Source organism: Curtobacterium sp. 9128, assembly GCF_007673775.1.
GTDB lineage: Bacteria > Actinomycetota > Actinomycetes > Actinomycetales > Microbacteriaceae > Curtobacterium.
Genome location: NZ_VEAF01000005.1, coordinates 250,157 through 307,827, shown reverse-complemented (window position 1 = coordinate 307,827; position 57,671 = coordinate 250,157). Strand labels below are relative to the sequence as shown.

At 71.5% G+C, this 57,671-nt stretch carries 48 protein-coding genes and 1 riboswitch (1 of these 49 cut by a window edge); of the genes, 30 read left to right on the top strand and 18 right to left on the bottom strand.

Annotation, left to right across the window (positions count from 1 at the left end; all coding sequences use genetic code 11):
• The 6 genes from FS641_RS12890 to FS641_RS12865 form a co-directional block, all read left to right on the top strand.
• Nucleotides 1–2,180, top strand: the 3' portion of a protein-coding gene (locus FS641_RS12890) for a transglycosylase domain-containing protein (protein WP_260855815.1). Its footprint begins 103 nt before the window's first position; the window shows 2,180 of its 2,283 coding nt (coding positions 104–2,283); its start codon lies off the left edge, out of view; it ends in the stop codon at nucleotides 2,178–2,180.
• Between the two features lie 174 nt (nucleotides 2,181–2,354).
• On the top strand, nucleotides 2,355–2,654 hold the full coding sequence (gene gatC / locus FS641_RS12885) for an Asp-tRNA(Asn)/Glu-tRNA(Gln) amidotransferase subunit GatC (RefSeq protein WP_144764396.1): 300 nt from the start codon (nucleotides 2,355–2,357) through the stop codon (nucleotides 2,652–2,654).
• Complete coding sequence (gatA, locus tag FS641_RS12880) at nucleotides 2,651–4,198, top strand: Asp-tRNA(Asn)/Glu-tRNA(Gln) amidotransferase subunit GatA (protein ID WP_144764394.1); 1,548 nt, start codon at nucleotides 2,651–2,653, stop codon at nucleotides 4,196–4,198. Before gatC ends, gatA begins: the two co-directional genes overlap by 4 nt.
• Entirely contained in the window at nucleotides 4,198–5,700 is a 1,503-nt protein-coding gene (gene gatB, locus FS641_RS12875) for an Asp-tRNA(Asn)/Glu-tRNA(Gln) amidotransferase subunit GatB (protein ID WP_144764392.1), read from the top strand. The genes gatA and gatB overlap by 1 nt, the downstream gene beginning before the upstream one ends.
• A gap of 203 nt (nucleotides 5,701–5,903) precedes the next feature.
• On the top strand, nucleotides 5,904–7,043 hold the full coding sequence (locus FS641_RS12870) for a type III polyketide synthase (RefSeq protein ID WP_144764390.1): 1,140 nt from the start codon (nucleotides 5,904–5,906) through the stop codon (nucleotides 7,041–7,043).
• Entirely contained in the window at nucleotides 7,040–7,759 is a 720-nt protein-coding gene (locus tag FS641_RS12865; protein WP_144764388.1) for a methyltransferase domain-containing protein, read from the top strand. Before FS641_RS12870 ends, FS641_RS12865 begins: the two co-directional genes overlap by 4 nt.
• A gap of 171 nt (nucleotides 7,760–7,930) precedes the next feature.
• Here FS641_RS12865 and FS641_RS12860 read toward each other — a convergent pair whose 3' ends face one another.
• The 8 genes from FS641_RS12860 to FS641_RS12825 all read right to left on the bottom strand — a co-directional run bounded on the left by FS641_RS12860 (nucleotide 7,931) and on the right by FS641_RS12825 (nucleotide 16,870).
• Complete coding sequence (locus FS641_RS12860; protein WP_144764386.1) at nucleotides 7,931–9,025, bottom strand: N-acetylglucosamine kinase; 1,095 nt, start codon at nucleotides 9,023–9,025, stop codon at nucleotides 7,931–7,933.
• Nucleotides 9,022–10,326, bottom strand: a complete 1,305-nt coding sequence (locus FS641_RS12855; RefSeq protein WP_144764384.1) for a 6-phospho-beta-glucosidase — start codon at nucleotides 10,324–10,326, stop codon at nucleotides 9,022–9,024. Before FS641_RS12855 ends, FS641_RS12860 begins: the two co-directional genes overlap by 4 nt.
• 7 nt (nucleotides 10,327–10,333) lie before the next feature.
• A complete protein-coding gene (locus FS641_RS12850; protein WP_144764382.1) occupies nucleotides 10,334–11,224 on the bottom strand; it encodes a carbohydrate ABC transporter permease in 891 nt (296 codons plus the stop codon).
• A complete protein-coding gene (locus FS641_RS12845; RefSeq protein ID WP_222122092.1) occupies nucleotides 11,224–12,264 on the bottom strand; it encodes a carbohydrate ABC transporter permease in 1,041 nt (346 codons plus the stop codon). The genes FS641_RS12850 and FS641_RS12845 overlap by 1 nt, the downstream gene beginning before the upstream one ends.
• Complete coding sequence (locus FS641_RS12840) at nucleotides 12,264–13,631, bottom strand: extracellular solute-binding protein (RefSeq protein ID WP_144764380.1); 1,368 nt, start codon at nucleotides 13,629–13,631, stop codon at nucleotides 12,264–12,266. The genes FS641_RS12845 and FS641_RS12840 overlap by 1 nt, the downstream gene beginning before the upstream one ends.
• A gap of 132 nt (nucleotides 13,632–13,763) precedes the next feature.
• Entirely contained in the window at nucleotides 13,764–15,005 is a 1,242-nt protein-coding gene (locus FS641_RS12835) for an ROK family transcriptional regulator (protein ID WP_144764378.1), read from the bottom strand.
• A 161-nt stretch (nucleotides 15,006–15,166) separates the two neighbouring features.
• Complete coding sequence (locus FS641_RS12830) at nucleotides 15,167–16,219, bottom strand: zinc-binding dehydrogenase (protein WP_144764376.1); 1,053 nt, start codon at nucleotides 16,217–16,219, stop codon at nucleotides 15,167–15,169.
• An 84-nt stretch (nucleotides 16,220–16,303) separates the two neighbouring features.
• On the bottom strand, nucleotides 16,304–16,870 hold the full coding sequence (locus FS641_RS12825) for a GNAT family N-acetyltransferase (protein WP_144764374.1): 567 nt from the start codon (nucleotides 16,868–16,870) through the stop codon (nucleotides 16,304–16,306).
• 54 nt (nucleotides 16,871–16,924) lie between these two features.
• On the opposite strand from FS641_RS12825, the gene FS641_RS12820 reads away from it, so the two are divergent.
• Both FS641_RS12820 and FS641_RS12815 read left to right on the top strand, forming a co-directional pair.
• The gene (locus tag FS641_RS12820) at nucleotides 16,925–17,836 is read left to right on the top strand and encodes a DUF3097 domain-containing protein (RefSeq protein ID WP_144764372.1); all 912 of its coding nucleotides are present in this window, start codon (nucleotides 16,925–16,927) and stop codon (nucleotides 17,834–17,836) included.
• 73 nt (nucleotides 17,837–17,909) lie between these two features.
• Entirely contained in the window at nucleotides 17,910–18,560 is a 651-nt protein-coding gene (locus FS641_RS12815; protein WP_144764370.1) for a spermidine/putrescine ABC transporter substrate-binding protein, read from the top strand.
• A 353-nt stretch (nucleotides 18,561–18,913) separates the two neighbouring features.
• On the opposite strand, the gene FS641_RS12810 is transcribed toward FS641_RS12815, so the two are convergent.
• Entirely contained in the window at nucleotides 18,914–19,918 is a 1,005-nt protein-coding gene (locus tag FS641_RS12810) for a LacI family DNA-binding transcriptional regulator (RefSeq protein WP_260855814.1), read from the bottom strand.
• A 5-nt stretch (nucleotides 19,919–19,923) separates the two neighbouring features.
• Nucleotides 19,924–20,406, bottom strand: coding sequence for a DUF3054 domain-containing protein (locus FS641_RS12805; RefSeq protein ID WP_144764366.1), 483 nt, complete (start codon nucleotides 20,404–20,406; stop codon nucleotides 19,924–19,926).
• Nucleotides 20,407–20,900: 494 nt separating this feature from the next.
• Between FS641_RS12805 and FS641_RS12800 the strand changes: the two genes are divergently transcribed.
• The 10 genes from FS641_RS12800 to FS641_RS12755 all read left to right on the top strand — a co-directional run bounded on the left by FS641_RS12800 (nucleotide 20,901) and on the right by FS641_RS12755 (nucleotide 32,513).
• Nucleotides 20,901–21,464: a hypothetical protein gene (locus tag FS641_RS12800; protein ID WP_144764364.1), complete on the top strand. Its 564-nt coding sequence runs from the start codon at nucleotides 20,901–20,903 to the stop codon at nucleotides 21,462–21,464.
• Between the two features lie 376 nt (nucleotides 21,465–21,840).
• Nucleotides 21,841–23,013: an extracellular solute-binding protein gene (locus FS641_RS12795; protein ID WP_144764362.1), complete on the top strand. Its 1,173-nt coding sequence runs from the start codon at nucleotides 21,841–21,843 to the stop codon at nucleotides 23,011–23,013.
• Nucleotides 23,010–24,083, top strand: a complete 1,074-nt coding sequence (locus FS641_RS12790) for an ABC transporter permease (RefSeq protein ID WP_144764360.1) — start codon at nucleotides 23,010–23,012, stop codon at nucleotides 24,081–24,083. Before FS641_RS12795 ends, FS641_RS12790 begins: the two co-directional genes overlap by 4 nt.
• Nucleotides 24,080–24,892, top strand: coding sequence for an ABC transporter permease (locus FS641_RS12785; RefSeq protein WP_144764358.1), 813 nt, complete (start codon nucleotides 24,080–24,082; stop codon nucleotides 24,890–24,892). The genes FS641_RS12790 and FS641_RS12785 overlap by 4 nt, the downstream gene beginning before the upstream one ends.
• A gap of 20 nt (nucleotides 24,893–24,912) precedes the next feature.
• Nucleotides 24,913–26,007 (top strand): ABC transporter ATP-binding protein, encoded by a 1,095-nt coding sequence (locus FS641_RS12780; protein ID WP_260855813.1) that lies wholly within the window; start codon nucleotides 24,913–24,915, stop codon nucleotides 26,005–26,007.
• A complete protein-coding gene (locus FS641_RS12775) occupies nucleotides 26,004–27,581 on the top strand; it encodes an inositol monophosphatase family protein (protein ID WP_144764353.1) in 1,578 nt (525 codons plus the stop codon). Before FS641_RS12780 ends, FS641_RS12775 begins: the two co-directional genes overlap by 4 nt.
• Nucleotides 27,582–27,741: 160 nt before the next feature.
• A complete protein-coding gene (locus tag FS641_RS12770) occupies nucleotides 27,742–28,524 on the top strand; it encodes a hypothetical protein (protein WP_144764351.1) in 783 nt (260 codons plus the stop codon).
• 54 nt (nucleotides 28,525–28,578) lie between these two features.
• Nucleotides 28,579–29,580: an ATP-binding cassette domain-containing protein gene (locus tag FS641_RS12765; protein WP_144764349.1), complete on the top strand. Its 1,002-nt coding sequence runs from the start codon at nucleotides 28,579–28,581 to the stop codon at nucleotides 29,578–29,580.
• A complete protein-coding gene (locus tag FS641_RS12760) occupies nucleotides 29,577–30,425 on the top strand; it encodes an ABC transporter permease (RefSeq protein WP_144764347.1) in 849 nt (282 codons plus the stop codon). The genes FS641_RS12765 and FS641_RS12760 overlap by 4 nt, the downstream gene beginning before the upstream one ends.
• A gap of 105 nt (nucleotides 30,426–30,530) precedes the next feature.
• Nucleotides 30,531–32,513: an amino acid transporter gene (locus FS641_RS12755; RefSeq protein ID WP_144764345.1), complete on the top strand. Its 1,983-nt coding sequence runs from the start codon at nucleotides 30,531–30,533 to the stop codon at nucleotides 32,511–32,513.
• A gap of 124 nt (nucleotides 32,514–32,637) precedes the next feature.
• On the opposite strand, the gene FS641_RS12750 is transcribed toward FS641_RS12755, so the two are convergent.
• Nucleotides 32,638–34,323, bottom strand: a complete 1,686-nt coding sequence (locus tag FS641_RS12750) for a long-chain-fatty-acid--CoA ligase (protein WP_144764343.1) — start codon at nucleotides 34,321–34,323, stop codon at nucleotides 32,638–32,640.
• A 70-nt stretch (nucleotides 34,324–34,393) separates the two neighbouring features.
• Here FS641_RS12750 and FS641_RS12745 point away from each other — a divergent pair, with 70 nt between their 5' ends.
• Entirely contained in the window at nucleotides 34,394–35,320 is a 927-nt protein-coding gene (locus FS641_RS12745) for an oxygenase MpaB family protein (RefSeq protein WP_144764341.1), read from the top strand.
• Nucleotides 35,321–35,441: 121 nt separating this feature from the next.
• Here FS641_RS12745 and FS641_RS12740 read toward each other — a convergent pair whose 3' ends face one another.
• The 4 genes from FS641_RS12740 to FS641_RS12725 all read right to left on the bottom strand — a co-directional run bounded on the left by FS641_RS12740 (nucleotide 35,442) and on the right by FS641_RS12725 (nucleotide 39,519).
• Complete coding sequence (locus FS641_RS12740) at nucleotides 35,442–36,425, bottom strand: aldo/keto reductase (RefSeq protein ID WP_144764621.1); 984 nt, start codon at nucleotides 36,423–36,425, stop codon at nucleotides 35,442–35,444.
• Between the two features lie 11 nt (nucleotides 36,426–36,436).
• Complete coding sequence (locus tag FS641_RS12735) at nucleotides 36,437–37,003, bottom strand: TIGR03086 family metal-binding protein (RefSeq protein WP_144764339.1); 567 nt, start codon at nucleotides 37,001–37,003, stop codon at nucleotides 36,437–36,439.
• Nucleotides 37,004–37,896: 893 nt separating this feature from the next.
• Complete coding sequence (locus tag FS641_RS12730) at nucleotides 37,897–38,457, bottom strand: YceI family protein (RefSeq protein ID WP_144764337.1); 561 nt, start codon at nucleotides 38,455–38,457, stop codon at nucleotides 37,897–37,899.
• A 141-nt stretch (nucleotides 38,458–38,598) separates the two neighbouring features.
• Complete coding sequence (locus FS641_RS12725) at nucleotides 38,599–39,519, bottom strand: hypothetical protein (protein WP_144764335.1); 921 nt, start codon at nucleotides 39,517–39,519, stop codon at nucleotides 38,599–38,601.
• Nucleotides 39,520–39,840: 321 nt separating this feature from the next.
• Here FS641_RS12725 and FS641_RS12720 point away from each other — a divergent pair, with 321 nt between their 5' ends.
• The 8 genes from FS641_RS12720 (at nucleotide 39,841) to FS641_RS12685 (ending at nucleotide 48,769) form a co-directional block, all read left to right on the top strand.
• Nucleotides 39,841–40,845 carry an aldo/keto reductase family protein gene (locus FS641_RS12720; protein WP_144764333.1) on the top strand — a complete coding sequence of 335 codons (1,005 nt, stop codon included), beginning with the start codon at nucleotides 39,841–39,843 and terminating at the stop codon, nucleotides 40,843–40,845.
• Nucleotides 40,846–41,046: 201 nt separating this feature from the next.
• Complete coding sequence (locus FS641_RS12715) at nucleotides 41,047–41,523, top strand: GtrA family protein (protein WP_260855812.1); 477 nt, start codon at nucleotides 41,047–41,049, stop codon at nucleotides 41,521–41,523.
• Complete coding sequence (locus FS641_RS12710) at nucleotides 41,520–42,992, top strand: glycosyltransferase family 2 protein (protein ID WP_144764329.1); 1,473 nt, start codon at nucleotides 41,520–41,522, stop codon at nucleotides 42,990–42,992. The genes FS641_RS12715 and FS641_RS12710 overlap by 4 nt, the downstream gene beginning before the upstream one ends.
• An 8-nt stretch (nucleotides 42,993–43,000) precedes the next feature.
• Complete coding sequence (locus FS641_RS18145) at nucleotides 43,001–44,974, top strand: glycosyltransferase family 39 protein (protein WP_186317744.1); 1,974 nt, start codon at nucleotides 43,001–43,003, stop codon at nucleotides 44,972–44,974.
• Between the two features lie 211 nt (nucleotides 44,975–45,185).
• Nucleotides 45,186–46,010, top strand: coding sequence for a DUF4397 domain-containing protein (locus FS641_RS12700; RefSeq protein ID WP_186317743.1), 825 nt, complete (start codon nucleotides 45,186–45,188; stop codon nucleotides 46,008–46,010).
• An 89-nt stretch (nucleotides 46,011–46,099) separates the two neighbouring features.
• Nucleotides 46,100–47,257 carry a glycosyl hydrolase family 8 gene (locus tag FS641_RS12695; RefSeq protein WP_144764325.1) on the top strand — a complete coding sequence of 386 codons (1,158 nt, stop codon included), beginning with the start codon at nucleotides 46,100–46,102 and terminating at the stop codon, nucleotides 47,255–47,257.
• Nucleotides 47,254–47,928 carry a class F sortase gene (locus FS641_RS12690; RefSeq protein WP_186317742.1) on the top strand — a complete coding sequence of 225 codons (675 nt, stop codon included), beginning with the start codon at nucleotides 47,254–47,256 and terminating at the stop codon, nucleotides 47,926–47,928. Before FS641_RS12695 ends, FS641_RS12690 begins: the two co-directional genes overlap by 4 nt.
• A gap of 46 nt (nucleotides 47,929–47,974) precedes the next feature.
• Entirely contained in the window at nucleotides 47,975–48,769 is a 795-nt protein-coding gene (locus FS641_RS12685) for a polyprenol monophosphomannose synthase (protein ID WP_144764321.1), read from the top strand.
• 152 nt (nucleotides 48,770–48,921) lie between these two features.
• Here FS641_RS12685 and treZ read toward each other — a convergent pair whose 3' ends face one another.
• The 3 genes from treZ to glgX are packed head-to-tail and all read right to left on the bottom strand — an operon-like array spanning nucleotide 48,922 to nucleotide 55,525.
• The gene (treZ, locus tag FS641_RS12680; RefSeq protein ID WP_144764319.1) at nucleotides 48,922–50,676 is read right to left on the bottom strand and encodes a malto-oligosyltrehalose trehalohydrolase; all 1,755 of its coding nucleotides are present in this window, start codon (nucleotides 50,674–50,676) and stop codon (nucleotides 48,922–48,924) included.
• Nucleotides 50,673–53,246, bottom strand: coding sequence for a malto-oligosyltrehalose synthase (gene treY, locus FS641_RS12675; RefSeq protein WP_144764317.1), 2,574 nt, complete (start codon nucleotides 53,244–53,246; stop codon nucleotides 50,673–50,675). The genes treZ and treY overlap by 4 nt, the downstream gene beginning before the upstream one ends.
• Complete coding sequence (gene glgX / locus FS641_RS12670) at nucleotides 53,243–55,525, bottom strand: glycogen debranching protein GlgX (protein WP_144764315.1); 2,283 nt, start codon at nucleotides 55,523–55,525, stop codon at nucleotides 53,243–53,245. Before glgX ends, treY begins: the two co-directional genes overlap by 4 nt.
• A 73-nt stretch (nucleotides 55,526–55,598) precedes the next feature.
• Between glgX and FS641_RS12665 the strand changes: the two genes are divergently transcribed.
• From FS641_RS12665 to FS641_RS12655, 3 genes are all read left to right on the top strand, one after another.
• Nucleotides 55,599–55,919: a hypothetical protein gene (locus FS641_RS12665; protein WP_144764313.1), complete on the top strand. Its 321-nt coding sequence runs from the start codon at nucleotides 55,599–55,601 to the stop codon at nucleotides 55,917–55,919.
• A gap of 97 nt (nucleotides 55,920–56,016) precedes the next feature.
• Nucleotides 56,017–56,128: riboswitch (TPP riboswitch) on the top strand.
• Entirely contained in the window at nucleotides 56,125–56,763 is a 639-nt protein-coding gene (locus FS641_RS12660) for an ECF transporter S component (protein ID WP_144764311.1), read from the top strand. Its footprint overlaps the riboswitch before it by 4 nt.
• A 2-nt stretch (nucleotides 56,764–56,765) precedes the next feature.
• The coding region (locus FS641_RS12655) for an ABC transporter ATP-binding protein (protein WP_144764619.1) at nucleotides 56,766–57,671 on the top strand (906 nt) is incomplete at its 3' end.

Below are 57,671 nucleotides of genomic sequence, written 5' to 3'. Positions count from 1 at the left end.
CCGGCGAGGGCGCGTCCGGTGCGGCGGCGTTCTTCGAGGACCTGCCGAGCTACCTCGACGTCCAGACCCCGCAGCAGGTGTCGACCGTCTACGCGAAGCAGGGCGGCCAGGACGTCAAGATCGCCTCGTTCTACGCCGAGAACCGCACGATCGTGAAGTCCGACGCCATCGCGACGACGCTCAAGCAGGCCGCGATCGACACCGAGGACCCCCGGTACTACGACGAGGGCGGCATCGACGTCATCGGCACGCTCCGCGGCGCTGCCGCCACCGCGGTCGGCGGGGACGTGCAGGGCGGCTCGAGCATCACGCAGCAGTACGTGAAGAACGTCCTCGTGCAGCAGTGCGAGCAGCTCACCGGCAAGGACGCGGCGGCGACGAAGGCGAAGATCGACGCCTGCTACCAGGACGCCGCCGGTGTCACCCCGGAGCGGAAGCTGCAGGAGATGCGCTACGCGATCGCGGTGAACAAGAAGTACTCGAAGCAGGACATCCTGACGGGGTACCTCAACATCGTCGGGCTCGGCGGTCGTGTGTACGGCGCCGAGGCCGGTGCGCAGTACTACTTCGGTGTCTCGGCGAAGGACCTGTCCCTCGTGCAGTCGGCCACGCTCGTCGCGATCCTGAACAACCCCTCGAACCTGCGCATCGACCAGCCGGACTCGACCGCCAACGGAGCGGCGAACGGCTACAAGGCGACGAAGGACCGCCGCGACTACGTGCTCCGCCGGATGCTCGCGCACCACTCGATCACCAAGGCCGAGGAGCAGCAGGCGATCGCGACGCCGGTGCAGCCGAAGATCACCCCGACGGCGAACGGGTGCTCCGCCGCGGCGACCGACCACGACGCCGGGTACTTCTGCGACTACGTCCGCGACCAGGTGCTGCAGGACCCCGCGTTCGGCAAGACCACCGCCGACCGCATCGGCGCACTCGACACCGAGGGGCTGCAGATCCACACGTCCCTCGACCTCGACCTCCAGGCCCAGGCGCAGAACGCCCTGTCGACGTACGTCCCCACCACGATGGCTGGCGTCAACGCCGGCGGGTCGAACGTCACCGTCGAACCGGGGACCGGCCGCATCCTGTCCATGGTCCAGAACACGACGTACACGCAGTCCGACTCCGCTGGCCCCGGCGAGACCGCGGTGAACTACAGCGCGGACATCGACTACGGCAACTCCGGGGGCTTCCAGACCGGTTCGACGTACAAGGTGTTCACCCTGGCGGAGTGGCTCGCGACCGGACACACCCTGTCGGAGTCGGTCCCCACGACGGAGCACACCTTCCCGCAGAGTGAGTTCACCAACTCGTGCCAAGGGGTCGGGGGCTCGCCCTGGCAGGTCGCGAACGCCGAGAACGTCCCGCCGTCCATGACCGTCCAGGACGCCACCACCGAGTCGATCAACACGGCCTTCGCCGCGATGGGCAAGCAGCTCGACCTGTGCAAGATCACGCAGCTCGCGCAGTCGATGGGCATCCACCGCGCCGACGGCACGCCACTGAAGGAATACCCGGCCTCGATCCTCGGCATCAACGAGCTCTCGCCCATCGACCTCGCCGAGGCCTACGCCGGGTTCGCCAACGACGGCATCGTCTGCACGCCGACCGCGATCGACTCGGTCACCACCGCGGACGGCGCGAAGATCACACCGACGCCGACGAGCTGCACCCAGGGCGTCTCGAAGGAGGTCGCGGGCACCGTCGACTACGCGTTGCAGGGCGTCCTGCACGGCAACGGCACCGCGGAGAGCGCGAACCCGGGAGACAGCACGCCGAAGTTCGCCAAGACCGGCACCACGGACGGCGACGTCCAGAACTGGCTGGTGGCGTCGACCACCAAGTACACGAACGCCACCTGGGTGGGCAACGTCTCGGGCAACGTGCCGCTGGCGAACTGGCCGTTCCTGCAGCACACGACCGGGTACAGCGCGAAGTTCGGCATCGGGAAGTCGATGATGCAGTACCTCGACGCCCACGTCGGCGGGGGAGCGCTCCCGGCGCCCGACCCGGCGATGATCGGGCAGGTGCAGGCTCCGCCGTCGTCCTCGTCGACGTCCGGTGCCACGGGATCGTCGGGATCGTCCGGCTCGTCCGGTGGCTCGACGACCCCCGGGAACACCCAGCCCTCGACCCCGGCGGCTCCGGCTGCTCCCGCGGCTCCCGCAGCAGGGCAGTAGCGGCGACGGCCTGGAGGCCCGGTGGCGGTCCGACGGACCGGCACCGGGCCTCCAGGCGGTTCCTCCACACCCTCGTCGCCGAGGGCGACCCGTCCACAGCGGCGGGGTCGCAACCGACCCCGGTCGAAGCGGCCAATAGACTGGGTGCTTCCACGAACCGATCGACGGAGCACCATGCCTGACATCACGAGCGAGCAGGTCGCCCACCTGGCGAACCTCGCGCGCATCGCCCTCACGCCGGACGAGATCGCCAAGCTGACCGGGGAGCTGTCGCAGATCGTCGACAGCGTCGCGAAGGTGACCGAGGTCGCCACGCCGGACGTCCCCGCGACGAGCCACCCGGTCGCGTTGCCGAACGTCCTCCGACCCGACGTGGTCGGCGAGACGCTCACGCAGCAGCAGGCGCTCTCCGGGGCGCCCGACTCCGACGGCGAGCGGTTCCGTGTGACGGCCATCCTGGGAGAAGAACAGTGACCGACGACATCACCCGCCTCAGCGCCGCGGCGCTCGCGGACGCCCTCGTGGCGCGCGACGTCTCCAGCGTCGAGGCGACGCAGGCCCACCTCGACCGCATCGCGGCCGTCGACCCGGACGTGCACGCGTTCCTGCACGTGAACGAGAACGCCCTCGCCGTCGCGAAGTCGATCGACTCGCGCCGTGCCGCCGGTGACGACCTCGGCGCCCTCGCCGGCGTGCCCGTCGCCATCAAGGACGTGCTCTGCACGATCGACATGCCCTCCACCTCGGGGTCGAAGATCCTCGAAGGATGGGTGCCGCCGTACGACGCCACGACGGTCGCCAAGCTCCGGCGCGCCGGCATGGTCCCGCTCGGCAAGACGAACATGGACGAGTTCGCCATGGGGTCGACGACCGAGTTCTCGGCGTTCGGCCCGACGCGCAACCCGTGGGACCTCGACCGCATCCCCGGCGGTTCCGGCGGCGGTTCCGCCGCCGCGGTCGCCGCGCACGAGGCACCGCTGGCGCTCGGGTCCGACACCGGCGGGTCGATCCGTCAGCCCGGTGCCGTGACCGGGACCGTCGGCGTGAAGCCCACGTACGGCGGTGTGAGCCGCTACGGCTCGATCGCCCTCGCGTCGAGCCTCGACCAGGTCGGCCCGGTCGCCCGGACCGTCCTCGACGCAGCACTGCTGCACGACGTCATCGGCGGGCACGACCCGAAGGACTCCACGTCGATCCCGCAGGAGTGGCCGTCGTTCGCCGCCGCCGCCCGTGACGGGCTGCAGGCCGACACGCTCGCCGGCCTGCGCGTCGGCGTCGTCAAGGAACTCGCCGGCGGCGAGGGCTTCCAGGCTGGCGTCACCCAGCGCTTCCAGGAGACCGTCGCGATCCTCGAGGCCGCCGGGGCGGTCGTCGTCGAGATCGACGCGCCGAGCTTCGCGTACGCCATCAGCGCGTACTACCTGATCCTCCCGGCCGAGGCGTCGTCGAACCTGGCGAAGTTCGACTCGGTCCGCTTCGGGCTCCGGGTCACGCCGGAGGGTGGCGCGACGGTCGAGGACGTCATGGCTGCCACGCGTGAAGCCGGCTTCGGACCGGAGGTCAAGCGCCGCATCATCCTCGGCACCTACGCGCTGAGCGCCGGGTACTACGACGCCTACTACGGCAGCGCGCAGAAGGTCAGGACGCTGGTGCAGCGCGACTTCGACAAGGCGTTCGCCGAGGTCGACCTGCTCATCAGCCCCTCCGCGCCGACGACCGCGTTCCCGCTCGGGGAACGGCTCGACGACCCGCTCTCGATGTACCTCAACGACCTCACGACGATCCCGGCGAACCTCGCCGGTGTCCCCGGCATGAGCATCCCGAACGGTCTCGCGCCGGAGGACTCGCTGCCCACCGGCGTGCAGCTGATGGCCCCCCAGCGTGAGGACGCCCGGCTGTACCGCTACGGCGCCGCCCTGGAGCGTCTGCTCGAGCAGCAGTGGGGTGCTCCGCTCATCGACCGGATCCCCGACCTCGACCTCGGTCAGCAGTCGGCAGCAGAGGAAGGCGTGGTCTGATGGCCGCCAAGGACGCACTCATGGACTTCGACGAGGCGATCGAGCGCTTCGAGCCGGTCCTCGGCTTCGAGGTGCACGTCGAGCTCGCGACGAAGACGAAGATGTTCTCGGACGCGCCGAACTTCTTCGGCGGCGAACCGAACACCAACGTCACGCCGGTCGACCTCGGCCTGCCGGGCTCGCTGCCGGTCGTGAACGAGCAGGCCGTGCGCTTCTCGATCAACCTCGGGCTCGCGCTCGGGTGCTCGATCGCCGAGTCCTCCCGGTTCGCGCGGAAGAACTACTTCTACCCGGACAACCCGAAGAACTACCAGATCTCGCAGTACGACGAGCCCATCGCCTTCGAGGGGGAGGTCGAGGTCGAACTCGCCGACGGCACGCTCTTCCAGGTGCCGATCGAACGCGCCCACATGGAAGAGGACGCCGGCAAGCTCACGCACGTCGGTGGCGCGACCGGGCGCATCCAGGGCGCCGAGTACTCCCTCGTCGACTACAACCGGGCGGGTGTGCCGCTCGTCGAGATCGTCACGAAGCCGATCTTCGGCGCCGCGCACCGCGCACCCGAGCTCGGTGCCGCCTACGTGCAGGTCATCCGTGACCTCGTGCGTGCGCTCGGCGTCTCCGAGGCCCGCATGGAGCGCGGGAACCTGCGCTGTGACGCGAACATCTCGCTGCGCCCCTGGGGTCAGGAGAAGCTCGGTACCCGTACCGAGACGAAGAACGTCAACTCGTTCCGGGCCGTCGAGCGCGCCATCCGCTACGAGATCCAGCGGCAGGCGGCGATCCTCGCGGACGGTGGGACGATCACCCAGGAGACCCGGCACTGGCACGAGGACACCGGTCGGACGTCCGCAGGTCGCCCGAAGTCCGACGCCGACGACTACCGCTACTTCCCGGAGCCCGACCTGCTCCCGGTCGTCCCCGACCCGGCGATGATCGAGGAGCTGCGGGCCTCCCTGCCCGAGGCGCCCGTCGCCCGTCGTCGTCGGCTCAAGGGCGAGTGGGGCTTCGCCGACCTCGAGTTCCAGGACGTCGTGAACGGCGGGCTGCTCGACGAGGTCGAGGCGACGGTCGCTGCCGGCGCCCCGGCCCAGGCGGCACGCAAGTGGTGGACCGGCGAGATCAGCCGTGTCGCCAACACGCGGGACGCCGCTGCAGGCGACCTCGTCAGCCCCGCGCACGTCGCCGAGCTGATCGGACTCGTCGAGGCGGGTGACCTCACGGACCGCCTGGCTCGCCAGGTGCTCGACGGCGTCATCGCCGGCGAGGGCTCGCCGGCACAGGTCGTGGAGTCCCGCGGGCTCAAGGTGGTCTCCGACGACTCCGCTCTCACCGCAGCCGTCGACGAGGCACTCGCCGCGCAGCCGGACGTCCTCGCGAAGATCAAGGACGGCAAGGTCCAGGCCGCCGGCGCGATCATCGGCGCCGTGATGAAGGCGATGCAGGGCCAGGCGGACGCCGCGCGCGTCCGCGAGCTCGTCCTGGAGCGCGCGCAGGCCTAGCAGCACTGCACCGAACCGCGGGACGGACACCGCACCACGCACTGACGTGGTGTCGTGTCCGTCCCACGGTTCGCTGGGCTCCGGCCCGTTCCGGCCGCCTCGCTGCGCTCCGGTCCGCTCCGGCCGCCCCCGGAGCGCTCGGTGATCCTGCGTCTCTGCCGTGATCCTGGGGACGCATCACCGACCCGGTGACAGGATGAGGAGTGTCCGCAACGATCCGCGCCATCGGTACCGCCGTCCCTCCGACGACGTTGGAACAGTCCGCCGTCCGAGACCTCTTCGCCCGGCAACCCGGGCTCGGACGACTCGGGAGCCGGATCCTCCCGGCGGCGTTCGACGCCTCCGCGGTCGAGCACCGGCACACGGTCCTCCCCGAGCTCGACGTCGACCGGACGCCCGGCGCGTTCCGGGACGACACCGGCACGCTGCACTCGCCCTCGACCGGCATGCGCAACGACCGGTACCGCGAACTGGCCCCGCCACTGTTCGTCGCCGCCGCCCGCGACGCCCTCGAGCGATCGGGCACCGACCCGGCGGCGGTGACGCACCTCATCACCGTGTCGTGCACCGGGTTCACGCAGCCGGGGCCCGACCTGGCGATCGTGCAGGAACTCGGTCTGCCCCGCGGCGTCTTCCGGCACCACATCGGCTTCATGGGGTGCTGTGCGGCGTTCCCTGCAATCCGGAGCGCAGCGGCCTTCGCCGAGGCGGACCCCACCGCCGTCGTGCTCGTGGTCTGCGCCGAGCTCTGCACGCTGCATGTGCGCGCCTCGGACGACCCCGACCAGATCGTCGCGAACAGCGTGTTCGGGGACGGTGCCGCCGGTGTGGTCGTCACCGCCGACGGCCCCGGCCTCCGGCTCGATGCGTTCGCGACGACGGTCGTGCCGGAGGGTGCGTCCGAGATGGCCTGGAACATCGGCGACGAGGGCTTCGAGATGGTCCTGAGCACGGCGGTGCCGAAGCTCGTCGGCGCCACGGTCGTCGAAGCGGTCTCGTCCCTGCTCGACGGGCCGGCGGCGGCGGTGCCGATCTGGGCGGTGCACCCCGGCGGTCGGGCGATCCTCGACCGGACGCAGGACGCGCTGGACCTCCCGGACTCGGCGATGGCGAGCAGCCGGGCGGTGCTCCGCGACCACGGCAACATGTCGAGCGCGACGGTGCTGTTCGTCCTGCGCGACGCACTCGACGCCGGCGTCGAGGACGGGACGCCGGTCGTCGCGCTGGCGTTCGGTCCGGGACTGACCGTCGAGAGCGCACACCTGACCGCGGTCGGGCAGCCGGACGGGGCCGTTGCGGCAGCCGTCAGCGCCGTTCCGGAGCGTGTGGGGAGCAGCCGGTGAGTCGAGCCGACGGAGGCGAGCCGAGCCTCCCGGTCGACCTGCGGACGCGCGACCTGACCCTCCGGGAGCTCATGGACGACCCGGACTGCGACCCGCGCGCCCTGGAACGCACCTTCCGGCGGTTCGCCGTGGTCAACGCCCTCGTCAGCGGATGGCGCTCCGTCTGGCGGACCCACGTCGTGCCGGCGCTGCCGGCGCAGGGACGAGGACGCATCCTCGACCTGGGCTGTGGCGGGGGCGACCTCGCACGGGCGCTCGTCCGGTGGGCGGCCAGCGACGGGTTCGACCTCGAGGTCGTCGGCGTCGATCCCGACCACCGGGCGATCGAGGCGGCCGCGCGCTCGACGCCGCGCGGGGTCTCGTTCCGGCAGCAGTCGAGCGGTGACCTCGTGGCGGCCGGGGAGCGGTTCGACGTGGTGGTGTCGAACCACGTGCTGCACCACCTCGACGACGCGGCACGGACGGCGTTCCTCGGCGACTCCGAGCAGCTCGCGTCCGGGCGGAGCCTGCACTCGGACATCCGGCGGTCGGTGTCGGCGTACCGGGCCTACGCGCTGGCGTCGCCGCTCGTCGCCGCGGGGACCTTCGTGCGTGTGGACGGGCTGCGCTCGATCCGTCGGAGCTTCACGCTGCCGGAACTGCACGCCACGCTGCCCGGAGGCTGGCGGGCCGAGGCGGTGGCCCCGCACCGGGTGCTCGCGATCCGCGACGCCTGAGCCGGGCGCTCCGCCGTTTCGCACTGAGCGACACCGCAGCGCCGTCGAGCCCGTGCAGTGTCGCTCAGCGCGGGACGGGCGAAGCCGCGGGACGTGCGGAGCCGCGAGCGACGTGGCGAAGCCGAGCGCGGGCCGTGGCGCAGACGAGTGCCGGACCGCACCCGGCACGCCCTAGGCGAGCGGGAGCGCCGCCGTGCTCGCGAAGGAGCGGGACAGCACGGCTGCGCGGTACTCCTCGAGCGCCTCCGGACCGGCGCCGACCGCCTCGAGCGCCGCGAACCCCGCACCCAGGACCGGGGGAGCGGTGACCCACGTCGGTACGGCTCCCGGGACACGCGCGGCAAGCCCGGCGACGACCGCGTCGACGAGCAGCGGATGCCGTGCCGCGAGCACGCCGCCGCCGAGCACGACGGGCACCGGCGACGTCGCCGACCCGCCGAGGCCCAGGCGCCCGAGTGCGACCGACGCCAGGAGCACGATCTCCTCCGCCTGCCGCGCCACGACCCCGAGGGCGACCTCGTCACCGGTCGCCGCGACGTCGAACAGCACGGGGCAGAGCCGGTTGAACACGCGCTCGTCGAGCCGTCCGAAGTGGATCGCCTCGATGACCTCGCGCACGGAGTCCAGCCCGAGCGCCGCCGGCACAGCCCGGACGAGGCCCGTCGACGGACCGCGGCCGTCGTCCGCCCGAGCCGCGTGCCAGAGTGCCCGGTTGCCGAGGTACGCACCGCCGCCCCAGTCCCCGGAGACGTCGCCGATCGCCGGGAACCGGGACGTCTCCCCGTCGGCGCGCACCGCGAGGGCGTTGATGCCGGTCCCGCACACCACGGCCGCGGCGTCCGGCGACAGCGTCCCGGCGCGCAGCAGGGCGAACAGGTCGTTGTCGAGGACGTCCGGCGCGCCGCCGTCCTCGTCCCAGTGGGCGAGTGCGGCCCCGGCCGCGACGAGTTCGTCCGGCAGGTCGAGCCCCGCGAGGTACACGTGCGTGGTCAGGATCCGCCGGTCGCCGAGCTCCCGCAGGACCCGGGCTCGGACGTCGTCGAGGATCGGGCCGGCGAGTGCCCATCCGCGCACCTGCGGGTTCGAGCCCGGACCGCGGGCGTGGGCGACGAGGGTGCCGTCCAGGCCGATCGCCACCACGTCGGTCTTGCTGCCGCCGCCGTCCACCGCGAGCACGACGTCGCCGGTGGCTCCGGTCGGCAGCGTCGTCGACGGGGCTGCCGGACGGGAGGCCCGGGCCGTCCCCGCCCCGCCGGCTCGGCTCATCCCGCCCACGACACCTGCTCCGATCGTGTCCACGGGATCAGGTCGGCGTTCGCGGCGAGCAGCAGGTCCGTGAGCCGCTCCGCCCGGTCGAGCTGCCCGACGAGGGGGTGCGCCCACATCGCGCGGAGCACCCGGTCGCGGCCGCCGCGCACGGCGGCGTCGAGCGCGAGCCGCTCGTAGCCGGCGACGTGCGCCACCAGGCCGGCCATGTCGGGGTCGAGCGGCGCGACCGGCAGCGGGGTGATCGCCTGCCGGGTCACGCGCGCCGGGACCTCGATCACGTGGTCGTCGGGCAGGAACGGGAAGGTGCCGTCGTTGCGGACGTTGAGCACCTGCACGTCGCCGCGGTCGCCGAGGATCGAGGACAGCACGTCGATCGCCGCCTCGGAGTAGTACGCGCCGCCGCGCTGCTCGAGCTCGACCGGCTTCGTGACGACGGACGGGTCCGCGTACTTCGCCAGCAGTGCCCGTTCGGTCGCCATGACGGCCTCCGCGCGCGTCGGTTCGTGGAGCTGTTCCTCGAGGACGACGTCGTGCGCGTAGAAGTACCGCAGGTAGTAGGACGGGACGGCGTGCTGCAGGCGGATGAGGTCCGGCGCCATGTGCACGCTCTCGGCCATCCGGTCGAGGGCTCCGGTCTCGGGGGTGAGGAGCTCGTCGAGCACGTCCCGCTCGCCGGATGCGTCGGTGACGTGCACCCCCCGCTCCCACGTCAGGTGGTTGAGGCCGACGTGGTCCAGGCGGACGGCCGACGGGTCGACGCCGTACTCCTTCGCGAAGCGCCGCTGGAAGCCGATCGCCACGTTGCACAGGCCGACGGCGCGGTGGCCGGCCTCGAGCAGTGCCCGGGTGACGATTCCGACCGGGTTCGTGAAGTCGACGATCCAGGCGTCCGGCTTGGCGTGCTTCCGGACGAGTTCGGCGTACTCGAGGACGACGGGCACGGTGCGGAGCGCCTTGGCGAACCCGCCGGGTCCGGTGGTCTCCTGACCGATGCAGCAGGCCTCGTGCGGCCAGGTCTCGTCCTGCTGCCGTGCGGCCTGACCGCCGATGCGGAGCTGGAGCATGACCGCGTCGGCGTCGGTGACCCCGGCGACGACGTCGTCGGTCACGTGCACGGTGCCGGGGTGGCCGGCGTGGGCGAACATCCGCGTCGCGACACCGCCGACGAGTTCCCGGCGGACCGGGTCGGGGTCGACGAGCCAGAGCTCGTCGATGGGGAGCTGATCGCGGAGGCGGGCGAACCCGTCCACGAGTTCGGGGGTGTAGGTGGAACCGCCGCCGATGACTGTGAGTTTCACTGTGGTGCTATCCCTTCACGCCGGTGAGCGCGATGCCCTCGACGAATGCCTTCTGTGCGAAGAAGAAGATGACGACGACCGGGACCATGACGACGACGGTCATCGCCATCGTCATCGACCAGTCGGTGCCGTGTTGGCCGCGGAACGTCGCGAGGCCGTACGCGACCGGCCAGGCGGCCTGGTTCTCGGACGCGTAGAGGAGCGGGCCGTAGTAGTCGTTCCACGAGTGGAAGAACATGAAGATCGCCGCGGAGGCGATGCCCGGGCGGGCCATCGGCACGACGACCCGCATCAGGACGCCCCACTCGCTGCAGCCGTCCATCCGGGCGGCGTCGCCGTACTCCTTCGGGATCGTCATGAAGAACTGCCGGAGCAGGAAGATGCTGAACGCGTCCCCGAGCAGGTTCGGCAGGATCAGCGGCCACAGCGTGCCGGTCAGGTGCAGGTGCGACCACATCACGTAGACCGGCACCGCGGTGACCTGCGGGGGCAGGAGCATCGCGACGATGATCACCGTGAAGACGAGGTTCGCGCCCTTGAACCGGATCTGCGCCAGGGCGTAGGCGGCCGGCACCGAGCTGACGAGCATGAACGCGGTCGCCAGCACGGCGTACATCGCCGAGTTGCCGAACCACTGCGCCAGCGGCAGCTCGTCGAACACCCGGGCGTAGTTCGAGAAGTCGAACGGCGCCGGGATGATCGACGCCGTCAGCGCCTGGTTGCTCGACATGAGCGAGGTCAGGACGACGAACACGATCGGTGCGATGGTCAGGACCCCGAGCGCCACGAGTGCGGCGTGCTCGGCGATCCAGAGCAGCAGGCCCCTGCGGGGCTCGCCCGTCCTGGGTGCCGCGCCGCGGGGAGCACGGGCGAGGGGCGACTGGGAGACGGCGGTCATCAGGACTCCTCCGGCCGGAACACGCTGATCCGGCGCATGGTGAACACGAGCACGATCGCGGTGACGACGAACAGCACCACGGCCATCGCGGACGCGTACCCGAACTGGAAGTTGGCGAATCCGTGCTGGTAGAGCAGCTCGGTGTAGGTCAGCAGCGAGGTGCCCGGGTACCCGAGCTGTGCTGCCGTCCCACCGCCGATCGTCGCCTTGCCGGACGCGACCCCCGAGGCGACGGCCGCCTCGGTGAAGTACTGCAGGGCCGCGATCACCCCCGTGACGGCCGCGAACCCGATGACGGGGGCGATCGTCGGCAGGGTGATGTGCCGCACCTGCTGGACGCCGTTCGCCCCGTCGAGCGACGCCGCCTCGTAGAGGTCACGCGGCACGTCGAGCAGCGACGCCAGGAAGATGATCATGATGTCGCCCATCACCCAGACGCCCATGATCACGAGCGACGGCTTCGACCACGCGGGGTCGTTGAACCACAGCGGTCCGTCGATCCCGAACACCCTGAGGATCTGGTTGACGGGACCGGTCCCCGGATTGAACAGGAACACGAAGGCCACGACGCTCGCGACCGGCGGGACCAGGGCGGGCAGGTAGAACAGCGTCCGCCAGAACCCGGTCGCGGTGCGGGCCCGCGACAGCAGCCCTGCGACGAGCAGCCCGCAGACGATCCGGACCGGCACGAGGATGACGACGAACCACGCGGTGTTGACGACGGCCGGCCAGATCTGCGGGTCCTGCGTGAACAGGAACCGGTAGTTCAGCAGGCCGACGAACTGCGGTTCCTGCAGCTGGTTGTAGCGCGTGAACGAGTAGAAGATGCTCGCGACGAGCGGGTAGGCGAAGAAGACCACCAGGCCCACCAGTGCCGGTGCGAGCATCGTCAGGGCGACCAGGCGCCGCCGGGACTCGGCGGAGCGGCGTCGGCGGCGCCGAGCGGCGGGGGGCAGTGGACCCGACCCCGTCGGGCCCGTGGGCCTGGAGGCGCGGCCGGGCCGAGCCTCCCGTCCGGCGGTCTTGGTCGTGACGCTCATCACGGACCTGCCAGCTGGTTGGCGTTGTCGATGTCGGAGTCGAGCTTCTTGAGCTTGGCGTCGAGGTCGCCGCCGTTCTCCTGGTACGCCTGCCAGAACTTCGTGAAGGTGCCGATGTACGCGGCGCCGTCAGCGGTCCCGGGGGACGTCATCGTGTCCGCGTTGCCGGCCACGTCGACGAAGGTCTTGTAGTTCGCGTCGACCTCGAGGTCGGGGGACTGCAGCGCCGAGGTGAGCGTCGGGATGTTCTTCAGGCCGTTGCCCATCGTGACCTGCGCGTCGGTGTTCGTCGACAGGTACTTCAGCAGTGCCCATGCCAGCTCGGGGTTCTTCGACCCCTTCGCGATCCCGGCGACGTTGCCCGCGATGTAGGTCGAGCCGTAGTGGCCGACCCCGGCCATGACCGGCGTGGGCGCGGTGCCGTAGTCCAGGTCCGGCTTCTGGTCCTTGATGAACGCGGTGCGGTACTCACCGTCGATCTGCATCGCGACCTGCCCGGTCTGGAACGCGTTGTCCGCGGCGAACTCCTGGCCGAGCCCGGACGTGAACGCCTTGAGCTTGTCGTAACCGATCGCGTCGACGAAGTCCTTCTGCCACTGGATGAGCTTCTTCCAGTTCGCCGACGTGCCGATCTCGCTGTTGCCCTTGCTGTCCAGCCACGAGCCGTCGATCATCGGCGCCCAGTGCTCGGGGGAGTTCTCGTAGAAGTCGATGAGCGGGTTGAAGCCGAGCTGCTTGATGGAGCCGTCCGCGTTGTAGGTCGTCATCTTCAGCGCGTCGGACTTGAGCTCGTCGAGCGTCTTCGGCGGCTCGGTGATCCCCGCCGCGGCCATCGCCGGCTTGCTGTACATCAAGGCGCTGACGTCGGCGAGCGCCGGGAGCGTGCACCGGGTGCCCTTGTACTCGGTGTACGACCGCACGGCCTTCGGGATGTCGGACAGGTCGACCTTGTCCCGCTTGATGTACGGCGACAGGTCGCGGAAGGCGCCGGAGGAACAGAAGCTCCCGACGATGGCGGTCGAGTAGGACAGTCCGACGTCGATGCTCTGGCCCGACGAGATCGCCTTCTGCAGCTTCTCGTCGTCCTGCCCGGCGTGGATGTCGACCGTGACGCCGGGGTTGGCCTTCTCGAAGCCGGCCACCGCGCTCTTGACGACACCGGCCTCGCGTCCGGTGAAGAAGTGCCACAGGGAGACGGTGCCCTTGAGCTCCTTCGGGGCGGTCTTGTCGACCGAGGCCGCGCTGCTGCCGGAGCTGCAGCCGGCGATGACGACGGCGCCGGTGACGGCGATCGCCGTCGCGGTGATGATGCGCCGGACGTGGTGCCGGCGGTGCGGGGTCATGCGGTGCTCGGGGTGCGGGGTCATGCGGTGCTCGCTTCCTGGTCTCGCCTCGACGGCGCCGGTTCCGGTTCCGGGCGCGCCGAGGAGCCCTCGGACAGGGCTGGGGTGGAGGTGCCTCGAGTGGTGCGGGTGGGTGGAGCTGGCGGTGGTGCTGGCTCAGGCGCGCTGCGCGGGATCGGGCTCGGTCGCGTCGTCGCTGATGCGGTCGAGTCGTCCCGCGAGCGCGGTGCGCACGACGTCGATGAGGACGTGTCGTGCGCCGTGCAGGACGGGGGTGTCGGGGACACCGGGGGCCACCACGGCGGTGGACCAGCGCGAGCGGGTCCGGAGCCAGGCGGTCACGGCGGCGGCCAGGGCGGGACCGCCCGCGATGCCGGTCGGGCCGTGCAGCACGACCGTCTCGGGATCGGCGACGGCGAGGACGGGCAGCACGTTGTGCCCGACGCGCTCGCCGAGGGCGGTCGTGAAGGGGTGCTGCGCCGGGAGGCCGGGCAGCTGCGGGAGCACCTGGCGCCAGTCGGCAGCGCTGCCGTCCGATGCCGTGATCCCGTGTTCGGCGGCGAGCGCGGTGATCGCGGACTCGGAGATGAGGTCCGCGACGATCGTCGCCGTCGGGTCGAGGGGGAGCGCGTCGGCGGGCACGCTCAGGTAGCCGATCTCGCCGGCCGCTCCGGAGGCGCCCGCGTGCAGTCGACCGTCGAGGTCGAGCGCCATGCCGAGGCCCTCCGCCATCCACAGCAGCGCGAAGCTCACCGGGGCCCGTCCTGCTCCCATGTTGCGCTCGGCGATCGCGGCGAGGTTCGCGTCGTTCTCGACGACGACCTGCACGCCGAGCGCCGCGGACAGCGTGGCGGCGACCCGCTCGCGCGGCCAGCCGGGGAGCCCGTCGGTGAAGATGAGGGTGTCGGTGGCGTGGTCGACGCTGGCCTGCACGCCGACGGCGACGGCGGTCACGAGGTCGGGGTCGACCCCGGCGGCTGCCGCGGCACGACCGACGGCGGCGGCGACGATCTCCTCGCCGGGGGCGCGCATCTCGTCCTCGTCCATGCGGTGCTCCGCCACGGCGTAGGACCGGCCGGTGGCGTCGACCACCGTGGAGCGGACGTCGACGAGCTGCACGTCCACGGCGACGGCGAGGTCGCGGTCGGTGATCGCCTCGTACACCGCGGCGCTCGGGCCCCGGCGGCCGGCCTGGGACTCGGTGCCCGCGTCCCGCAGGAGCCCGGCGGCCTCGAGCCGGCGGATGATCTCGGCGGCGGTCGGCTTGCTGAGGCCGGTGCGCTGCGCGATCTCGTTCCGGGTCATCGGGCCCTCGTCGAGGAGGAGTCCGAGCGCCGCGCGGTCGTTCAGGACGCGGAGCAGTGCCGGTTGGCCCGGTGTGCGTCCTCGTGTGGTCATGTCGAGGACTGTAACGGACAACCTTCTTTACTGAAAGGTTTGTTTACAGATCGGAAACACCGGTGGGCTGTTCCGTCGTCCTCCGCTGAGCGACCGTCCCGGTGCCGGCGAGCCCGTGGTCGGTCGCTCAGCGCGGAGCGTCGCGATTCCCCGCGTATCCGCTACGGGCGCAGCAGCACCTTGATCGCGCGGCGCTCGTCCATCGCGGCGTACGCCTCCGCGGCCTCGTCGAGGGGCAGCTCGAGGTCGAACACCCGGCCGGGCTCGATCGCCCCCGAGAGCACGTCGGGCAGCAACTCCGGGATGTAGGCGCGCGCGGGGGCCATGCCGCCGCCGACGGTGATGTTCTTCGCGAACAGGAACGGCATCGGCAACTCGGGGTCGCCCGCCGGGACGCCCACGTAGCCGACGTTGCCGCCGGGACGGACGACACGGAGTGCCTGGTCCATGCTCTCGGCGGTGCCGACGGCCTCGAGCGCGCAGTCGGCGAGGTCCCCGTCGAGCAGGGCCTTGACGGCCGCGATGCCCTCGTCGCCACGGGTGTCGACGATGTCCGTCGCGCCGAAGTCCCGGGCCAGCGCCTGGCGCTCGGCGTGCCGGCTCATCGCGATGATCCGCTCGGCGCCGAGACGCTTGGCCGCGAGCACCGCGGACAGCCCGACCGCGCCGTCCCCGACCACGACCACGGTCTTGCCCGGGCCGACCTCGGCCGAGACTGCGGCGTGGTGTCCGGTCGAGAAGACGTCGGACAGTGTCAGGAGCGACGGCACCAGGGCGTCGTCGACCGGCCCGGGCACGACGACCAGCGTCGCGGCGGCGTCCGGCACGCGGACGTACTCGGCCTGGGCGCCGCCGAGCGGCAGACCGTAGGCGTCCGGCGTCACGCCGAACGTCGAGCCGTGGTCGCAGCCGCTCGTCATGCCGTGGGCGCAGGCCTGGCAGGTGCCGTCGTTCGTCGTGAACGGCGCGATGACGAAGTCCCCGACGGACAGGTCGTCCACGTCGTCACCGACCTGCTCGACGACGCCGACGAACTCGTGCCCGATCGCGCGGGGCTCCTTCGTGTCGCGGACCCCGCGGTACGGCCAGAGGTCGGACCCGCACACGCACGCGGCGACGACGCGGACGACCGCGTCGGCCGGAGCGAGGAGTGTGGGGGTGTCACGCTCCTCGACGCGGACGTCGCGAGGGGCGTGGATGACTGCTGCGCGCACGGAGGTGCCTTCCGTCGAGGGATGGGGAATGACCGGTCGACGTCGTCCGGGCCGCACCGACAGTACTCCGGGGCTGGTGGACGTTCAGTTCCCCGTGCTGCAGTCCGTCGGCAGGTCGTCCCAGACGACCGGCGTGGTCGTCCCGCTCCGGTGGTCCTCGCGGAGCAAGCCGTACCCGATCGAGTCACGCGGACCGCTCCCGGTCACCGGCCATGCTCGACGGTAGTGGGCCTCCTTCACCCACCCGTTCCGGACCAGGACCCTCCGCATCGCGGTGTTGTCGTCGCGGGTCTGCGCCTCGATGCGCTCGACGTCCGGGAACGCCGCGAAGACGTGGTCCGCGAGCACCCTGACGAGCGCGGTCCCGATGCCCCGCCCCCGGACGGCCTCGGCCAGGCGGACGTCGATCAGGGGCTCGCCGTCGTCCAGGTCGTCGAGCACGACCAGGCCCACGACGGCACCGTCGACCACCACCCCGGACACCGCGTGGCTCGGTGCCGCGAAGTCGCCGTCGTCGAAGCGGCGGTCGACGCCCTCGCGGGTCGGCTCCGGGGTGACGTGGAACGGGAACCGGTTCGTGGTCAGGAACGCCACGATCGTGGCGCGGTCCCGCTCGTCCGTCGGGTCCATCGGTCGGAGTTCCAGATCCACGACACCACCGTAGCGACACGTGACGGACGGGCTCCGGGCGCTACCCTCGTGCGGGTGGACGAGGACCGGTACGGCAGCGACGTGCTCTCGGGCGACTGGCGCTCGAAGGGCGTCAAGAAGGTGCGGCAGGTGCCGCTCGAACGCGACATGGTGCTCGAGGACCCCGTCTCCGGCTGGGCCGGCGCCGTCGTCGGACTCGAAGCCGGCAACATCGCGCTCGAGGACTGGAAGGGCCGCACCCGCTCCTTCCCGTTCACCGGGCAGTTCCTGCTCGAGGGCGAGCTCGTCACCCTGGGCCGCCCGCAGGCACCGGTCGGCCGGTCTGCCGCCGCTGCACCGGCCGGGAGGCACGGCTCGGCCCCGGCGGTCCGCCACGCCGCCGACGGTGGTCGCCTCCGCACCGCGTCCGGGTCGTTCGCGGTCGAGGCGCAGCGCGCCCGCGTGGCACTGCCCTCGCGGATCATGGTGGAGGGCAAGCACGACGCTGAACTCGTGGAGAAGGTCTGGGGCGCCGACCTCCGCGTGGAGGGCGTCGTCGTCGAGGAGCTCTCCGGCGTGGACAACCTCGCGGACGTCCTCGACGAGTTCCGACCCTCTCGCGAACGCCGTGTCGGCGTGCTCGTCGACCACCTCGTGCCCGGGTCGAAGGAGTCCCGCTTCGCCGACGCCGTGATGCGCGGCAAGTGGGGGGCACACGTGCTCGTCGTCGGACATCCGTTCGTCGACGTGTGGCAGTCCGTGAAGCCCGCCCGCGTGGGCCTGACGCAGTGGCCGACGATCCCGCGGTCGATCGAGTGGAAGCAGGGCATCTGCCAGGCGCTCGGGTGGCCGCACGCCGAGCAGGCCGACATCGCCCGCGCGTGGCAGCGGATCCTCGGGCAGGTGCGCACGTTCGCGGACCTCGAGCCGCAGCTGCTCGGACGCGTCGAGGAGCTCATCGACTTCGTCACCGAGCCGCAGGGCTGACCCAGCCGACCATTTCGGTGACCGGTCGGCCGTGGCGGGGGCGATCCGGGCCTCCCGTCCGTATCGTGGTGGCATGGACGGCATCGACGGGCGTGTGCGGAACGCCGTCGACGTGTGGCTGCGGTGGCTGCCGCGGTGGCAGATCGGCACCGCCCGCCCGCGCACGCGGATCTGCCGGAAGTGCACCGGGTCGCCGATCGCCAGCGCGGCCGGGTTCGGACCCGACGTGCCGCACCCGGTGCAGCACGCGTTGATCGGTCGGATCTCCACGATCATCGACGACGCCGTGGACGACTACACGGCGAAGAACCTCCCGCTCCTGCAGCGCGAGCTCGATCGTCTGGCCGCGCGGAAGCAGCACGCCGGGTACCAGCCGGCCGAGGGGCTGTCGCCGGAGTTCCAGGGGCTCGACGTCGACCCGCAGCCGCAGGAGGGTGCGCCGTTCCTCTTCACGCTCGGCGAGCTCGCCGGTACCGGGGCGTCGACGGACGCGGCCCCGCGTGAGCCGCTCTCCGAGGAGGCGAAGGCCGCACTCCGACACGAGATCGAGCTGTCCGACGAGTGCGCTCGGTCCACCGGGACGGCGGTGTGCCTCGCGCTGATCGACCACCGGCCGCGGATCGCGGAGGCCGTGGAGCGCCTGGTCGAGCCGCAGATCGAGGCCCTCGTGTCGGACATGTTCCGCGGGCTGGACGGGGACGGGCCGCGCGGCGGGCTGTTCTGACGCGGGGCGCGGTGCGGGGCCGCGGGCGCGGCGTGCGGCGGGGCGGGGTGCGGTGCGGCGTGCGGGCGCGGCGTGCGGCGGGGCGGCGCCGCGGGCCGACGGCGCACCGTGCGCCGTTGGAGGCTCGTGCGCCGTTGGTCGCTCAGTGCGTCGTTACAGGCTCGCACCAGGCGCGGAACGCCGCACCGGGTGCTGAACTCGCACGGTGCGCGGACGTCGAGGGCCGCACGGGGAAGCCTGCGGCGCACCGTGCGGAGTTCGGCGGGCGCGGCTCTGCGCGCGGCCTGCGCTCGGGGGCACGGTGCGGGATTCGGCGGGCCGGCGGTGTGCGTTCGGGGAGCACGGTGCGCGGTTCAGCGGCGGCGGAGTGTGCGACCGGGGAGCACCGTGCCGCGGAGGGATCGATGCTCCACCGTCCGGGAGGGATCGTCGATGCGCCCGATGACGAGGTCGATCGCCTCGCGGCCGATGCGCTCGACGGGCTGTTGCAACGTGCTGAAGCCGATCCAGTCGCTCGCGAGCGGGTAGACGCCGTCGAACCCGGTCACCGAGACGTCGCTCGGAATGTCGACACCGAGGTCGTCGAGGGCATCGCAGAGGTCGAGCATCATCCGGTCGGTCGGGCACATCACAGCGGTCGCACCGGACTCCCGCATCATCTCGACGACGTCGGCGGCGATGTCGGCAGCCGGGCGGACGAAGCTGGCGTCGATGTCCACGGCGTTCGCCCCGCGCATACGGATCCTCGCCGTCATGGCGACGGAGCGCGCGTGCTGCGTGATCGCGTCGGCGCGCGGGACGCTCAGGACGACGACGTCTCGATGCCCGGCATCGACGACCGCGTCGGCGATCTGGTGGCCGCCGTCGACCTCGTCGCAGTAGACGCTCGAGAGCGCCGGGTGCAGCTCCGGACGTCCTGCGACCACGGTCGCGATCCTCGGTGCGAACTCCGCGATGTCCGCGGCGGGGAGCAGGCCGCTGCACACGACGAGCCCGTCGACGCGCATCGAGACGAGCGCGGCGAGTGCGGACTTCTCGTCCTCGACCCGTCCCACGCCCGTGGTCGTCACCACTCGGTACCCCAGTTCGGAGGCTCGTTGCTCCATCACCGCGTGCAGTGCGGTGTACAGCATGGAAGACGCGTCACGGACGAGCATGCCGATCGTGTGGGTCCGACCACTCACGAGCCCGCGCGCCATCGCGTTCGCCACGTAGCCGAGCTCGGCCGCGGCGCGTTCCACCCGTTCGCGGGTCTCGTCCGAGAAACGGCCGGTGCCCGACAGCACGCGGCTGACTGCTGACTTGGACACCCCGGCACGGGCTGCGACGTCCAGGATCGTCGGTTGTGCGCCTCCCACGCGGTTCACGTACCGGGCGTGACGCCCGGACTCGACGACGGATCCGCAGCGGGGTCGCCTGCCGTCGCGTCTCCGAGAGCCGGAGCGTCAGCCCTCCGCCGCCGGGCGACCGACCGGATGACCACACGGGCGACGGCGCGCCAACCGAGCAGGAACACGCCGAGCACGATCGTGGCGACGATGACGAAGGAGATGGGCAGCGGGTTGCCATCGACCACGCCCTGTCCCGTCGCGACGCGGATCGCCATCCCGACGAACACGGTCAGGATCCAGGCGACGACGCCCGTCGGCCACGTTCGGAGCGGACGCGCCCACGCTCCGCTGGTGACGTAGGCGATGGCCCAGCCAGCGAGGAACGGGTAGGCCGTGGTCCAGAGCGCGCCGACGGAGTTCGCCTCACCGTGTGAGGAGCGCCCGATGAGCGCGAACACGACGATGAGCACGACGTCGATGAGGGCGGCGAGCCAGCCCCAGGTCCGATCGGTCACAGGTCCATTCTCGCAGCACGATTCCTCCACAGGTGTCCGCTCGGCATTGTCAGTGCACCGACCGTCGTCGCACCACGCGGCGGCGGCAGTGCGATCACGAGGATCGCCGCATGGAACGAATCAGCCTCGCACCTGTCCCACACGTCCCGGTCTTCCGTACCTCCGCGCACCGCCCGGACGAATCCGACCAGATCCGACGACGGGCATCGACCGGCGAGCTGACGCGGATCGGCCGGGGACTCTACGTCGGGACCGCCGAGTGGACACCGCTCCGTCCTCACGAGCGACATCGGGTCCGTGTCGGAGCCGTCGCGGAGCGGATCCGCTCCCATCAAGTCGTCTCGCACGTGTCAGCGGCGGTCGTCCTCGCCGTGCCCCTGCTCGCTGATCCGCCGGATCGTGTCCACCTCACGACGCCCGGAACCGATCGCCGGACGACGAACGCCACGTTCATCGTGCATGCCGACCTGGATCCGCGCGGAGAGCGCACCACCGTGAACACGCCCGACGGCCTCCGGACATCAGGACCCGTGCGCGTCGCCGCCGACCTCGCCCTGACGCTGCCACTGCCGGGTGCCGTGGTCGCGCTCGACGACCTCGTGCGACGCGGTGTCGACCGTGCCGCCGTCCGGCGTTCCGTCGAACGGCGCGGACCCAAGGGGCGACGACGGGCGCTCCGTGCCATCGAGCTCGCCGATCCGCTGTCGGATTCGCCGGGGGAGTCGTTCGCCCGCGTTCGGTTCGACCAGTTCGGCACGGAGCGACCCGTTCTGCAGCACCGGTTCCAGGAGTCGGGACAGCCGGACATCGTCGTGGACTTCTGGTTCCCCGCCGCGGGCGTCGTCGTCGAGTTCGACGGTGCGGTCAAGTACCGCGATGCCGGCATGCGCGGAGGGCGATCGCCGGAGGACGTCGTCATCGACGAGAAGCGCCGCGAGGACCGTCTCCGAGCGATGCCGGGAGTCCGTCGGGTCGTCCGCCTGACCTGGGCGGACCTCATGGACGAGAACCGGTTGCGGGCCCTGCTCCGTCGTGCGGGCATCGCGATGACCCGGTGACCTGACGCCACGGTCGCAACCGCGCACCGTGCGGAAACGGCAGCTGCGTGTGCGGCGGGCACGGTGCGGGGTTGACGCCCCGTGCGCGGACGGTCGCATGGTGCAGGTTCGATGCCGGGCACGGGGCGACCAAGCGCGCACGGCGTGGGGAAGGGCGCACCGTGCGGACCTCGCGCCGCCGCGTGCGCCCCGTACCCCCCGCAGCGCGCGCCCGCACGGTCCCAGCGCCCGCCCGCACCACCCCCCCGCGGGCGAATTCACCCGGGCGGCACGCCCTCGGCACCGTGCGTTCACCGCGGTCCGGCACAGTCATCCCCGATGCGGGAACGTTCCCGCACAGTATCCCGAACCCCCACAGACCAGGGAGACCTCCGCCGTGAAGACCCGAGCCCTCGCCGGACTGGCGATCGCCGCAGCCGCCACCGTCGCGCTGTCCGGCTGCGTCCAGAGCGCCAACGCCTCGAGCGACAGCAACAGCGACAGCACCAGCAGCAGCGACGGCAGCACCAGCCTCACCGTGTTCATCAGCGGCGACACCAACGTCCAGGACCTCTGGGACAAGTCGCTCATCCCCGCATTCGAGAAGCAGCACCCGGAGATCGCCGTCCACACGAGCATCGACCTGCACGGTGAGCACGACGCCCAGACGCAGGCGAACCTGGCCACCGCGGTCAAGGCCGGGAAGACCGTCGGGTACGACCTGGTCGACGCCGGCTTCGTGACCACGGCGGGCAAGGCCGGCCTCATGACGAAGGTCAGCGACAGCGCGATCCCGAACCTCGCCGCGGTCCCCACCGCGACGAAGCAGCAGGGCGGCGACAGCGCCATCCCGTACCGTGCCTCGAGCGTGCTCCTCGCCTACGACGCGAAGAAGGTGACGAACGCGCCGAAGACCCTCGACGACCTGCTCGCCTGGATCAAGGAGCACCCGGGACAGTTCGCGTACAACTCCCCGTCCTCGGGCGGGTCGGGCGGCTCGTTCGTCATGACGGTCCTCGCGAAGTACCTGTCGAAGAGCGACCAGACGACGATGCAGACGACGTACGACAAGTCGCTCGAGTCGAAGTGGGACAAGGGCTTCGCGACGCTGCAGGACCTCGGCCCGTCGATGTACCAGAAGGGCGTCTACCCGAACGGCAACGACCAGGTCCTGCAGCTGCTCGGCTCCGGCCAGATCGCCATGGCCCCGGTGTGGAGCGACCAGTTCATCACCGCGCAGAAGTCGGGCACGATCGGTCACGACGTCCGGTTCACCCAGATCACGGACCCGACGTTCACCGGCAGCGCCAGCTACCTCGGCATCCCGAAGACGGAACCCGCGGCGAAGAAGAAGGCCGCCGAGGAACTGGCCGACTTCGTCCTCTCGTCCAAGGGGCAGCAGCTCGTCGCCGAGGCCGTCTCCGGGTACCCGGTCATCCCGCTCGACGCGCTGCCGAAGAGCGTGTCCGAGCAGTTCTCCGAGGCCGACCCGTCGAAGCTGCGCCTCGGGTTCCAGAGCCAGTTCGCCGCCGACATGAACGCGGCCTGGGACGCGAAGGTGCCCCGGTGACGCGGGCCGTCCACGACGGCCCGGCGCTCGACCGGGAGGCCCGTGGCGACACCGCCGCGGGCCTCCCGCCCGCGGTCGCCACGGTCGAGGACCCGCGGCCAACGGCCGCCGCAAGGCGGCGGCCGGGCGGCCCCACCGCCGCGAGGCGGCTGCTGGGCGCCCGCACCGCCCAGCAGCGCACCGAGCGCCGCCGGAGCGCGCTGGGCATCGCCCTCGTCGCCGCCCCCGTGCTCGTCGTCGTGCTCTTCGTCGGGGTGCCGGTCGTCAACGCCGCACTGTTCAGTCTCGGGTTCACCGGCGGGCTCAACCAGGCCCTCGCGGACATCGGCGGCGACACCGTGGACGGGTTCTCGTTCGCGGTGTACGGCACGTTGCTCAGCACGCCGACCTTCCTGCGCGACCTCGGCGCCACCATCGGCGTCACGCTCGCGTCGACGGGGCTCACGGTCGGACTCGCGGTCGTCGTCGCGGTCGTCCTCCGGCTCCGCGGTGGCTTCCTCGGCTCCGCGCTCAGTGTCCTCGCGGTCGTCCCGATCTTCGTGCCGGTCGTCATCGCGAGCTGGTCCGTCCTGACCTTCACCGACGCGCAGGGGTTCCTGCGGAGCGCCGCGGCCCAGGTGGGCATCGACTTCCCGGTCTGGGGCTACACCCTCGTCGCCGTCGTGTTCGGCAGCGTCTGGACCAGCCTGCCGTTCGCGGTCCTCATGATCGCCGGCGCACTCCAGGGCACCCCGGACGCGCTGATCGAGGCGGCGCGGGACGCCGGCGCGAGCACCTGGCGCGTGGTGTGGCAGGTGCTGCTGCCGATGGCCGCGACACCGATCGTCATCGCGACGACGTTCACCGTCATCGGGGTCCTCGGCTCGTTCACCGTGCCGTACTTCACCGGCCCGAACGCCCCCACGATGCTCGGCGTCGACATCTCCAAGTACTTCCAGGCGTACAACCGCCCGCAGCAGTCGACCGCGATGGCCTTCATCGTGTTCGCCTTCGCCGCGGCGGCCAGCGTCCTCTACCTCCGGTCGACCGTGCGCTCGAACGCGCGGGAGCTCGGGAAGGGACAGCCATGACGCGACGGCTCCTCGGCACCGGCCTGGTCTGGGCCACCGCGGTCGTGCTCGCCGTCTTCATCACGGGCCCGCTGCTGTGGTTGGCGGTCCGGGCGTTCGCGACCAGCTGGACGTACCCGGACCTGCTGCCCGACGGCTGGACCCTCCGGTGGTGGGGGACCGTCTTCGCGGACCCGTCCCTCGCCGTCGCCGTCCAGAACTCGCTCGTCCTCGCCCCGCTCACCGTCCTCATCGCCGCAGTCGTCTGCCTGCCGGCCGCGTGGGCGATCAGCCGGATCGAGTTCCCCGGGCGCCGCGTGGTCCTGGTCGGGCTGTTCGCCACGAACGCCTTCCCGAAGATGGGTCTCTTCGTCACGATGTCCGCGATGTTCACCGCGCTGAACCTGATGAACACCGTCACCGGGATCCTCATCGTGCACGTGCTCGGCTGCGTCGTCTTCATGACGTGGCTCCCCGCTGCGGCGTTCTCGGCGGTGCCGCGCTCCCTCGAGGAGGCCGCCCGCGACGCAGGGGCCTCACGGTGGCGCACCTTCTGGGCGGTGACGTTCCCCATCGCCTGGCCGGGCATCCTCGTCGCGATGGTGATGTCCTTCCTGGCGTCGTTCGACGAGGCCCAGGGCACGTACCTCGTCGGCGCACCGACGTACATGACCATGCCGACGGCGATGTACTCCCTGGTCCTCAACTCGCCGCGGCAGGTCTCGGCCGTGTTCGCGATCGCGCTGAGCATCCCGTCCGTGGTGCTGATGACCCTCGCGCGGAAGCACATCATGGGCGGCCGCCTCGCGGACGGCTTCCAGATCCGATGACCACCACGAAAGGCGACCCGATGACGGACGCACCCACCGTCGCGAACCCCGCGCCGAGCCTCCAGGCCGACCGAACGGCTGACCGAACGGCCGACCGACGAGCCGCCGCACCGACTGGCGGACTCGCACTGCGGGGCCTCCGGAAGACCCTCGGCGGCCGCGACGTCGTCGACGGCATCGACCTCGACGTGGCGAAGGGCGAGCTCGTCTCGCTCCTCGGACCGTCGGGATGCGGCAAGACCACCACGCTCCGGATGGTGGCCGGCTTCCTGCCGGTCGACGGCGGCAGCGTGACGATGGGAGGCGGCGACGTGACGGCCCTCGGTCCGGAGCGCCGCCCGAGCGCGATGGTGTTCCAGAACTACGCGCTGTGGCCGCACATGACGGTGACGCAGAACGTGGCGTTCCCGCTCCGCACCCGACGGGTGTCGAAGCAGCGGACGGCCGAGCGGGTCCGCGACGCCCTCGAACTCGTCGGACTGACGCACCACGCGGGCTCCAAGCCGACGACGATCTCCGGCGGTGAGCAGCAGCGGGTCGCCCTCGCCCGGGCGATCGTGCAGGAGCCGAACGTCCTGCTGCTCGACGAACCGCTGTCGAACCTCGACGCGAAGCTCCGCGTCAGCGTCCGCGACGAGATCCGCCGGATCCAGCAGCGGCTCGGGATCACGACGGTCATCGTCACGCACGACCAGGACGAGGCGCTCAGCGTCTCCGACCGCATCGCCGTGATGCACGACGGCCGCATCGAGCAGGTCGCTGCGCCGGGCGATCTGTACGCCCGGCCCGCCACCCGCTTCGTCGCGTCCTTCATCGGGGCGACGAGCACCGTGCGCGGCGCGTTCCTGGCCGACGTCCGTGCACCGTTCACCGACGGTGACGAGGTCCTCGTCCGGCCGGAGGAGGTCACCCTGGCCGACGACGGCCCGGTCGTCGCGACCGTCGTCCGCGTGCTCATGCGCGGCCACTTCGCCGAGGTGGTGCTCGCGGCAGGCGACGCCGAACTGCGGTCCTTCGTGACCGGTGCGCCGCCCGCCGTCGGCAGCACCACCGGTGTCCGGCTCGGGTCGGTCCTGGTCTACCGTGACGGCGTGCTGGTGGAGGCGACCCGATGAGCACCGAGACCCTGCCGGCTTCCGGGCCGGCCACCGACGGTGAGCACGGCGTGCACGTGCCCCGCCTCGTCGCCCACCGCGGGGCGCCGCGGGTCCGCCGCGAGAACACCCTGCCGGCCGTCGCGGTCGCCGAGGCGCTCGGAGCGGACACGATCGAGATCGACGTCCGCCGGACGTCCGACGGGGTCGCCGTGCTGCTGCACGACGAGACCCTCGGCCGCATGTGGGGCGACGCACGACGGGTGTCCGAGGTGGCCTGGTGCGACGTCGCCCGGCTCGGCAACGGACTCGACCGGATCCCACGCCTCGACGCCGTGCTGGAACGACTCGACGGCTGTCGGGCGGTCCTGCTGATCGACCTCACCGACCCGGAGGACGCCCTCGTCGCGGCGGCGACGGTCGCGGGGTCCGACAGCACCGTCACGGTCGCCTGGTGCGGGCTCCCGGAGGCGATGGCGGTGGTGCGCTCGGTGCTGCCGGACGCCGACGCGTGGCTCGCCTGGGAGTCGCTCGAGCCGCCCACCCCCGCCGACCTCGCGGCGCTCCGGCCCTCGACGCTGAACCTCGACGTCGCGTTCCTCACCCCACGTACGATCCGGGCGGCGCACGAACTCGGGCTCCAGGTCTCGGTGTGGACCGTGGACGACCCGGAACCGGCGCTCTGGGCGGCGCGTCTCGGCGTCGACTCCGTGACGACGAACGACCTCGCGACGATCCGGGCCGCACTCGCCGCCGCCGAACGCGACGGCTGGCCCGAGCCGGACCGCGAGCCCACCGAGACCGAGGTCGCCTCGCGGGCACAGGCACTGGCGCACCGGATCGCGCACGAGGTCATCGCGTTCACCCGTGAGCACCCGGTCGGCTCGGTCGCGACGAAGGCGCACCCGGCCGACCTCGTCACCGACGTCGACCGACTCGTCGAGCAGCACGTCCGTGGTCGGGTCCGAGCGGCGTTCCCCACGCACGGCTTCACCGGCGAGGAGTACGGCGACGCCCCTGGCGACCGGCACCGCTGGTACCTCGACCCGGTCGACGGCACGACGAACCTGGCGAACGGCGTGCCCTGGACGAGCATGTCGCTCTGCCTCACCCGCGGCGGACGCCCGGTCGTCGGCGTCGTCGCGGACCCGTGGCGCGGCGAGGTCCTCGAGGCCCGGCGTGGCCGCGGTGCCGTGAACCGCGACCGGCAGCTCCGCCTCGACGACACCCCGCGTTCGCTCGTCGGCGCCGTGGTCGGCACCGAGCTCGACGGGCACGTGCCCTGGCCCGGGTTCGGCGCGTTCCTCGACGCGCTCGCGAGTCGGTCGTGCACGCTCCGGGTGCAGGGATCGGGCACGCTGACGATCGCGCAGGTCGCCGCCGGACGCGGGATCGGCGGATGCGTGTCGTCGTTCGACCCGGTCGACCACGGCGCCGCGGTGCTGCTCGTGCACGAGGCCGGGGGCGTGGTCATGACGGAGAGCGGCCCCGTGACCGGGTTCCCGGAGCGTGGTGCGCCGTTCCTGGTCGCCCACCCCGGAGCCGCGGACGAGCTGTACGCGGTGTGGACGGGGGCGCTCCGCGCCGGCCGCTGACGCGCCGGACGGGAGGCCCGGTGCCGGGCCGGTCCGTGCCTCCAGTCCGCTGTCTGGTCGCGTTCACCGCATTCTGTGCGGGCACACAGACGGCGTTCGTCCTGCGTCCCTACTGTGGCAACTCCACGGGCACCGTGTCCGTACCGAAGGAGCGTTCGTCATGGGATTCCTCGACCGTCTGCTCGGCCGCGAGGACCGATCGCAGCAGCAGGGCTGGGGTGCGCCGCAGCAGCCGCAGCAGCCGACCTGGGGTCAGCCGCAGCAGCAGGGCTACCAGTACGGCCAGCAGTCCTACCAGGCAGCACCCGGTACCGGCGTGCCGGTCGTCGGCGGTCCGGGCGCTGCACCGGTCGGCGGTGTCCGCTCCGAGGACGAGCAGGCCGTCGAGCGCTACCGCTACCTGCTGCGGACGGCACCGCCGGAGCGCATCGAGGAGGTCCACGCCGAAGCGTTCGAGCGCCTCACCCCGGAGCAGCGCCGGATGGTCTACGACGAGTTCACCCGGACCGCGCCCGACGGTGAGGCTCCGCGTGGGGACGACCCCCGCTCGCTGGCCCAGGCCGCCACACGCTCCGAGTTCCGACAGCCCGGGTTCATGGAGCGTTCGCTGGGCGGGATGAACGGCCGCGGCGGCATGGGCGGCGGCTTCGGCGGACGCCAGGGGCCGTCGTTCGGCGGCATGCTCGGCGCCTCCCTCCTCGGCACGGTCGCCGGGTACGTGATCGGCTCGACGCTCATGAGCGCGTTCCTGCCGGACCCGTCCGGCTTCGACGGTGGCACCGACGCCGCGGGCGACGGCGGATCGGGGGATGCGGGTGACGGTGGTTCGGGGGACACTGGTGCCGAGAACGCGTCGTGGGACGACGGCGGCGGCTCCGACTTCGGAGGCGGCGGCGGCTTCGACGACCTCGGCGGCGACTTCGGTGGCGGATTCGACATCTGACACCTGGTCGGCGCCGGACCCCTCCGGATCGCAGGCGTGACGCAAGGGAGCGGCATGGCCATCATCGAAGCCTCCGGGCTGACCAAGACCTACCGATCGAAGTCGGGGCCGGTGCACGCGCTGGCCGGCCTCGACCTGTCGGTGCCGGAGGGGACCGTCACGGCCCTCCTCGGCCCGAACGGCGCGGGCAAGACCACCACGGTCAAGGTGCTCACCACCCTCGTCGTGCCGGACAGCGGCACCGCGTCCATCGCCGGCGTCGACGTGGTGCGGGACCCGCAGGCGACGCGCCGCTCGATCGGCGTGTCCGGGCAGTACGCCGCCGTCGACGAGAACCTCACCGGGTTCGAGAACCTCGAGATGATCGGGCGGTTGTACCACCTCGGTGGTCGCGCCTCCCGCGCCCGGGCCCGGGAGCTCATCGACGTGTTCGGTCTCACCGAGGCCGGCGACCGACCCGTCAAGGGCTTCTCCGGCGGCATGCGACGGCGCATCGACCTCGCCGGTGCGCTCGTGATGAACCCGAGCGTGCTGTTCCTCGACGAACCGACGACCGGGCTCGACCCGCGCAGCCGACTCGCGCTGTGGGCGATCATCGAGCGGCTCGTGGCCGACGGCGCGACCGTGCTGCTCACCACCCAGTACCTGGAGGAGGCGGACCGGCTCGCCGACGACATCGCCGTGATCGACGACGGCCGGGTGATCGCCGAGGGCACCGCCGACGAGCTCAAGGCCCAGGTCGGCGGACACCGGGTCGTGGTCACCCTGGTGGACGAGGCCGACGGGGACGCGGCGGTCACGGTCCTCCGACGCCACGGCCTCGGCGCGGTCGAGACCTCCGGGGACGGGCGGACGCACGCGATCGCCGTCGCTGCCGGCCCCGGGGCGCTGCAGCGCGTGCTCACCGACCTCGGTGCCGCCGGCATCGGCCTCCACGACGCCGGGATGCGGCGGCCGACGCTCGACGACGTCTTCCTCCGCCTCACCGGTCACGCAGCCACCGAGGACGAGATCGACGACGTGCCGACCCCGGAACGACAGGCGGCGTCGCGATGACCGCCGTGGTCACGACCCCGGGGCGGCAGCTGCCGGTCGTCGTCACCTCGCCGGTCGCGGTGTGGTTCGAGGACGGCTGGACCGTCACCAAACGCAACCTGACCAAGCTGAAGCGCTCCCCGGACATGCTCGTGTTCGCGGTGCTCCAGCCGATCATGTTCGTGCTGCTGTTCAGCCAGGTCTACGGCGGCGCCATCAGCGTGCAGGGCACCGACTACACGCAGTTCCTGATGGCCGGGATCTTCGCCCAGACCGTCGTGTTCGGCGCGACGTTCTCCGGATCGGCGATGGCGCAGGACCTCAAGGAGGGCCTGATCGACCGGTTCCGGACGCTCCCGATGTCGTCCTCGGCGGTCCTGGTCGGACGCACGAACAGCGACCTCGTGCTCAACACGATCTCGATGGTCATCATGATGGGCACCGGGCTCGCCGTCGGCTGGCGCGTCGAGTCGTCGCCGCCGGAGTTCCTGGCCGGCGTCGCGCTGCTCCTGCTCTTCAGCTACGCCTTCAGCTGGGTGATGGCGCTGCTCGGGATGAGCGTGAAGACGCCGGAGGTCATCAACAACGCCTCGTTCATGATCCTGTTCCCGCTGACGTTCGTCTCGAACGCCTTCGTCCCGAGTGACACGCTGCCGCTGGTGCTGCGGGTCTTCGCGGAGTGGAACCCGGTGTCGTCCCTCGTGCAGGCCGCCCGCGGGCTCTTCGGCAACGTCGGCTCCGCCCCCGTGCCCGACATCTGGACGATGCAGCACCCCGTCGTCACGGTGCTCCTCGGCATCGCGGTGATGCTCGTCGTCTTCGTGCCGTGGGCGGTGAACAAGTACACGCGGATCAGCACGACGTAGCGGGTGCTCCGCGGGAGCGTCGCCCGGTGCGCACGGCGGCACCCGGACGGCTTACGATCGACTCCAGTTCGTCGGGTGGCCGACGTCCAGGCAGCGAGAGGGCCCATGACCGCGACAGACGCCGAGCGCACCGACCCGGTGGTGCGCGCGCCCGCTCCGCGACGGAACGCCGGCCTCCGGCAGTGGATGCTCCAGGGCTCCGACCGTGGCGCCGACCACCAGGGCCCGCACCAGGTCGAGGTGGAGAAGACCCACTCGTGGTGGCGCGTGATGTGCCTGACCGGCGTCGACTACTTCTCCACGCTCGGGTACCAGCCCGCCATCGCTGCGCTCGCCGCCGGACTGCTCTCGCCGATCGCGACGATCGTGCTCGTGCTCGTCACGCTGTTCGGCGCGCTGCCGGTCTACCGGCGGGTGGCGCAGGACAGCTTCCGGGGCGCCGGCTCCATCATGATGCTCGAGAAGCTCCTGCCCTGGTGGGCCGGCAAGCTCTTCGTGCTCGTGCTGCTCGGGTTCGCCGTCACGGACTTCATGATCACGATGACGCTCTCGGCGGCGGACGCCACCGCGCACATCGCGGAGAACCCGTACACGCCGCACTGGTTCACCGAGATCCCGGTCCCGCTCACGCTCGCCCTGCTCCTCCTGCTCGGGGTCGTGTTCCTCCGCGGCTTCAAGGAGGCGATCGGCATCGCGGTCGGGCTCGTCGCGGTCTACCTCGTGCTGAACGCCGTCGTGGTCGTGGTCGCCCTCTGGCACGTCTTCGAGCACCCCATGGTCGCCAGCGACTGGTGGAGCGGCCTCACCGCGCAGCACAGCAACCCGCTCGTCATGGTCGGGATCGCGCTCGTCGTCTTCCCGAAGCTCGCGCTCGGACTGTCCGGCTTCGAGACCGGGGTCGCCGTCATGCCCCAGGTGACCGGCGACGCCGCCGACGCGACGAGCGCCAGGCCCGAGGGCCGGATCCGCGGCACGAAGCGGCTGCTCACCGTGGCCGCGATCATCATGAGCTCGTTCCTCATCACGTCGTCGATCGTCACGACGTTCCTCATCCCGCAGCGCGAGTTCCAGCCGGGCGGCGGCGCCAACGGCCGTGCGCTGGCGTACCTGGCGCACCAGTACCTCGGCGGCGGGTTCGGCACCGTCTACGACTTCTCGACGGTCGCCATCCTGTGGTTCGCCGGTGCGAGTGCGATGGCGGGGTTGCTCAACCTCGTGCCGCGGTTCCTGCCGCGGTACGGCATGGCACCGCAGTGGGCCAGGGCGACCCGGCCGCTCGTGATCATCTTCACGCTCATCGCGTTCCTCATCACGATCGTCTTCCAGGCGAACGTCGACGCGCAGGGCGGTGCGTACGCCACCGGCGTGCTGGTCCTCATCACGAGCGCTGCCGTCGCGGTGACGCTGTCGGCCCGACGGAAGCAGCAGAAGAAGCGCACGATCGGCTTCGGCATCATCGCCGTCGTGTTCGTCTACACGACGATCGCGAACGTCATCGAGCGCCCGGACGGCGTGCGGATCGCCGCGATCTTCATCATCGCGATCGTGGTCGTGTCCCTGGTCTCCCGCGTCCGGCGGTCGTTCGAGCTCCGAGCCTCGTCGATCGAGCTCGACGCCACGGCGCGGCAGTTCGTCGAGGCCGACGCCGACCAGTTCAGCGCCGTCTGCATCATCGCGAACGAGCCGGGAGCCGGCACCGCCGCCGCGTACCGGTCCAAGGGACGGGAGGAACGGCGCGACTCCGGCATCCCGGCGCGGGTGCCGACGATGTTCCTCGAGGTGCTCCCGGCCGACTCGTCCGACTTCGAGGAGGACCTGGTCGTCGAGGGGCACGTCGTGCACGGCTTCCGCGTGCTCCGCGTGCGGTCGGGCAACGTGCCGAACACGATCGCGTCGACGCTCCTGGCGATCCGGGACATCGCGGGTGTGGTCCCGAGCATCTACTTCGAGTGGAACGAGGGCAGCCCGATCCGCAACGCGATCCGGTTCGTCTTCACGGGGGTGGGCGACGTCGCGCCGGTCACGCGGGAGGTGCTGCGCGAGGCGGAGCCGGAGGTCAACCGGCGGCCGAGCGTGCACGTGTCCTGAGGGCGCGGTCGGCGCCCCTGTCGACTCGGAACGACACCGTCGGCGCCGCTGTCGACTCGGAACGACACCGTCGCTGTCGTACGACAGCGCCCCGGTCGTTCCGAGTCGACTCTGGGGGCGGGGCCTACCCGCCGACGATCTGGTCGCGCACCTTGCGCCGCAGCACCTTGCCGATCATCGAGCGCGGCAGGTCCTCCACCACGACGATCCGGCGCGGCACCTTGTACGCAGCCATGTGCTCGCGGGCGTAGGCACGCAGCGCCTCGGCGTCGAACGAGGCGGGGTCGCGCGGCACCACGGCGGCAACGACCTGCTCGTTGCCGGCCTGCGTGATCCCGACGACGGCGACCTCGCGCACACTCGGGTGCTTCACGAGCGTGTCCTCGACCTCGGTGGGGGAGACGTTGAAGCCGCCGGTGATGATGAGTTCCTTGAGCCGGTCGACGATGCGCACGAAGCCGTCCGCGTCGATCGCCACGATGTCGCCGGTCCGGAACCAGCCGTCGCCGGTGAAGACCTCGTCGGTGGCCTCGGCCTTGCCCCAGTACCCGCTGAACACCTGCGGTCCGCGGACCTGGAGTTCGCCCGGCTCGTCCACGCCGAGGACCTTCGCCGGGTCATCGGGGTCGGCCACACGGGCCTCCGTGGACGGGAACGGCAGCCCGATCGCGCCGAGTCGACGGGCGTTGGAGACCGGGTTCGCCATGATGACCGGCGAGCACTCGGACAGCCCGTACCCCTCGACCAGGTAGCCGCCGGTGCGCTCCTCCCACGGTTCGACGACGTCCTGCGACAGCGCCATCGCCCCGGAGATCCCGATCTCGATGCCCTTGAGCGAGACCTTCTTCGAGTCGGCTGCATGCTGCAGACGGGTGTAGATCGGCGGGACCGCGGGCAGGAACGTCGGCGGGTGCTTCCTCATGGCGGTGAGCACCAGGTCGGGGTCGAAGGCCGGGAAGAGCACCAGTCGCGAGGCCATGCTCATCGCGAAGGTGAGGCAGAGCGTCAGGCCGTAGGCGTGGAACATCGGCAGGATCGCGTACACGACGCTGCCGTCCCCGGGTTGGATCTGCGGGACCCAGGCGCGGGACTGCGCGGCGTTCGCGATGAGGTTCCGGTGCGTCAGGACCGCACCCTTCGGGGTCCCCATGGTGCCGGAGGTGTACTGGATGAGGGCGGTGTCCTCCGTCGCCGGCCGCGGGTGCTTCCGGGGGAGACGTCGACCGGAGACGAGGTCGTCCCACCGGGTCGTGCCACGGACCTTCGTCGTCAGCTTCGCTCGCGACTCGCGGGCCTTCGCCACCGGCAGGGTCAGTGCCAGGCGCGTGCTCCGCGGCATCGCCCGGGTCAGGTCGACGGACACGACGGCGTCGAGTCGGACGTCGGACGGGAACTCCTGCAGCGTCGCCACCGACTTGTCCCACGCGATCGCGACACGGGCTCCGTGGTCTTCGAACTGGTGCCGGAGCTCACGCGGCGTGTAGAGCGGGTTGTGCTCGACGACGATCGCTCCGAGACGGAGGACCGCGTAGAACGCCACCACGTGCTGCGGACAGTTCGGCAGCACCAGGGCGACACGGTCCCCGGCACGGACGCCGAGCCTCCGGAGTCCGTTCGCGGCGCGGAGGATCTCGTCCTCGAGTTCCCGGTAGGTGGTCTCGCGTTTGAAGAACTCGAGGGCGACCTTCTTCGGGAACCGCCTTGCCGACTGCTCGACGATGTCGAAGAGCGACCCGGTGGGCTCATCGATGTCGTGCGGCACTCCGGGGGCGTAGCTGGCAAGCCAGGGACGGGGCGTGTCGATGCTCACCCGTTCAACCTAGCGGGGCACCCGGGGGTGGGCTGGGAACCGGCCAGGTCGCAGAGCGCACCATGAGGACATGTCGTTCGTCACGGATGCACTCCGAACCCGCCTGCAGGCCACCTTCACCGGCAACGACCAGGGCTCTCCGGCGTGGGTCCACGAACTCGAGCGCGGTGACGACGCCGGGTTCTTCGGCCCTGGATCGGCGACGTGGTCGGTCCACGGCGGCAACCAGACGATCCTCGCAGGCGTCCGGGCGCTCCTCGTCCAGGCGCTCCACCCGGGAGCCCTGGCGGGCGTCGCCGACCACTCCCGCTACCGCGAGGACCCGTTCGGACGGCTGGCTGGCACGATCCGCTGGATCTACACGGTCTCGCACGGCGACACGGCCACCGCGCGGGGCGCCAGCGAGTGGGTCCTCCGCCTGCACGAGAAGGTCCGCGGCCAGTACGTCGACGGGCACGGCGTCACCCGCGACTACACCGCGAACGACCCGGACCTGGCGCGATGGGTGCACCTGGCGTTCACCGATGCCTTCCTCCGGAGCGCCGAGCGCTGGGGAGACCCCATCCCCGGTGGCGCCGACGCGTACGTGCGGGAGTGGGCGACCGCCGGCGAGCTCATGCGCGTCGAGGACCCGCCGCGCAGCGAAGCCGAACTCCGCGCCCAGATGGACGGCTACCTCGACCGCGGCGAACTCGTCGTGACGCCCCGCACCCGCGAGGTCGTCCGCTTCATCCGGAACCCACCGCTCGCCCGCATGCTGCGCCCCGGGTACCAGGCGCTCTTCCAGGGCGCGGTCACCTCGCTCGATCCCCGCCACCGGTCCATGCTCGGCCTCCGTGCGCCGGGGATCGGCCCGGTCGAGCTCCCGGCGGGACGGGTCGCGGGTCTCGTCCTCGACGGCATCGGCGGCGTGCTCGGCAACCAGACCGGGACCGAGCGTGCAGCGCTCGCGCGGATCGCGCGACTCGAGCGCGAAGCCGCGGAGCCCGCAGCCTGAGACCGCCACCGGACCGGATCGGATCGGCGCGGATCGGACGGGAGGCTCGGTGCCAGCTGGCACCGAGCCTCCCGTCCGATGGAGGCGATGGCCAGAACCGCTCGCCGGTCGGACGGGTGCGTCAGAAACCGGACGGGACGCGCGGCGTGTACGCGGACTCGAGTCGCGTCACCTCGTCGTCGGTGAGCTCGATCGCTGCGGCAGCGACGGCGTCGTCGATGTGGTGTTCCTTCGTCGCGCCGACGATCGGAGCCGAGACGGCGTGCTTGCCGGCGACCCAGGCGAGAGCGATCTGCGCCATGCTGACGCCGCGGTCCGCGGCGACGGCCTGGACGGCGCCGACGATGTGACGGTTCGCCTCCTCGTCCTGGCGGTAGAGCGTCTTGCCGAACTCGTCGGTGTCCGAGCGCGAGCCGGATCCCTGCGCGTCCCACGGGCGGGTGACGCGCCCACGGGCGAGGGGGCTCCACGGGATGACGCCGACACCCGTCGCCGCGCAGAACGGGTGCATCTCGCGCTCTTCCTCACGTTCGAGGAGGTTGTACTGGTCCTGCATCGCGACGAACTGCGTCCATCCGTGCATCTGCGCGACGTGCTGCATCTGGCCGAACTGCCACGTCCACATGCTGCTCGCGCCGATGTAGCGCGCCTTGCCGGCCTTGACGACGTCGTGGAGCGCCTCCATCGTCTCCTCGATCGGCGTGTGCGGATCGAAGCGGTGGATCTGGTAGAGGTCGACGTAGTCCGTGCCGAGCCTGGTCAGCGAGGCGTCGATCTCGTGCATGATCGCCATGCGGGAGAGTCCGGCGCCGTTCGGCCCCGGACGCATCCGGTTGAACACCTTCGTGAAGACCTGGACCTCTTCGCGCGGGGCGAGTTCCTTGAGCAGCGTCCCCGTGATCTCCTCGCTCGAGCCGGCGGAGTACACGTTGGCGGTGTCGAAGGTCGTGATGCCCCGCTCGTACGCGCGGCGGACGAAGGGACGCGCCTCGTCGATGCCGACGCTCCATGCGTGCGAGCCCTTGTCCGGGTCACCGTAGGACATCATGCCGAGGATGACGGGGCTGATCTCGAGTCCCGTGGAACCGAGTCGCGTGCTGGTCAGGGTGTCGTCGCTCATGCGTTCACCCTGGCATCGCGACCTGTGACGGCGAGCAGGCGGACCTGCAGCGGTGCGTCCTCGTCGACGCGGACCGGCGCGGCGTAGAGGCCCGTTGCCGCGAGGGACTCGATCTGCGGCTCGAAGTGATGCCAGACCGCCTTCACCAACTCCTCCGGCAGCTGTTCGTCGCTCCCCGTCGCCCGAGCGAGGTCCCAGGTGTGGATGGTGATGTCGCTGGTCTGTTCGGCGAGGTACTCGCCCGCGCTCACCACGTCGGTCGAGAGGTGCACGGGGGTGTCCTGCGGGGCGCGGTGCCACGCTTCGGTCGCCGCGCTCGCGAACCGCTCCCACGCGGCGGGGAGGTCGTCGCCGATCGGCTCGAGGTCCGCTTCGGCTTGGGCGTAGTCGCAGCCCGTGAGCAGTTTGGGGATCCAGCGTTGCTCGTCGACCACGTGGGCGACGAGGTCCCTTGTCGTCCACTCGGAGTCGGGTGTCGGCGCGTCCCAGTCCGAGACGGCAGCGACGCGGCGGCCGAACTCGGCGGCGGCGAGGGCCTGCAGTGCGACCCAGTCGGTGGCCATGGTGGTGCTCCTGTTCGTCATCGTGTGGCGTGCAACCTCCGGCGGAGAGCCCGGATTCCCCGGCGTCAGCCGCGGTCCCAACGGTACGCCCGCCGGGGGCGCCCGCGGCGGCGCTGGCCGCACCTGTGGACAGTCGCTGCCTGGGGTGGGGGTGGGAGCGGGACGTGGGCGTGGGGGTGCGCGGGCGTTCGGGACGGGATCCGGCGAGCGGGTGCCGGGGAGCGGGTGCGAGCGCGGGCGTCCCCGCCGAGCGGGCGAGATGCCGGGGAGCGGGTGCGAGCGCGGGCGTCCTCGCCGAGCGGGCGAGATGCCGGGGAGCGGGTGCGAACGCGGGCGTCCCCGCCGAGCGGGCGAGATGCCGGGGTCTGCCCGGGGCGCTACCCATGGAATCGGCCCGCTCGAGTCTGTCGTCGCGCGTGAGCACGTGGGCAGCGCGTCCCGGAAGCGGGAGCCACGTCGAGCGGGCGGAATGCCACGGGCGGGAAGCCCGTCCACTCTGCGGTTCGGCCCGTTCGCGGCGGCACCATGCGCACCGACATGGCAGGCGCCGGACTGCTCATGCTCGCGCTCTTCCGCTCGCTTCTGCGCTCGTGATGAGCAACACGTCACGACAGGTGTCGAGCGGGCAGAAACGTCCGGTGCATCGGCGTACCGACCGCGGTATCTCGCCCGCTCGCCCAGCCTGCGCCTCGCCCAGCCCGTGCATCGGCCCACCCGCGCCCCACCTTGCGTGACGCGCCACGACGAAGCGCAACTCCGGGCGGTGAGGTGCGGCGGAACGGCGGGAAGCGGCCCGAACACGACGAAGCCCCGACGCCTGCGTGGCGTCGGGGCTTGTGTGCACGTCCTGCGGTTCGGGCTCCGCAGTCAGCGTGCTCGAGTCGTCAGGAGACTCACGCGTCCTGGAGGACGAACTGCACGTCGAGGTTGATCGTGACGTCGTTGCCGAGCGTGAAGCCGCCGGCCTCGAGCGCGGCGTTCCAGTTCACGCCGAACTCGGTGCGGTCGATCTTCGTGGTCGCCTCGGCGCCGAGCTTGACCTGGCCGTAGCCGTCGGTGGTGACACCACCGAAGTCGGTCTTGAGGGTGACGTTCTTGGTCACGCCACGCAGCGAGAGCTCGCCGTCGATGAGCATGTCGTCGCCGTGCTCGCGGATCCCGCTCGACTTGAAGGTCATCTGCGGGTGCTCCTCGGCCAGGAAGAAGTCACCGGTTGCGAGGTGCTGGTCGCGCTGCTGCTGGTTCGTGTTGACGCTCGCGACGTCGATCGAGGCCTCGAGGGTGGAGTCGAGCGGGTTCTCAGCAGTGACCAGGGTGGCGTCGAAGCGCTCGAACGAACCCTTGACCTTGCTGATGGCGAGGTGGCGGACAGAGAAGGTGACCTCGGAGTGGGTCGGGTCGATCTTCCAGGTGCCGGTGCGGTAACCGGGGATGGTGTCAGCGGAGAGCGTCATGGTGGTGTCCTTCCGGGACGACGGAGTTCGTGGTTCGACACGGTCGACCGGATCACGTGATCCATGCGCCCGCATCGAAGTTGATGCTACGCCATTGTGCACCCGTTTGGTTGAAGCGTCAACCATTGTTCATCTCCGGGCCTAGGGCCGCGTGTCGTGGGGTCCTCGCGTGCCCGATTCGACGAGGCGCCGGACGCGCCAGACGAAGCGCTCGATGAGTGGTCCCACGTCGTCGGCCGTCGAGCGCACGAGCCACCAGTCGACGTCCTTCAACCGTTCACCTCGCGTCAGGTCCTTCTTGAACGTCGCCGGGTCGGTGCGGTGCAGATCGCTTTCGTACTCGATCGCCACGCGTGCTTCGGGATATGCCAGGTCGACGCACGCGATCCACTGTCCGTCCACGACCACGTCGTGGTTCAGGACTGGTTCCGGCATGCCCCGGCGCACGAGTGCGAGTCGCGTCCTGGTCTCACCCGGCGACCGAGAGCCACGTCGTACCTCGGCGAGCGCGGCTCGGAGCTTGACGATGCCGCGGGTGCGGGGTCGCCGCCGCACAGCCTCCGCGAGTTCGTCGACCGTGAGCCAACCGAGCCAGCCGACGAGTGCGTCACCCGCGATGACCAGCTCGTCGACGGTCAGGATCGTGCCGAGTGCGACGAAGGTGTCGGCGGGACTGCTGATCGGCACGCCCCGGGAGATCGTCATGCGGACCGTGCCGTACTTCGCGCGGTGACCGACGGCGCCGCGGACACGGAGTGCCTGGTCGGTGCCGATCGTCGTCACGTGCAGCCGTGGATCTCGTTCGATGCGCCGGGGGAGCGGAACGCCGATGATGGCTGCTGCGGTGACGTGGCTGAAGACCTGGTCGGCCCGGAGGCGGGGCGCGAGTGCGCGGGCCCGTTCCTCGACGGTCTGTGGTTGGGCTGCTGAGCGGATGCCGTGGAACGGCTTGTACAGATCGTGCGCTTCGAGTCGGCCTCGGGACACTCCGCGGTGCAGGGCGTCACGCACGCGGAACGAGGCTTGCTGGAGGACCAGCGGAAGTCGGCGTCGGGCGGTCATGGCCACAGCTTCCGTCCGTCGCCGGCGGGCGCACCCAGGTCGACGTCCCTTCGTGGATCGGGAGCGTCGAACCCCCGCTGTGGAGGAATGCCGCCGAGCCGAGCGGGCGAGATACCCGGGTGCTGACCCGAGCCGACCGCGGCATTCCGCCCGCTCGTCTCGGCGCACCCACAAAACTGCCCATCACGCCCGCTCGTCTCGGCGCACCCGCAAAGCCGCCCGTCATGCCCGCTCGTCCACACCCCGACGCCGCACCCGCATCTGTCCACAGGCACCCGCGGAACCCCCCTCCGGGTGGCGGGGTCCAGTAGCGTCGGATCCATGGAATTCAGGTACCTCGGCAACTCGGGACTCAAGGTCTCGGAGATCACCTACGGCAACTGGCTGACGCACGGCTCCCAGGTCGAGAACGACGTCGCCACCCAGTGCGTCCGGGCAGCGCTCGACGCCGGCATCACCACGTTCGACACCGCGGACACGTACGCCAACACCAAGGCCGAGTCCGTCCTCGGCGAAGCGCTCAAGGGCGAGCGTCGGCAGTCGCTGGAGATCTTCACGAAGGTCTACTGGCCGACCGGTCCGAAGGGGCACAACGACGTCGGCCTCAGCCGGAAGCACATCATGGAGTCGATCGACGGTTCCCTGTCGCGGCTCCGAACCGACTACGTCGACCTGTACCAGGCGCACCGGTACGACCACGAGACCCCGCTCGAGGAGACCATGCAGGCCTTCGCCGACGTGGTCCGCCAGGGCAAGGCCCTCTACATCGGCGTGAGCGAGTGGAACGCCGAGCAGATCCGTGCCGGTGCCGCACTGGCGAAGGAGCTCGGGTTCCAGCTCATCTCGAACCAGCCGCAGTACTCGATGCTCTGGCGGGTCATCGAGGGCGAGGTCGTGCCGGCCTCGAAGCAGCTCGGTCTCTCGCAGATCGTCTGGTCGCCGATCGCCCAGGGCGTCCTGACCGGCAAGTACAAGCCCGGCCAGCCGCTGCCCGAGGGTTCCCGCGCCACGGACGAGAAGGGCGGCGCCGACATGATCAAGCGGTTCATGCGCGACGAGGTCCTCGAGGCCGTCCAGCGCCTGCAGCCGGTCGCGGACCAGGCCGGCCTCACGCTGGCCCAGCTCGCCATCGCCTGGACGCTGCAGAACGACAACGTCGCCAGTGCGATCGTCGGAGCATCCCGTCCGGAGCAGGTCACCGACAACGTCAAGGCAGCCGGGGTCACCCTCGACGCGGACGCGCTGTCCGCCATCGACGCGGCCCTCGGCGACATCCCGGAACGCGACGCGACGAAGACCGTCAGCCCGGAGTCGCGCCCCGCGTAACGCGACCGACCGCCCGACGGGAGGCACGGTGCCAGCTGGCACCGTGCCTCCCGTTCGTCGTCCCGCCGCGCAACGGCGCGCCCTGATGAACAACAGATGTCGCGGTTCTGGCAGGCTCCTGGGAACCGCTGTACCCCACCCAAACGGGGGTCACGAGGGCCCCGAATCGTCGGCATGACCTCGACTGACACCCTCGTTGTGGTGCCACCCGGACGAGCGCGTTTCGCGCGCCTGCTGGCGACTGCCCGGCAGCTCGTGTCCTTCGGGACCATCGGCCTGTTCTGCTTCGCGGTCGACCTCGGCGTCTACAACCTGCTGCGCGCGACGGTCCTCGGTGACGCGCCCATCGGCGCGAAGGTCGGCTCCGCCGTCGTCTCCACGACCGTCGCCTGGGTCCTCAACCGCTTCATCACCTTCCGCGCCGAGCGCACCCGCGGCCGCCGCGACACGCTCCGCGAGGGACTGCTCTTCGCGCTCACGAACCTCATCGGGCTCGGCATCGCCGCCGCGTGCCTGTACGTCTCGCACTACCTCCTCGGTTTCACGTCCACCCTCGCCGACAACGTCGCCGGCAACGGGGTCGGTCTGGTCCTCGGCACCGCGTTCCGGTTCGCCGCGTACAAGGCCCTCGTCTTCCGTTCCCACGACGCACGTCGCACGAAGGAGATCGTCGAATGACCGTCATCACGACGCTGATCACGGCCGCAGGGCCGCTGCTCCAGCCGAACGACCCGTCCGGGACGCAGGGGGACGTCCCGAACCGAGGCACCACCGACCTCCCGACGGGAGGCTCGGGGCAGGTCGCGCACACCGCCTGGACGCTGGGCGAATGGGTCGGGTACTCCGCACTCGTCGCCATCTCGGTCCTGCTCACGCTGGTCGCGCTGTCCACGCTCTGGTGGATGCTGCACGCGTGGCGCTCGCGGGACGCGCTCCGCGCGACCAGCTTCAGCGCGACGCCGCGTCCCGCGGCGCACCGCTTCACGCTCCTCGTGCCCGGTCGGCACGAGGAGGAGGTGATGGGCCAGACACTCGACATGCTCGCCTCGCAGGACCACCCCGACTTCGAGATCATCGCGATCGTCGGTGAGGACGACCCCGGCACCGACCGGGTCGTCCGTGAGGCCGCCGCGCGACACCCCGACCTCATCAAGGTGGTCGTGGACGACACCCTGCCGAAGAACAAGCCGAAGGCGATGAACCTCGCGCTCCAGTACGCGACCGGCGACGTCGTCGGCGTGTTCGATGCCGAGGACGAGGTGTACCCGCACCTGCTGACCCTCGTCGACTCGCGCTTCCAGGAGACCGGCGCCGACGTCGTCCAGGGCGGCGTGCAGCTGATGAACTTCAAGTCGAGCTGGTGGTCGCTCCGCAACGTGCTCGAGTACTACTTCTGGTTCCGCTCGCGTCTGCACTTCCACGCGGAGTCGAAGTTCATCCCGCTCGGCGGCAACACCGTGTTCGTGACGAAGGAGCGTCTGGACTGGTCGAACGGCTGGGACGCGCACTGCCTGGCCGAGGACTGCGAGCTCGGCGTCCGGCTGTCCGCCGACGGCGCCAAGGTCGTCGTCGCGTACAGCCCGGAGGCCGTCACCCGTGAGGAGACCCCGCCGACCTTCGCGTCCCTGCTCAAGCAGCGCACGCGCTGGAACCAGGGCTTCCTGCAGGTACTCGAGAAGGGGGAGTGGAAGCAGCTCCCGACGCTGAAGCAGCGCTTCTTCGCCCGGTACCTGCTCACGATGCCGTTCATCCAGGCGGCGACCGGCCTGCTCATCCCGCTCAGCGTGGTGATGATCGCGTTCGTCAAGGTCCCGACGGCGATCGCCCTCGTCTCGTTCATCCCGCTCGCGCCGACGTTGATGCTCCTCGCGGTCGAGATCGCCGGACTCGGGGAGTTCGGACGGCTCTACCAGGAGAAGGTCCGCGTGCGGGACTACGTCAAGCTCGTGCTCGGTCTGGTGCCGTACCAGGTGTTCCTCGCCGCAGCAGCCGTGCGCGCCGTCGTCCGGCACGCCCGCGGGCAGAACGGCTGGGAGAAGACCGAGCACACCGGGCAGCACCGTGGTGCCCAGCAGCCCGAGGTCGTCGGTTTCCCGTCAGCGGTGACCGAGTCGGCCCTCGCCTCGACCGCGGGAGGGACCCGATGACCGCCAGCATGACCAACACGACCGGCATCCCGATCCGGGGCACCGCCGGACGGTCCGGCGTCGGTGCGTGGTTCGGCGTGCACGCCAGGAGCCTGGCGTGGGTGCTCCCCGTCGTCGCGATCGCCGCCGTGGTGCAGGCCTGGAACATGGGAGGCACCCCGCAGCGCATCGACGACGAGGGGACCTACACCGCCCAGGCCTGGGCGATCACCCATCTCGGCGAGCTCACGCACTACACGTACTGGTACGACCACCCGCCGCTCGGGTGGATCCAGATCGCCGGGTACACGTCGCTGACCGGAGCGTTCGCCCGGTACCCGTTCGCCGTCGAGGCAGCGCGGGAGGCGATGGTCTTCTTCGCCGCCGTGTCCGCCGTGCTCGTGTTCGTGCTCGGCCGCCGACTCGGGATGTCCCGTCCGGCGAGTGCCGTCGCCGTGCTGGTGTTCGGGCTGTCGCCGCTCGCGCTGCAGTACCACCGCACGGTGTACATCGACAACGTCGCGACGCCGTGGCTCCTCGCCGCGTTCGTCCTCGTCCTCAGCCGGCGGCAGCAGCTCGCCGGGTTCGTCGGGGCCGCCGCGTGCCTCGGTGTCGCGGTGCTCAGCAAGGAGACCTACCTGCTCGCGCTGCCGTTCCTCATCTGGATGGCGGTGCGGCGGTCCGACCGGAGCACGCGTCGCTACACGCTCAGCGTCGCCGGGGCCGTGCTCGCGGTGATCGGCGGCGGGTACGTGCTGCTCGCCGCGGTGAAGGGAGAACTCCTGCCCAGTGCCGGCAAGGTCAGCCTGCTGCAGGGCATCACGTACCAGCTCGGGAGCCGGCAGGCCAGCGGGTCCGTGTTCACGGGCGGCAGCCTGGCGAACGAGGCCGCCTCCCAGTGGTGGGCGCTCGACCCGGTGTTCATCGTGCTCGGCTCGGCCGCCGCGGTCGTGGGGCTGTTCCTGCGCCGGGTCCGACCGATCGCCGCGATGCTCGTCTTCCTGCTGCTGTTCATGTTCCGGCCGAACGGGTACCTGCCCGTGCCGTACGTCATCATGCTCGTCCCGTTCGCGGCGGTCCTCGTCGCCTTCGTCGCCGAGCGTGCGGTCCTCGCGGTCACCGGGCAGACCGCGTTCCGAGCACGGAACCGCGTCCGCGGTGCCGGGCGTCGCGTCCTCGGCGGGACGTGGGCACTCGTCACCGCAGCCGCCCTCGTGGTCGCCGTCCCGCTCTGGGGCTCCCAGCTCCGCGGCTTCCTCGTCACCGACCTCGACCGTCCGATGGCGCAGGCGGAGACCTGGATCAACGACAACGTCGACAAGCGCTCCCGGATGCTCGTGGACGACGCGATGTGGGTCGACCTGGTGAACGACGGCTTCGCGCGCAACAACGTCGTCTGGTACTACAAGCTCGACACCGACGGGGCTGTGGAACGCCAGTCGCCGAACGGCTGGAAGGACTCCGACTACGTCGTGACGACCGACTCGATGCGCACCGGCGGCAACTCCTCGCCAGACGTCCGACGGGCGATCCAGAACTCGACGACCGTCGCGTCCTTCGGCACCGGCAACCAGCAGGTCGACGTGCGGCAGATCAACGCCGAGGGGCAGGCCGCTGCCCAGCGGGCGACCACGCGGGCTGCGGATCAGCGGAAGACGCTCGGCACACAGCTCGCGGGCAACCCCGCGCTCCAGGCCGACTCCGGCACCCGGTCGCAGTTCCGGGCCGGTCAGGTCGACGCCCGCGCGATGCTCGCCCTCGGGCAGGTGCTCGCGGGCGACCGCGTCCGGGTCGATCGCTTCACACCCCTCACGGGCGAGGACGGCCAGACGTTCCGCCGGGTCGTGATGCACGTGTCGGACGATGCCACCGCCGAACGGACCGCTGCGACCCTGCGCGCGACGACCAGTGCGTTCCGCCCGAGTTCGGTCGAGCGCGACGGCAGCACCCTCACCGTCGTGTTCCCCGCGAGCAACCCGACCACCACTCCGCTCGGTGCCTGACCGCGCGGACGGACCCGGAGCGGCCCGACCCGGCGACGAGCCCGTCCGTCCCGGTCGAGCGGGCGGGATGCCCGGGTCGGCCGCCCGCCGGACCGCGGCATTCCGCCCGCTCGACCAACCGCGCTCGCCCAACGCACCCGCCCGACCGCACCGCACCCGGCCCGCACGCACCCGCACCGAACCCCCTGACCCGACACGAAGGAGCACCACCATGCACACCTCCGCACACCCCTCCCGCCGCCGCCTGGCGATCGTCGGCGCGCTCGCCGCGACCCTCGTGGCCGGTGCCGTCGGCCTCGCGGCACCGCAGCCCGCCAGCGCCGCCACCGCTGACGGCTGGCTGCGCGTCGGCCACCTCTCCCCGGACACCAAGGGCGTCGACGTCGAGCTGTCGAGCCTCGCCGGCGGAACGAAGGTCTTCGAGCTCGACGACGTCACCTACGGCCAGGTCAGCCCGTACACCGAGGTCCCGGCCGGCACGTACGTGCTCTCGATGCGCGCTGCGGACGCCCCGGACTCGACGCCGGTCATCTCCACGGACGTCACCGTGCAGGGCGGGAACGCGAGCACCGTCGTCGCGTACGGCAAGAACGCGGGCCTCAAGACGGCCGCGTTCACGGACGACCTCCAGCAGCCGGGCGACGGCAAGTCGAAGCTCCGGCTCGTCCAGGCCGCGACGACCGCGAAGAAGGTCGACGTCAGCACCTCCACCGGGACCACGATCGCCTCGGACGCGGCGTTCGGCACGGCGACGAAGTACGCCACCGTCGATGCGGGCGAGTGGGACCTCGACCTCTCGGGAGGCGGGCAGACCGGTACCGCCGACGTCGACCTCGCGGGCAACACGGTCTCCACCCTGTTCGTCCTCGACGACAGCAAGGGCGACCTGACGGTCGTCCCGGTCACCGACGCGGCCGCCACCGCCTCGACCCCGACCGGCGGTGTGCAGACCGGCGGGGGCGGCACCGCCGCCGACCGCCCCGCGACGGAGGCCGTGCACGCGGCCGTCCGCGCCGTCCGCGCACTGTTCCACTGACCCGGACTGGAGGCTCGGCTCACCCCCGCCTGACCGGCCGAGGTGATCCGAGCCTCCAGGCCCGACCCCACCAGCAGGAAGCAGGCCCCATGACCCGCAGGAACTGGATCCCCGTGACCGCTGTCGGACTGGCCGCGGTCCTCGTCGCCGGCGGCATCGCCGTCGCCGCCGTGCACCCCTGGTCCGACGCCCGCCCCGATGCCGGACCGGCGGCGACCCCGACGTCGACCACCCCGCCGAGCGGGACGCGGTCCGCGGCGCAGCTCCGCGCCGACTTCCTCGACCGCTACGTGGACGGCGGCCGCGTCGTCCGCCACGACCAGGGCGGCGACACCGTCAGCGAGGGGCAGGCGTACGGCCTGCTCATCGCCTACGCGTCCGGCGATCGCGACCGCTTCGGCGCCATCTGGTCGTGGACGGAGCGGCACATGCTCACGGACGACTCGCTGCTCGCATGGCGGTGGACCGCGGACGACGGGGTGGTGGACGAACAGTCCGCGAGCGACGCCGACCTCGACACCGCCCGGGCCCTGGTCCTGGCCGGGAAGGCGTGGGGGGACGACCGGTACACGAGGGCGGGCCGGACGATGGCCGCGGCGGTCCTCGACCACGAGACCGCCACGACGGACCTCGGTCGGATCCTGCTGCCCGGGCCGTGGGCCGACTCCGAGCCGTACCGGTACGACGCCTCGTACGCGTCGCCCGCGGCGTACCGGGTGCTCGCGGCCGCGACCGGCGACCCGCGCTGGACGGAGCTCGAGCGGGGGTCGAGCGCGGTGACCGCCGCGGTGTTGGCGAAGACGGACCTGCCGAGTGACTGGTCGCAGGTGCACGCGGACGGCAGCGTCGACCCGATGCCCGCGGGCGGTGGCGACGGTCGCGTGCTGTACGGCTACGACGCGATGCGCATGCCGCTCCGGTACGCGGAGGCGTGCACCGCGTCGGACCGCCACCTCGCGGCGTCGATCGCGCCGACCCTCCGCCGGAGCACGCAGCTGGCGGCGCAGCTCGACCTCGGCGGCACGGCCGTCACGGGGGACCGCAGCGCCCTCGCGTACGCAGCACGTGCCGCAGCCGAGCAGGCGTCCGGGGCGACGGGGGCGGCGACCACCGACCTCGAGCGCGCGGATCGCACCTCGGCGACGACACCCACCTACTACGGCGACGCGTGGGCCGCACTCGGCGCGACCATGCTGACCTCGGACGTGCTCGGTGGGTGCGGTACCGCCGGTGGGAGCGACTCGTGAGCGGGCGCCGGTCCGGCGGGCGCTGGGCGGCCATCGCGGCGGGGGCGGCCGTGGTCGTGGCCGCCGGGGCGGTCGTGACCGGGGTCGCCGTCGCCGGCGGGAACGGGACCGCGAGCGCACCGTCGGCCAGCGCGACGAGTGCACCGGCCCGTCAGGGCTCGTCGGCCGCCCGCGACCGTGACATCGCCGGGTTCCAGGACCCGGCAGCGCCCGCCGCCCGTGCCGCGGTCACACCGACGCGGGTGGCGATCCCCGCGATCGGCGTCGACGCCGCGCTCGAGGACCTCCACCGCGGCGCCGCCGGCGAGCTCGATCCGCCGACCGGGTGGGACGACGCCGGCTGGTTCAGCGACGGCATCGTGCCCGGTGAGGTCGGCCCCGCCGTGATCGCCGGGCACGTCGACAGTCCGACGAGCGCCGCGGTGTTCTTCCGGCTCGACGAGCTGGTCGCGGGGGACCAGGTGCACGTGCAGATGTCGGACGGCAGCACCCGCACGTTCACGGTCGACCGCACCGAGCGGGCGGCGAAGTCGGCGTTCCCGACGAGCGACGTCTACGGATCGTCGCCGACCCCGGACCTGCGGCTGATCACGTGCGACGGGACGTTCGACACGGCCACAGGGCACTACACGGACAACCTGATCGTGTTCGCATCGCTGTCAGGGCAGTGACGCAGCACACCCGCCATATGTTGGACACGAGTCACCGAGGAGCGACATGAGCGAGACCCTGGTCATCATCCCGACCTACGACGAAGCCGAGAACGTGCGTCCCATCGTGGCGCGCACCCTCGCGGCCACCGACGACAGCGTCCACGTGCTCGTCGTCGACGACAACTCCCCGGACGGCACCGGCGACATCGCCGACGCGATCGCGACCGAGACCGACCGGGTGCACGTGCTGCACCGCACCGTGAAGGACGGCCTCGGCGGCGCGTACCTCTCCGGGTTCGCGTGGGGTCTCGAGCACGGGTACGACAAGCTCGTCGAGATGGACGCCGACGGGTCGCACCACCCGGAGTACCTGCCGTGGCTCATCGAGCTCGCGGACACGAACGACCTCGTGCTCGGGTCCCGCTGGGTCGCCGGCGGCGAGGTCGAGAACTGGCCGTGGTACCGGGAGCTCCTCTCCCGCGGCGGCAACCTCTACACGCGCATCGCGCTCGGCATCGCCGTCCGCGACGCGACCGGCGGCTTCCGGGTCTTCACCCGTGCGGCACTGCAGCGGATCGACCTCGACGGCATCGCCTCGAAGGGGTACTGCTTCCAGGTCGACCTGTGCTGGCGTGCCCTCGAGGCGGGTCTGCGCATCGTGGAGACCCCGATCACCTTCACCGAGCGGGAGTTCGGCGTCTCCAAGATGAGCGGGAACATCGTCCGCGAGAGCCTGACCCTCGTCACGAAGTGGGGCATCGACCGCCGCATCCGCGAGGTCCGTGCCCTGGCGAAGGAGCACAAGCCGCTCCCGTCGGTCCGCCGCAACGCCCACGCGGTGGCGAACCCGATCCGCTGACCCCGGCGGAACACCGAACCCGCAGCACGCGCGAGCCCGGCACGCGCGCGCAGCACGTGCAAGCCCGCCGCGCGCGCAGCACGAGCACGAGCACGACCACACGCAGCTCGGGGCGGGGCCGATCCGACCCCGCCCCGAGTTCACGTGGCCCGTCAGCGCAGGACGACGACCCCGCGCCCGCTGAACCGGACGTCGTCCCCGTCGACCGAGGCCGCACCGAACGCGTACAACACCTCGCCAGACGCCCCCGGGACCGGCACGGTCGCCGCGTCGTCGAGGAAGTTCACGACCACGTGCACGGGTCGCACGGTCGGGCCGAGGAGCCCCCGCGTCAGCACGAGCCAGCGACGGTCCTCACTGAAGCGGACGGCGTTCGCCTCGTACCGGTCGTCGACGAAGGCCTCGTCGGTCCGGCGCAGGGCGACGAGCACCCGGTAGGCCCGGAGGATCTCCGCACCGCGCGGGGACGTCACGTCGGCCCAGTCGAGCTTCGAGTTCCGGAACGTCGCCGGGTCCTGCGGGTCCGGCACGGCGGACTCGTCCCAGCCGTGCGACGCGAACTCCTTGATCCGGCCCTCGGCGGTGACCTTGCCGAGCTCCGGTTCCGGGTGCGACGTGAAGAACTGCCACGGCGTCGACGCGGCGAACTCCTCGCCCATGAAGAGCATCGGCGTGAACGGGCCGAGCAGGGTCAGCGCCGCCGCGATCACGAGCCCCTCGTCGGACAGCGTCGCCGCGAGTCGGTCGCCGGCTGCGCGGTTGCCGATCTGGTCGTGGTTCTGGTTCGCCACGACGAGTGCCGTCGCCGGTGAGGTTCCGCGGTCGATCGGTCGTCCGTGTCGCTTGCCGCGGAACGAGGACCACGTTCCGTCGTGGAAGAAGCCGTGCTCGAGCACCTTCGCCAGTGCCGACAGCGGCGCGAAGTCGGCGTAGTACCCGGTCGTCTCGCCCGTCAGGGCGACGTGGACGGCGTGGTGGAAGTCGTCCGACCACTGCCCGGCGAGCCCGTAGCCGCCGGCCTCCTGCGACCGGAACATGACCGGGTCGTTGAGGTCGGACTCCGCGATCAGCGAGAGCGGCTTCCCGGTGAACGCCGAGAACGCCGAGGTCTCCGATGCCATCGCCTGCAGCACGTGCGGCCGGGTGGTGTCGCGGATCGCGTGCACCGCGTCGAGCCGGAGCCCGTCGACGTGGTGGTCGCGGAACCACATCCGCACGTTGTCGAGGACGTACCGCCGGACCTCGGGGAGCTCGACGTTGACCGAGTCGCCCCACGTGTTCGCCAGGCCCTGCACGAGGTACGGCCCGTAGAGCGGCAGGTAGTTGCCGCTCGGTCCGAGGTGGTTGTAGACGACGTCCTGGATCACACCGAGGCCGAGCGCGTGCGCCCGGTCGACGAACCGGTCGTAGGCGTCCGGCCCGCCGTAGGGCGCGTGCACCGCGTACCAGGCGACCCCGTCGTAGCCCCAGTTCCACTCGCCGTTGACGCCGTTCACCGGCAGCAGCTCGACGAACTCGACGCCGAGCTCGACCAGGTGGTCGAGCTTCGCGGCCGCGGCGTCGAGGGTGCCCTCCGGGGTGTAGGTCCCGACGTGCATCTCGTAGATCACGGCACCGCGGGCGGGTCGGCCGGTCCAGGCGTCGTCCGTCCACGAGAAGCGCTCGGGGTCGACGACCTCGGACGGGCCGTGCACCCCCTCCGGCTGGTACCGGCTGCGCGGGTCGGGACGCACGGCGTCGTCGTCGTCGATCCGGAACCCGTAGCGGGCGCCGACGTGGGGGAGCACCGCGTCGGTGCTCCACCAGTCGTCGTCACCGCGGGTCAGCGGGTACTCGGTGCCGTCGACGACGAGCCGCACCCGTTCCGGGGTCGGCGCCCACACGGCGTAGCGGTCGGGTGCGGTCATGCGTGACCCTCCAGGATGTCGATGTCGGCCTGCGCGTCGGTCTCGCCGGCGTCGGTTGCGTCGTGGTCCGGTGCACCCGCACGGGAGGAACGGGTCGCGTCCGCCGCGTCCGTCGCGTCGGAGACGCGGCCGGTCTCGTCGACGTCGGTCGCCGGGACCAGCAGGGCCACGGGGTAGGTGGTGAGCAGCTCGGCGAGCGCGATGCCCCTGGTCGCCGGGACGAGCCTCCCGGTCAGGACGTCGACGCGGTCGACCGGAGCCGGGTGGATGCAGGTGTCGCCCCAGCCACCGACCTGCTCCAGGCCGAGCGGCAGACGGGTGGCGACGGTGACGGCGCCGCCGCGGTCGAAGGCGACCACGTGGTCCGCGGCGCTGCCGGTGGCCTCGATCGGCAGGTAGCGGGTGAAGAGCTCACGGTGGTCGCGGCGGAGCCGTAGCGCCCTGGTGGTGACCAGGAGCTTCGCGGCACCGTCGAGCCCGATGGCCGGCAGCTGTTCCGGACCGTCGTCGTCTGGTCCGTCGAGCTCCGCGAGGACGTGCCGGCGCTCGGCGTAGTCGACGGCGCGCCGGTTGTCCGGGTCGACCAGCGAGCGGTCCCAGAACTCGGTGCCCTGGTAGACGTCGGGGACGCCGGGCATGGTCAGCTGCACGAGCTTCACGCCGAGGCCGTTCGACCAGCCGGCCGCGTCGATCCTGGTGTCGAGCTCGTCGAGCACGGCCACGACGGCGTCGTCGTCGTACGCCGCGTCGACCAGTGCGTGCATCCGGCCCTCGAACGCCTCGTCCGGCTCGGTCCACGTGGTGCTGTTCCCGGCCTCGCGCGAGGCCTTCTCGGCGTAGGCGTGCATCCGCTCCCGGCTCGCCGGGCGCGCGCCGACGATGGCCTGCCAGAGCAGGTTCGCGAACACCTCGTCCTCGAGCGGCGCCAGGGCGTGCAGCTTCCGGAACGTCGCGGTCCACTCGTCGCCGAGCTCCGCGAGCACGGCGATCCGGGCGCGGGTGTCCTCGCTGCGCTTGGTGTCGTGCGTGGTGAGGGTCGTCATCGTGTGCGGCCAGCTCGCCAGGCGTTCGCGCTGCGCCGCGTGGAAGTCGTCCGGGGTGGCGGCGAAGACGCTCGGGTCGCCGCCCACCTCGCTCAGCGAGCTGAGCTTGGCGGTGCGGTAGAACGCGGTGTCCTCGACGCCCTTCGCCATCACCATGCCGGTGGTCTGCTGCAGGCGCATCGCGGCGGCGTGCGACGGGTCGATCAGCGCCGGGGCGATCCGGTCGATGACGTCCGCCAGGTCGGGACGGGTCTCGGCGGCCTGCTCGAGCGCGCTGATCAGGTGGTGGGCGCCCTCGGGCAGGTACGTGCGGTACACGTCGAAGGACGCGATGACCTCGGCGAGGGCGTCGACGAGCCGGGCGTGCTCGGTGTCGGTCGTGGCGGGGTCGCCCTCGGTCGTGGCGGGGTCGCCGTCGGTCGTGGCGGTGTCGCCGGCCGTCGTGGCGGTGCTCGCGCCGGCCGGGGCCTCGAGCAGGCGGGCGAGCCGCTCGACCTCGCTGCCGAGGATGCCCTCCGCGATGCCGCGCCGGGTGTCGTGCGTCAGGGCCTGCCAGTCGGCGGGCTCGTCCGGCACCGTGGCCCAGAGCGCGTCCTCGCCGCGCGGGTCGACGAACAGCCGGTCCACCACGCCGAGCGCGTCGTAGCCGGTCGTACCGTCGACGGGCCAGCTCGCCGGGAGCTCCTCGCCGGGCTCCAGGATCTTCTCGACGAGCGTGTACGCGCCGCCGGTGAGCTCCGACAGGTCCTGCAGGTACCCAGCCGGGTCGTACAGGCCGTCCGGGTGGTCGATGCGGAGGCCGTCCACGAGTCCGTCGCGGAACCAGCTGCCGATCACGGTGTGGGAAGCCGCGAACACCTCCGGGTCCTCGACGCGGATCGCCGCGAGCGTGTTCACCGCGAAGAACCGTCGATAGTTCAGGTCGTGGTCGGCGCGCTTCCAGTGCACGAACTCGTAGTGCTGCCGGGCGTGCACCGTCTCCACGTCGTCGCCGTCGTGCACCGTGCCGGGCGCCGTGGGGTAGGCGGTCTCGCCGACGCGGAGCACCGCACCGGTGCCGTCGGCGTCGGCGCGACCGGTGTCGAGCGTCACCGCCTCGAGGAGTCGGTCGTCGAGGACCGGGATGCGGATCCGCCCGCCGCCGGCCTGCCAGTCGACGTCGAACGCCGACGCGAGCGGGGACCCCTGGCCGTGGGTCAGGAGCGACCACCACCACGGGTTCACCTCGGGGGTGGCGACACCGACGTGGTTCGGGACGACGTCGACGAGCACGCCGAGGCCGGCCGCGTGCGCCGCCTCCGCGAGGACGCGGAACGCCGCGTCGCCGCCGCGCTCGTCGTCGACGTGGGTGTGGTCGACGACGTCGTAGCCGTGCGCCGAGCCCGGTTCGGCCTGCAGCACGGGGGAGAGGTACAGCCAGTCGGCACCGAGGTCGCGGACGTAGCCCACCACGTCGGTCGCCGCAGACAGGTCGAAGTCCGGGGAGACCTGCAGGCGGTAGGTGGAGACGGGGACACGGCGGGTCATCGCTTGCCTTCCTGGGCGGTGGCCGGCGCGGTGCCGGGAGAGGTGGGGGTGGTGCCGGCCGTGTCGCTCGGCGCGGACGACCCGGCGGGGTTCGCCGGCGTGACGGCGTCCAGCGTGGTCGGCGCGGCCTGCTCCCGGACGTCCGGGTCGACCGGGGTCGTCGTGACCTCGTGGTCCGGCTCCTCGCGCAGCACGATCATCGAGCGTGCCGGGACGTCGAGCGGGCTGCCGGCGTCGAGCACCTCGTCGCGGGCACCCGGGTCGGCGGTGTCGATCCGGACGGTCCACCCGGGGGCGTACTCCTCCGGTGGCAGCGTGAACGTCACGGTGTCGTCGTGCGCGTTGAAGTAGGTGATGAACGCCACGTCGGTGACGCGCTCGCCGCGGGCGTCGCGTCCGCGGATGCCGAGCCCGTTGAGGTACATGCCGACGCTCTTGCCGAAGCCGGAGTCCCAGTCCTCCGGCTCCATCGCCTCGCCGGACGGCGTCAACCACACCACGTCGGGCAGCGGCTCGTCCTGCCCGCGGCGGACCGGACGGCCGTTGAAGTACCGGGTGCGACGGAACGTCGGGTGGTCGTGGCGGAGCTTCGTGACCTCGGCCGTGAACTGGATGAGGTCGTCGTCCGCGGCGGCCCAGTCGATCCAGCTCACCGCGGAGTCCTGGGCGTACACGTTGTTGTTCCCCGACTGGGTCCGCCCGAGTTCGTCACCGTGGGCGATCATCGGGACGCCCTGGCTCAGCAGCAGGGTCGCGAGGAAGTTCCGACGACGCTGCAGGCGCAGCGCGTTCACCTCGGGGTCGTCGGTCGGCCCCTCGACGCCGGAGTTCCACGACCGGTTGTGGCTCTCGCCGTCGTTGTTGTCCTCGCCGTTCGCCTCGTTGTGCTTCTCGTTGTAGGCGACGAGGTCGTACATCGTGAAGCCGTCGTGCGCGGTGATGAAGTTGATGCTCGCCTTCGGCGTCCGGCCGTCGTGCTCGTACAGGTCGGCCGAGCCGGAGATGCGCGACGCGAACTCGCCGAGCGTCGACGACTCGCCCCGCCAGAAGTCGCGGACGGTGTCGCGGTACTTGCCGTTCCACTCAGACCACTGGGGCGGGAAGTTGCCCACCTGGTAGCCGCCGGGACCGACGTCCCACGGCTCGGCGATGAGCTTCACCTGCGACACGATCGGGTCCTGCTGCACGAGCTCGAAGAACGCCGACAGCCGGTCGACCTCGTAGAACTCGCGGGCGAGCGCCGCCGCCAGGTCGAAGCGGAAGCCGTCGACGTGCATCTCGGTCACCCAGTACCGCAGCGAGTCCATGATGAGCTGCAGCGAGTGCGGGTGCCCGACGTTGAGCGAGTTGCCCGTGCCCGTCGTGTCCATGTAGTAGCGCTTGTCGTCGTCGACGAGGCGGTAGTAGGCGGCGTTGTCGATGCCACGGAACGACAGGGTCGGGCCGAGGTGGTTGCCCTCCGCCGTGTGGTTGTAGACGACGTCGATGACGACCTCGATGCCGGCGCGGTGCAACTCGCGCACCATCGTCTTGAACTCCTGCACCTGCTGCCCACCGTCGCCTGAGGACGAGTAGTGCGAGTGCGGCGCGAAGAAGCCGATCGTGTTGTAGCCCCAGTAGTTCGACAGCCCCTTCTCCTGGAGCGTCGAGTCGTTGACGAACTGGTGCACCGGCATGAGCTCGAGCGTCGTGACGCCGAGTCGCTGCAGGTGCTGGATGACCGCCGGGTGTGACACCCCCGCGTACGTGCCGCGCTGCTCCTCCGGCACGTCCGGGTGCGTCTGCGTGAGGCCCTTGACGTGCGCCTCGTAGATGACCGTCTCGCCGTACGGGATCCGCGGAGCGCGGTCGCCCTGCCAGTCGAAGAACGGGTTGATCACCACGCCCTTCACCATGTGCGCGGCGGAGTCCTCGTCGTTCGTGGAGTCCGGGTCGCCGAACTGGTAGGAGAACAGTGCCTGGTCCCAGTCGATGTCCCCGCTCGTCGCCTTGGCGTACGGGTCGAGGAGCAGCTTCGCCGGGTTGCAGCGGGCTCCGGAGGCCGGGTCGTACGCGCCGTGCACCCGGTAGCCGTAGAGCTGCCCCGGTCCGACGTTCGGGAGGTACGCGTGCCAGACGTAGGCGTCGACCTCGACGAGGGGGACGCAGGTCTCGGTGCCGTCCTCGTCGAACAGACAGAGCTCCACGCGCTCGGCGACCTCGCTGAAGAGCGCGAAGTTCGTCCCGCTCCCGTCGTAGGTCGCGCCGAGCGGGTAGGGGTTGCCGGGCCAGGTGTGCAATCGATCCTCCAGAGTGGGTCGAGCCAACCGTATCCACGCGTCCCTGTGCTGTCCGCGGAGTAGCCTCGCCCGCATGGCCAACATCGTCACGCAGATCGCAGACAAGGTGCGCCCGATCGGCGTCTCCACCAACTACGGGGACCCGGTCGAGGTCGGCGACCAGACCCTCATCCCGGTGTCCCTCGGCTGGTTCGGCTTCGGCGGCGCCGGGGACGACGCCTCCGGCGGCGGCGGCGCGGGCGGTGTCGCCGTCCCGATCGGCGCCTACGTCCGCCGGCCGGGCAAGGACCTCGAGTTCGAACCGAACCTCATCGCGCTCATGGCCGTCAGCATCCCGCTGGTCTGGACCACCGGCACCGTGCTCCGGAAGCTGGTCCGCGTCCTCAAGAAGTGACCCACCGACGGCCTGGAGGCTCGTGGCGGCCCCGCCACGCGCCTCCAGGCCGTAATCATGGACCGCGACCCACCTGCTCGCGTTCCGTCTAGACTGGCAGGACACACACGGGAGTCCGGGATCGCCGGGCTGAGAGGGAGCGAGTGGCGCTCCGACCGTCGAACCTGATCCGGGTCATGCCGGCGCAGGGAGGAGTCCGAGCATCATGCTGTCGAGCACGCAGTCCGTCATCCGTCCCACCCGTTCGCTGCGCTGGCGGGTCGTCGACATCGTCGTCGCGAGTGTCCTCGCCGTCGCCGTCGGGGTCGTCTTCAAGCTCTGGGAGTTCGGGTACGAACCCCTCTCCGCCGCCGTCGCGCTGCTGCTGCCCGGCACGCAGGCGCTCTTCGGCGGGGTCTGGCTCCTCGCCGGACCCATCGTGGCGATCATCGTGCGGAAGCCCGGCGCCGCGCTGTTCGCCGAGATCGTCGCCGCCAGTGTCGAGGCGCTCTTCGGCACGCAGTGGGGCTGGACCACGCTCGAGGCCGGCCTCGTGCAGGGACTCGGCGCCGAGATCGTCCTCGCGCTCTTCCTCTACCGGGTCTACCGGCTGCCCGTCGTGGTGCTCGCCGGTGCCGCAGCCGGTCTCGCGCTGGGCATCAACGACTCGGTGCTCTGGTACCCGGGGCTCGACGTCGCGTTCAAGACCGTCTACATCATCTCCGCGACGATCTCCGGAGCGGTGATCGCCGGCGCCGGGTCGTGGCTCATCGTGCGGGCGCTCGCGAGGACCGGGGTGCTGTCCGCGTTCGCGGTGGGGCGCGAGCACGCCGTGCAGCACGCCCGCACCTCCCCGGCGGCGTGAGCGTGCCGGGCGCTGCTGCTGGTGCTGCCGCTGCTGCCGCTCGGGTCGTCTTCCGGGACTGGGGGTGGCGGTACGCCGGGCGCTCTGCCTGGGCGGTCCGCGGCGTCGACCTGACGGTGGAGCCCGGCGAACGCGTCGCCGTCGTCGGTGCGTCCGGTGCGGGCAAGTCCACGCTCCTCCGGGCGATCGCGGCCGTGCTGCCCGACGAACCCGACCCCGCCGACGACGCCGCCGCCGCCGTCTCCGGCACGCTGCTCGTCGACGGCGTCGCCCCCGGGGAGGTCCGCGGTCGCGTCGGGCTCGTCATGCAGGACCCCGAGGCCCACACCGTGATGTCCCGCGTGGGCGACGACGTCGCGTTCGGCTGCGAGAACACCGGGGTCCCACGACCGGAGATCTGGCAGCGCGTGCGGTCCGCCCTCGACGTCGTCGGGCTGGACCTGGCGCTCGACCGGTCCACCACGATGCTCTCCGGCGGGCAGCGGCAGCGACTGGCGCTCGCCGGGGTGCTCGCGATGCGTCCGGGAGCGCTCGTGCTCGACGAACCGTGCGCGAACCTCGACCCGTCCGGAGTCGTCCAGGTCCACGACGCCGTCCGGGCGCTGCTCGACGACACCGGCGCGACGATGCTCGTCGTGGAGCACCGGATCGGCACGTGGCTCGACCTGGTCGACCGGTTGGTGCTCCTCGAACCAGGAGGAGGCGTCGTCGCGGACGGCGCTCCCGACGAGGTGCTCCGCGCCCACGGGGAGGCCCTGACGGCAGCGGGCGTGTGGGTCCCCGGCGCGGAGCCCGCGCGCGGCTCTGCTCGTGCCGCACGTGCCGGGCGCGCCGGGGCCGGCGGGGCTGGCGCGCCGGGTCTCGCCGCGCCGGGTCTCGCTGCGCCGGGTCTCGCTGCGCCGGGTCGA

Excerpts from the sequence above, each read along its gene's own strand:
- gatC (WP_144764396.1), top strand. The coding sequence starts at position 2,355 with ATGCCTGACATCACGAGCGAGCAGGTCGCCCACCTGGCGAACCTCGCG.
- gatB (WP_144764392.1), top strand. The coding sequence starts at position 4,198 with ATGGCCGCCAAGGACGCACTCATGGACTTCGACGAGGCGATCGAGCGC.
- FS641_RS12860 (WP_144764386.1), bottom strand. The coding sequence starts at position 9,025 with ATGAGCCGAGCCGGCGGGGCGGGGACGGCCCGGGCCTCCCGTCCGGCA.
- FS641_RS12850 (WP_144764382.1), bottom strand. The coding sequence starts at position 11,224 with ATGACCGCCGTCTCCCAGTCGCCCCTCGCCCGTGCTCCCCGCGGCGCG.
- FS641_RS12845 (WP_222122092.1), bottom strand. The coding sequence starts at position 12,264 with ATGAGCGTCACGACCAAGACCGCCGGACGGGAGGCTCGGCCCGGCCGC.
- FS641_RS12840 (WP_144764380.1), bottom strand. The coding sequence starts at position 13,631 with ATGACCCCGCACCCCGAGCACCGCATGACCCCGCACCGCCGGCACCAC.
- FS641_RS12835 (WP_144764378.1), bottom strand. The coding sequence starts at position 15,005 with ATGACCACACGAGGACGCACACCGGGCCAACCGGCACTGCTCCGCGTC.
- FS641_RS12815 (WP_144764370.1), top strand. The coding sequence starts at position 17,910 with ATGGACGGCATCGACGGGCGTGTGCGGAACGCCGTCGACGTGTGGCTG.
- FS641_RS12785 (WP_144764358.1), top strand. The coding sequence starts at position 24,080 with ATGACGCGACGGCTCCTCGGCACCGGCCTGGTCTGGGCCACCGCGGTC.
- FS641_RS12780 (WP_260855813.1), top strand. The coding sequence starts at position 24,913 with ATGACGGACGCACCCACCGTCGCGAACCCCGCGCCGAGCCTCCAGGCC.
- FS641_RS12775 (WP_144764353.1), top strand. The coding sequence starts at position 26,004 with ATGAGCACCGAGACCCTGCCGGCTTCCGGGCCGGCCACCGACGGTGAG.
- FS641_RS12770 (WP_144764351.1), top strand. The coding sequence starts at position 27,742 with ATGGGATTCCTCGACCGTCTGCTCGGCCGCGAGGACCGATCGCAGCAG.
- FS641_RS12765 (WP_144764349.1), top strand. The coding sequence starts at position 28,579 with ATGGCCATCATCGAAGCCTCCGGGCTGACCAAGACCTACCGATCGAAG.
- FS641_RS12760 (WP_144764347.1), top strand. The coding sequence starts at position 29,577 with ATGACCGCCGTGGTCACGACCCCGGGGCGGCAGCTGCCGGTCGTCGTC.
- FS641_RS12755 (WP_144764345.1), top strand. The coding sequence starts at position 30,531 with ATGACCGCGACAGACGCCGAGCGCACCGACCCGGTGGTGCGCGCGCCC.
- FS641_RS12745 (WP_144764341.1), top strand. The coding sequence starts at position 34,394 with ATGTCGTTCGTCACGGATGCACTCCGAACCCGCCTGCAGGCCACCTTC.
- FS641_RS12735 (WP_144764339.1), bottom strand. The coding sequence starts at position 37,003 with ATGGCCACCGACTGGGTCGCACTGCAGGCCCTCGCCGCCGCCGAGTTC.
- FS641_RS12730 (WP_144764337.1), bottom strand. The coding sequence starts at position 38,457 with ATGACGCTCTCCGCTGACACCATCCCCGGTTACCGCACCGGCACCTGG.
- FS641_RS12725 (WP_144764335.1), bottom strand. The coding sequence starts at position 39,519 with ATGACCGCCCGACGCCGACTTCCGCTGGTCCTCCAGCAAGCCTCGTTC.
- FS641_RS12720 (WP_144764333.1), top strand. The coding sequence starts at position 39,841 with ATGGAATTCAGGTACCTCGGCAACTCGGGACTCAAGGTCTCGGAGATC.
- FS641_RS12710 (WP_144764329.1), top strand. The coding sequence starts at position 41,520 with ATGACCGTCATCACGACGCTGATCACGGCCGCAGGGCCGCTGCTCCAG.
- FS641_RS18145 (WP_186317744.1), top strand. The coding sequence starts at position 43,001 with ATGACCAACACGACCGGCATCCCGATCCGGGGCACCGCCGGACGGTCC.
- FS641_RS12700 (WP_186317743.1), top strand. The coding sequence starts at position 45,186 with ATGCACACCTCCGCACACCCCTCCCGCCGCCGCCTGGCGATCGTCGGC.
- FS641_RS12695 (WP_144764325.1), top strand. The coding sequence starts at position 46,100 with ATGACCCGCAGGAACTGGATCCCCGTGACCGCTGTCGGACTGGCCGCG.
- FS641_RS12685 (WP_144764321.1), top strand. The coding sequence starts at position 47,975 with ATGAGCGAGACCCTGGTCATCATCCCGACCTACGACGAAGCCGAGAAC.
- treZ (WP_144764319.1), bottom strand. The coding sequence starts at position 50,676 with ATGACCGCACCCGACCGCTACGCCGTGTGGGCGCCGACCCCGGAACGG.
- treY (WP_144764317.1), bottom strand. The coding sequence starts at position 53,246 with ATGACCCGCCGTGTCCCCGTCTCCACCTACCGCCTGCAGGTCTCCCCG.
- FS641_RS12665 (WP_144764313.1), top strand. The coding sequence starts at position 55,599 with ATGGCCAACATCGTCACGCAGATCGCAGACAAGGTGCGCCCGATCGGC.
- FS641_RS12660 (WP_144764311.1), top strand. The coding sequence starts at position 56,125 with ATGCTGTCGAGCACGCAGTCCGTCATCCGTCCCACCCGTTCGCTGCGC.